52 protein-coding genes and 1 pseudogene (1 of these 53 running past the window's edge) are annotated in these 56009 nt (G+C 69.6%); 18 read left to right on the top strand and 35 right to left on the bottom strand.

The window, feature by feature from the left end; all coding sequences use genetic code 11:
* The 5 genes from ACFXI4_RS06285 to ACFXI4_RS06265 all read right to left on the bottom strand — a co-directional run.
* On the bottom strand, positions 1–400 hold the 5' portion of the coding sequence (locus ACFXI4_RS06285) for a polysaccharide deacetylase family protein (RefSeq protein WP_384988566.1). 380 nt of this gene lie to the left of the window's left edge; 400 of the gene's 780 nt are visible here — the first part of the coding sequence; it begins with the start codon at positions 398–400; its stop codon lies beyond the left edge, outside the window.
* 49 nt (positions 401–449) lie between these two features.
* Positions 450–1586, bottom strand: coding sequence for an acyltransferase family protein (locus tag ACFXI4_RS06280; protein WP_384988565.1), 1137 nt, complete (start codon positions 1584–1586; stop codon positions 450–452).
* A 202-nt stretch (positions 1587–1788) separates the two neighbouring features.
* Positions 1789–2745, bottom strand: coding sequence for a transporter (locus ACFXI4_RS06275; protein ID WP_384988563.1), 957 nt, complete (start codon positions 2743–2745; stop codon positions 1789–1791).
* Positions 2742–3656 (bottom strand): ATP-binding cassette domain-containing protein, encoded by a 915-nt coding sequence (locus ACFXI4_RS06270; RefSeq protein WP_384988562.1) that lies wholly within the window; start codon positions 3654–3656, stop codon positions 2742–2744. The genes ACFXI4_RS06275 and ACFXI4_RS06270 overlap by 4 nt, the downstream gene beginning before the upstream one ends.
* Positions 3653–4084, bottom strand: coding sequence for a GntR family transcriptional regulator (locus tag ACFXI4_RS06265; RefSeq protein ID WP_384988560.1), 432 nt, complete (start codon positions 4082–4084; stop codon positions 3653–3655). Before ACFXI4_RS06265 ends, ACFXI4_RS06270 begins: the two co-directional genes overlap by 4 nt.
* A gap of 170 nt (positions 4085–4254) precedes the next feature.
* Between ACFXI4_RS06265 and ACFXI4_RS06260 the strand changes: the two genes are divergently transcribed.
* On the top strand, positions 4255–5610 hold the full coding sequence (locus tag ACFXI4_RS06260; protein WP_362714751.1) for an FAD-dependent oxidoreductase: 1356 nt from the start codon (positions 4255–4257) through the stop codon (positions 5608–5610).
* 53 nt (positions 5611–5663) lie between these two features.
* Positions 5664–6005, top strand: a complete 342-nt coding sequence (locus tag ACFXI4_RS06255; RefSeq protein ID WP_362714754.1) for a hypothetical protein — start codon at positions 5664–5666, stop codon at positions 6003–6005.
* On the opposite strand, the gene ACFXI4_RS06250 is transcribed toward ACFXI4_RS06255, so the two are convergent.
* Positions 5994–6542: a hypothetical protein gene (locus ACFXI4_RS06250; RefSeq protein ID WP_384988558.1), complete on the bottom strand. Its 549-nt coding sequence runs from the start codon at positions 6540–6542 to the stop codon at positions 5994–5996. The two genes, ACFXI4_RS06255 and ACFXI4_RS06250, sit on opposite strands and share 12 nt — an antisense overlap.
* Positions 6543–7122: 580 nt before the next feature.
* Here ACFXI4_RS06250 and ACFXI4_RS06245 point away from each other — a divergent pair.
* The 3 genes and pseudogenes from ACFXI4_RS06245 to ACFXI4_RS06235 all read left to right on the top strand — a co-directional run.
* Positions 7123–8046, top strand: coding sequence for a sigma-70 family RNA polymerase sigma factor (locus tag ACFXI4_RS06245; protein ID WP_384988557.1), 924 nt, complete (start codon positions 7123–7125; stop codon positions 8044–8046).
* Positions 8047–8306: 260 nt separating this feature from the next.
* Positions 8307–8678 (top strand): cupin domain-containing protein, encoded by a 372-nt coding sequence (locus ACFXI4_RS06240; RefSeq protein ID WP_362714776.1) that lies wholly within the window; start codon positions 8307–8309, stop codon positions 8676–8678.
* A gap of 69 nt (positions 8679–8747) precedes the next feature.
* Positions 8748–9460, top strand: a pseudogene (locus ACFXI4_RS06235) (IS5 family transposase); the annotation flags it as partial.
* Between the two features lie 27 nt (positions 9461–9487).
* Here ACFXI4_RS06235 and ACFXI4_RS06230 read toward each other — a convergent pair.
* From ACFXI4_RS06230 to ACFXI4_RS06210, 5 genes are all read right to left on the bottom strand, one after another.
* Positions 9488–11128, bottom strand: coding sequence for a cytochrome bc complex cytochrome b subunit (locus tag ACFXI4_RS06230; RefSeq protein WP_384988555.1), 1641 nt, complete (start codon positions 11126–11128; stop codon positions 9488–9490).
* Positions 11129–11327: 199 nt separating this feature from the next.
* Positions 11328–11498, bottom strand: a complete 171-nt coding sequence (locus ACFXI4_RS06225; protein WP_384988554.1) for a hypothetical protein — start codon at positions 11496–11498, stop codon at positions 11328–11330.
* Positions 11499–11540: 42 nt separating this feature from the next.
* Entirely contained in the window at positions 11541–12140 is a 600-nt protein-coding gene (locus tag ACFXI4_RS06220; protein ID WP_384988553.1) for a YceI family protein, read from the bottom strand.
* 113 nt (positions 12141–12253) lie between these two features.
* The gene (locus ACFXI4_RS06215) at positions 12254–13984 is read right to left on the bottom strand and encodes an L-aspartate oxidase (RefSeq protein WP_384988551.1); all 1731 of its coding nucleotides are present in this window, start codon (positions 13982–13984) and stop codon (positions 12254–12256) included.
* A 322-nt stretch (positions 13985–14306) separates the two neighbouring features.
* Complete coding sequence (locus tag ACFXI4_RS06210; RefSeq protein ID WP_384988549.1) at positions 14307–14780, bottom strand: carboxymuconolactone decarboxylase family protein; 474 nt, start codon at positions 14778–14780, stop codon at positions 14307–14309.
* Positions 14781–15014: 234 nt separating this feature from the next.
* On the opposite strand from ACFXI4_RS06210, the gene ACFXI4_RS06205 reads away from it, so the two are divergent.
* Positions 15015–15737: an RNA polymerase subunit sigma gene (locus tag ACFXI4_RS06205; RefSeq protein ID WP_384988548.1), complete on the top strand. Its 723-nt coding sequence runs from the start codon at positions 15015–15017 to the stop codon at positions 15735–15737.
* Between the two features lie 7 nt (positions 15738–15744).
* Here ACFXI4_RS06205 and ACFXI4_RS06200 read toward each other — a convergent pair whose 3' ends face one another.
* Together ACFXI4_RS06200 and ACFXI4_RS06195 are read right to left on the bottom strand one after the other, a co-directional pair.
* Complete coding sequence (locus ACFXI4_RS06200) at positions 15745–16602, bottom strand: helix-turn-helix transcriptional regulator (protein ID WP_384988546.1); 858 nt, start codon at positions 16600–16602, stop codon at positions 15745–15747.
* 78 nt (positions 16603–16680) lie between these two features.
* Positions 16681–17577, bottom strand: a complete 897-nt coding sequence (locus ACFXI4_RS06195) for an RNA polymerase sigma-70 factor (protein WP_384988545.1) — start codon at positions 17575–17577, stop codon at positions 16681–16683.
* Positions 17578–17930: 353 nt separating this feature from the next.
* Here ACFXI4_RS06195 and ACFXI4_RS06190 point away from each other — a divergent pair, with 353 nt between their 5' ends.
* On the top strand, positions 17931–18233 hold the full coding sequence (locus tag ACFXI4_RS06190; RefSeq protein ID WP_384988543.1) for a hypothetical protein: 303 nt from the start codon (positions 17931–17933) through the stop codon (positions 18231–18233).
* Here ACFXI4_RS06190 and ACFXI4_RS06185 read toward each other — a convergent pair.
* Positions 18214–18423 (bottom strand): hypothetical protein, encoded by a 210-nt coding sequence (locus ACFXI4_RS06185; protein ID WP_362725299.1) that lies wholly within the window; start codon positions 18421–18423, stop codon positions 18214–18216. The genes ACFXI4_RS06190 and ACFXI4_RS06185 overlap by 20 nt on opposite strands.
* Before the next feature lie 229 nt (positions 18424–18652).
* Here ACFXI4_RS06185 and ACFXI4_RS06180 point away from each other — a divergent pair, with 229 nt between their 5' ends.
* The gene (locus ACFXI4_RS06180; protein ID WP_384988541.1) at positions 18653–19069 is read left to right on the top strand and encodes a MarR family winged helix-turn-helix transcriptional regulator; all 417 of its coding nucleotides are present in this window, start codon (positions 18653–18655) and stop codon (positions 19067–19069) included.
* Here ACFXI4_RS06180 and ACFXI4_RS06175 read toward each other — a convergent pair.
* Entirely contained in the window at positions 19066–19554 is a 489-nt protein-coding gene (locus tag ACFXI4_RS06175; RefSeq protein WP_384988540.1) for a VOC family protein, read from the bottom strand. The genes ACFXI4_RS06180 and ACFXI4_RS06175 overlap by 4 nt on opposite strands.
* A 317-nt stretch (positions 19555–19871) precedes the next feature.
* On the opposite strand from ACFXI4_RS06175, the gene ACFXI4_RS06170 reads away from it, so the two are divergent.
* Positions 19872–20342: a cupin domain-containing protein gene (locus ACFXI4_RS06170; RefSeq protein WP_384988538.1), complete on the top strand. Its 471-nt coding sequence runs from the start codon at positions 19872–19874 to the stop codon at positions 20340–20342.
* 700 nt (positions 20343–21042) lie between these two features.
* On the top strand, positions 21043–21834 hold the full coding sequence (locus ACFXI4_RS06165; RefSeq protein ID WP_384988537.1) for a DUF427 domain-containing protein: 792 nt from the start codon (positions 21043–21045) through the stop codon (positions 21832–21834).
* A 227-nt stretch (positions 21835–22061) separates the two neighbouring features.
* Here the strand turns inward: ACFXI4_RS06165 and ACFXI4_RS06160 are convergent, their stop codons facing one another.
* On the bottom strand, positions 22062–22592 hold the full coding sequence (locus ACFXI4_RS06160) for a hypothetical protein (RefSeq protein ID WP_384988535.1): 531 nt from the start codon (positions 22590–22592) through the stop codon (positions 22062–22064).
* Between the two features lie 361 nt (positions 22593–22953).
* Between ACFXI4_RS06160 and ACFXI4_RS06155 the strand changes: the two genes are divergently transcribed.
* Complete coding sequence (locus tag ACFXI4_RS06155; protein ID WP_384988534.1) at positions 22954–23709, top strand: RNA polymerase subunit sigma; 756 nt, start codon at positions 22954–22956, stop codon at positions 23707–23709.
* Positions 23710–23792: 83 nt separating this feature from the next.
* Here ACFXI4_RS06155 and ACFXI4_RS06150 read toward each other — a convergent pair whose 3' ends face one another.
* The 10 genes from ACFXI4_RS06150 to ACFXI4_RS06105 form a co-directional block, all read right to left on the bottom strand.
* Positions 23793–24287 carry a cupin domain-containing protein gene (locus tag ACFXI4_RS06150; protein WP_384988533.1) on the bottom strand — a complete coding sequence of 165 codons (495 nt, stop codon included), beginning with the start codon at positions 24285–24287 and terminating at the stop codon, positions 23793–23795.
* 206 nt (positions 24288–24493) lie between these two features.
* The gene (locus ACFXI4_RS06145; RefSeq protein ID WP_384988531.1) at positions 24494–25927 is read right to left on the bottom strand and encodes an aldehyde dehydrogenase family protein; all 1434 of its coding nucleotides are present in this window, start codon (positions 25925–25927) and stop codon (positions 24494–24496) included.
* Positions 25928–26031: 104 nt separating this feature from the next.
* A complete protein-coding gene (locus ACFXI4_RS06140) occupies positions 26032–27399 on the bottom strand; it encodes a phosphomannomutase/phosphoglucomutase (protein WP_384988644.1) in 1368 nt (455 codons plus the stop codon).
* Positions 27400–27404: 5 nt separating this feature from the next.
* Positions 27405–29045, bottom strand: coding sequence for a glycoside hydrolase family 13 protein (locus ACFXI4_RS06135; RefSeq protein WP_384988529.1), 1641 nt, complete (start codon positions 29043–29045; stop codon positions 27405–27407).
* Positions 29045–30259: a Gfo/Idh/MocA family protein gene (locus tag ACFXI4_RS06130; RefSeq protein ID WP_384988528.1), complete on the bottom strand. Its 1215-nt coding sequence runs from the start codon at positions 30257–30259 to the stop codon at positions 29045–29047. Before ACFXI4_RS06130 ends, ACFXI4_RS06135 begins: the two co-directional genes overlap by 1 nt.
* Positions 30256–31329, bottom strand: coding sequence for a glycosidase (locus ACFXI4_RS06125; protein WP_362715003.1), 1074 nt, complete (start codon positions 31327–31329; stop codon positions 30256–30258). The genes ACFXI4_RS06130 and ACFXI4_RS06125 overlap by 4 nt, the downstream gene beginning before the upstream one ends.
* A gap of 6 nt (positions 31330–31335) precedes the next feature.
* The gene (locus ACFXI4_RS06120; RefSeq protein ID WP_362715000.1) at positions 31336–32229 is read right to left on the bottom strand and encodes a carbohydrate ABC transporter permease; all 894 of its coding nucleotides are present in this window, start codon (positions 32227–32229) and stop codon (positions 31336–31338) included.
* A 1-nt stretch (position 32230) separates the two neighbouring features.
* Complete coding sequence (locus tag ACFXI4_RS06115; protein ID WP_362714997.1) at positions 32231–33190, bottom strand: sugar ABC transporter permease; 960 nt, start codon at positions 33188–33190, stop codon at positions 32231–32233.
* A gap of 9 nt (positions 33191–33199) precedes the next feature.
* Entirely contained in the window at positions 33200–34471 is a 1272-nt protein-coding gene (locus ACFXI4_RS06110) for an extracellular solute-binding protein (RefSeq protein ID WP_362714994.1), read from the bottom strand.
* Between the two features lie 112 nt (positions 34472–34583).
* Positions 34584–35603 carry a LacI family DNA-binding transcriptional regulator gene (locus ACFXI4_RS06105; RefSeq protein ID WP_384988525.1) on the bottom strand — a complete coding sequence of 340 codons (1020 nt, stop codon included), beginning with the start codon at positions 35601–35603 and terminating at the stop codon, positions 34584–34586.
* 325 nt (positions 35604–35928) lie between these two features.
* Between ACFXI4_RS06105 and ACFXI4_RS06100 the strand changes: the two genes are divergently transcribed.
* Complete coding sequence (locus ACFXI4_RS06100) at positions 35929–37137, top strand: PucR family transcriptional regulator (protein WP_384988524.1); 1209 nt, start codon at positions 35929–35931, stop codon at positions 37135–37137.
* 72 nt (positions 37138–37209) lie between these two features.
* On the opposite strand, the gene ACFXI4_RS06095 is transcribed toward ACFXI4_RS06100, so the two are convergent.
* Positions 37210–37761, bottom strand: a complete 552-nt coding sequence (locus tag ACFXI4_RS06095) for an HdeD family acid-resistance protein (protein WP_384988522.1) — start codon at positions 37759–37761, stop codon at positions 37210–37212.
* A 265-nt stretch (positions 37762–38026) separates the two neighbouring features.
* On the opposite strand from ACFXI4_RS06095, the gene ACFXI4_RS06090 reads away from it, so the two are divergent.
* The 5 genes from ACFXI4_RS06090 to ACFXI4_RS06070 all read left to right on the top strand — a co-directional run bounded on the left by ACFXI4_RS06090 (position 38027) and on the right by ACFXI4_RS06070 (position 43893).
* Positions 38027–38527 carry a hypothetical protein gene (locus ACFXI4_RS06090; protein ID WP_384988521.1) on the top strand — a complete coding sequence of 167 codons (501 nt, stop codon included), beginning with the start codon at positions 38027–38029 and terminating at the stop codon, positions 38525–38527.
* A gap of 229 nt (positions 38528–38756) precedes the next feature.
* The gene (locus ACFXI4_RS06085) at positions 38757–39950 is read left to right on the top strand and encodes a PucR family transcriptional regulator (protein ID WP_384988519.1); all 1194 of its coding nucleotides are present in this window, start codon (positions 38757–38759) and stop codon (positions 39948–39950) included.
* Positions 39951–40212: 262 nt separating this feature from the next.
* Positions 40213–41055, top strand: a complete 843-nt coding sequence (locus ACFXI4_RS06080) for an alpha/beta hydrolase (protein ID WP_384988518.1) — start codon at positions 40213–40215, stop codon at positions 41053–41055.
* A gap of 40 nt (positions 41056–41095) precedes the next feature.
* Positions 41096–42829 carry a thiamine pyrophosphate-dependent enzyme gene (locus ACFXI4_RS06075; protein ID WP_384988516.1) on the top strand — a complete coding sequence of 578 codons (1734 nt, stop codon included), beginning with the start codon at positions 41096–41098 and terminating at the stop codon, positions 42827–42829.
* A gap of 32 nt (positions 42830–42861) precedes the next feature.
* Positions 42862–43893: a hypothetical protein gene (locus ACFXI4_RS06070; protein WP_384988515.1), complete on the top strand. Its 1032-nt coding sequence runs from the start codon at positions 42862–42864 to the stop codon at positions 43891–43893.
* 82 nt (positions 43894–43975) lie between these two features.
* On the opposite strand, the gene ACFXI4_RS06065 is transcribed toward ACFXI4_RS06070, so the two are convergent.
* From ACFXI4_RS06065 to ACFXI4_RS06050, 4 genes are read right to left on the bottom strand one after another with little or no spacing between them, the layout of a single operon-like run.
* A complete protein-coding gene (locus tag ACFXI4_RS06065; RefSeq protein ID WP_384988514.1) occupies positions 43976–46345 on the bottom strand; it encodes a beta-glucosidase in 2370 nt (789 codons plus the stop codon).
* Between the two features lie 7 nt (positions 46346–46352).
* A complete protein-coding gene (locus ACFXI4_RS06060; protein ID WP_362718783.1) occupies positions 46353–47171 on the bottom strand; it encodes a carbohydrate ABC transporter permease in 819 nt (272 codons plus the stop codon).
* Complete coding sequence (locus ACFXI4_RS06055; RefSeq protein WP_362718780.1) at positions 47168–48124, bottom strand: sugar ABC transporter permease; 957 nt, start codon at positions 48122–48124, stop codon at positions 47168–47170. Before ACFXI4_RS06055 ends, ACFXI4_RS06060 begins: the two co-directional genes overlap by 4 nt.
* A gap of 7 nt (positions 48125–48131) precedes the next feature.
* Positions 48132–49433 carry an ABC transporter substrate-binding protein gene (locus ACFXI4_RS06050; protein ID WP_384988513.1) on the bottom strand — a complete coding sequence of 434 codons (1302 nt, stop codon included), beginning with the start codon at positions 49431–49433 and terminating at the stop codon, positions 48132–48134.
* Between the two features lie 143 nt (positions 49434–49576).
* Between ACFXI4_RS06050 and ACFXI4_RS06045 the strand changes: the two genes are divergently transcribed.
* Positions 49577–50599 carry a LacI family DNA-binding transcriptional regulator gene (locus ACFXI4_RS06045; protein ID WP_384988512.1) on the top strand — a complete coding sequence of 341 codons (1023 nt, stop codon included), beginning with the start codon at positions 49577–49579 and terminating at the stop codon, positions 50597–50599.
* A 205-nt stretch (positions 50600–50804) separates the two neighbouring features.
* Here ACFXI4_RS06045 and ACFXI4_RS06040 read toward each other — a convergent pair whose 3' ends face one another.
* From ACFXI4_RS06040 to ACFXI4_RS06025, 4 genes are all read right to left on the bottom strand, one after another.
* Complete coding sequence (locus tag ACFXI4_RS06040; protein WP_384988510.1) at positions 50805–52115, bottom strand: alpha-glucosidase/alpha-galactosidase; 1311 nt, start codon at positions 52113–52115, stop codon at positions 50805–50807.
* A 161-nt stretch (positions 52116–52276) separates the two neighbouring features.
* A complete protein-coding gene (locus ACFXI4_RS06035; RefSeq protein ID WP_362718767.1) occupies positions 52277–53167 on the bottom strand; it encodes a carbohydrate ABC transporter permease in 891 nt (296 codons plus the stop codon).
* Entirely contained in the window at positions 53164–54102 is a 939-nt protein-coding gene (locus ACFXI4_RS06030) for a carbohydrate ABC transporter permease (protein WP_384988508.1), read from the bottom strand. Before ACFXI4_RS06030 ends, ACFXI4_RS06035 begins: the two co-directional genes overlap by 4 nt.
* Positions 54103–54113: 11 nt before the next feature.
* Positions 54114–55442 carry an ABC transporter substrate-binding protein gene (locus tag ACFXI4_RS06025; protein ID WP_384988507.1) on the bottom strand — a complete coding sequence of 443 codons (1329 nt, stop codon included), beginning with the start codon at positions 55440–55442 and terminating at the stop codon, positions 54114–54116.
* Positions 55443–56009 lie beyond the last annotated feature (567 nt).

Below are 56009 nucleotides of genomic sequence, written 5' to 3'. Positions count from 1 at the left end.
CCTCGTCGAGGTCGGTCAGCCTCTTGTGATACCAGGTGTGGTTCCCGATCTCCTGCCCGTCGTCCGCGATGCGGCGCAGGATGTCGGGGTACTTGGAGATGTGCCCCTTGCCCTGCACGAAGAACGTGGCGTGCAGACCCTGCTGCTTGAGGATGTCCAGCAGCTTGGGCGTGGTCGGGCTGGGACCGCCGTCGAAGCTGAGCGCCACGCATTTCGCCTTGCGGCAGTCGACGTTCCCGGTGACCGATCCCGACGCCTCGGCCCGGGCGGCGCGCGGTGAGGTGTGATCGTAGGTCGTGACCGTCAGGGCCAGGGTGACGGCGACGGCGAGGGCGACGGTCACCACGGCCACGACGGCCACGAGTATGCGCGAGCGTCTTGTACGTGCCTTGATGAGCATAGGAGTGCCTTCTTCTTTCGGAATGGGTTGGAGTGAGTGGTAGTGGGTGTTATCGCGCGCGGGTGAGCGCGGGCTTCGTGGCGTGCTCCCGTGACCGCATGTCGAGGGTCAGGCGTTGCCTCAGACGGCGTCCGAGCCGGCGCTCCACCAGGATGTGGACGAGCATGGACAGCCCCAGCATGCAGATGACGGACAACGCCATCGCGGGCAGCGGACCCGGCCTCGGGAAGGCCTGGATCAAGCCCTTGGCCAGCGGGACGCCGAGGCTCTGGTGGACGAGGTAGAAGGGGTAGGTGAGAGCCCCCGCGGTGACCGCCCAGCGCCATCGCACCCCGGACAGCGGGCCGGTTCCGGCGAGGACCAGCAGCACCAGGCAGAGGGTGAGTACGACCGCGCAGACGGCCCAGGAGGGACGGCCCTCCCCGGGGGGTACGGCGGCATGGTCGGCGACGCGCAGATCGAGCACGGTCAGCTGGTAGCACCAGGCGAAACCGAGCAGCAGCCAGAGGAGGAGGCTCTGTCCGAACCGGTGCATGAGGTAGAGCAGGATCCCGGCGACGAACAGGCCGGTGTACCGGGGAAGCAGGAACTCGTCGATCAGCGGTGAGTGGAGTTCAAGGGCGATGACGCCGGCCAGGAGCCAGGCTCCGCAGAAGGCCACCACCCGCCGGTAGGTCAGGCCGAAGACGAGCAGCGCGACCATCAGCAGGTAGAAGCGCGCCTCCACCCAGAGCGTCCAGCTCACGCCGTCGACCGTGGCCAGTCCCATCGGTCCCGGGGCCATCGTCAGGTTCCCGAGGACGGTGCGGGGGTCGATGCGCGTAGCGGAGGGCCAGTCTCCCAGCCGGGAGACCAGGACGAGGACCACGACCAGGAGCACGGCGCACCAGTAGGCGGGGAAGAGCCGGGAGATGCGGGAGACGGTGAACTGCGCGGGAGTCCGTCCCCAGCAGCTCATGCAGATCACGAATCCGCTGATGAGGAAGAAGAATTCGACTCCGAGCCAGCCGTAGCGGCTGATCTCGTGCAGGAACGGAGCGAGATCCCGGAGTTCGACTCTGCCCCAGTAGTGCGGGGTGGGCGTGCCCAGGAAGTGGTAGGCGGCCACCATGAGCGCAGCCAGCAGGCGGAGTCCGTCTATCGCCGTCAGGCGCGACTGGTCGTGGTGAGATTCGGAGGAGGGCATGTCGCCACCGGTGCCGTGTCAGCGGACGGTGGGGAGAGATGAGCGGCCGGGGTGATGCGGGGCGCGACCGGTCTTGTGGGTGGCGTCGGCGGGCATGGCGAAACGACCTCCGTACAGGGTGAGAAGAGGGAAGAAGGCAGGGAGGAGAGAGGCGTGCGAGGTGCGAGAGGTGCGGGGTGCTGCTTCCGCGCGGTCGCCGTGGTCAGACGCGGCGGTGCAGGAGCAGCACGGTGACGCCGGTGAGCAGGACGGCCAGACCGCCGAGAATCGCGGTGTCGGTCCACTGGAAGGCCCAGTAGTCACCCGCGGGATTGGCCTCGTAGAAGCGGGCGACGTAGCCGTGTGTCGCCATGCATTCCCTGAGCTGGGTTCCCGACGGAAAGGCGCAGTTGAACACGGAGTCGTGGCGGCCGGACGCGGTGATCAGGCCGTAGTCGCCGGTCGACCACTTCTCGCCCATGGGCGCCTTGGGGGTGCTGCCCGCGCTGACGTAGGTGTGCGGCGGAACCAGGAGCCGCGACCAGTGGGTCCATTCGAGCAGGAGCACCATCGCCCCGGTCGCCAGCAGCGTCAGGCCCATCGCTTCGACGACCCTGCGGGTCAACAGGCCGAGGAGGGTGCCGGCTGCCAGGCCGAAGAGGGCGGCCGCGACCACACGGGGGCCGGAACCGCTCAGGGCCGTGTCGTCGTACCAGAACAGTCCGTAGCTGCGGTCGGCGGCTGGTCGCCACCACCAGGCGAACACCGCCGCGAGCAGGCCGGAGAGGGCTGTCGTGGTCGTCGCGGCCAGGGCGAACCGGGAGGCGAACCACTGACCGCGGCTCATCCCCTGGGCGAGGATCATGCGGTGTGTGCCCAGTTCCCGGTCGCGGCCCAGCAACGGGGCGCCCCAGAAGACGCCGATGACGACAGGCAGGACGACGTTCAGCGCCCCGAGGTACTTCAGCGGTTCGATGTCCAGCAGGAGGGGCGGGCCGCTGTCGGACCGTGTGCAGTACAGCGGCCCGGTGGCGCAGTGGTCGAACAGTCCGCTGTGCAGGGCGTCGAGCATGTCCGAGCGGTAGTACGCGGCGATCGCCACCGTGACGGCCAGGGCGGCCGCACCGACGCCTGCCGGCAGGCGTTGCTGGCGCCAGGCCAGCCAGAGAGAGCCTTTCACGCCGCAACCTCCGTCCGCCCCACCGCGGCGGCGGGCTCGGGCTGGTCCTCCGCCCGGAGGTAGCCGATCAAGATGTCCTCCAGCCTGGGGGGTGCCGCGTGCCAGCCGTCGCGCAGCGGTCCGCGTTGCCGTACCAGGGCCGTCAGCTGTCTGCCGACGGTACGACGCTGCACGATGGTGTGCTGTGTGGCCAGGACGTCGGCCTGGTCGGCCGGCCCGGTCAGTACGGTGTGGCTCGCGCGCAGTGCCTCGGCGTCCTCGCTCAGTTCCGCGCGGCCGTCGCGGAGCATCAGCACCCAGTCGCAGGTCTCCTCCAGCTCGGGCAGGACGTGCGAGGACAGCACGATGCTCGTGCCGCGCTCGGCGGCCTCGGCCATCAGCTCCGCCATGATCTCGCCTCGTGCGACGGGGTCGAGGTCGGCCAACGGCTCGTCGAGCAGCAGGAGTTCGGGCCGCTTGCCGAGGGCCAGGGCGAGCGCGACACGAGTGCGTCGACCGGGGGACAGTTCGCCTGCGCGGGAGTGGAGCGAGATGCCGCCCTCGTGGACGATCCGCTCGGCGGCCGCCCGGTCCCACGTGGAGTTCAGCTTCTCGCCCATCAGCAGGGTGTCCGCCACGGTGGAACGGGGGTAGAGCGGCTTGTCCTGGGTGAGCAGGGCGACCCGGGTGCGGGCGTCGGCCGTGCCAGGTGTGGCACCCAGCACGCGCAGTTCCCCGGCGCCGGGTCGCAGGAGGCCGCCGGCCAGGTGCAGCAGAGTGCTCTTGCCGGCGCCGTTGCGGCCGACGAGTGCGGTGATACGACCGCTGGGTACGGTGAACTCACAGTCCCGCAGGGCCTTGGCGCCTCGCCTTCGGTATCGGAACCCGAGTCCCGCGGCGCACAGTGCGGCTGGTGCGTCAGGCTCGGTCATGAGTGCTCCCTCCTCCGTTCCCGGTCGCCCGGGGTGATGCTGCCGTGTGCGTGGTCATGGGCGTCCAGGGCCGCGGTGACCATGGCGAGGACGTCGGCTCGTTCGAGGCCCTCGGCCCGGGCGCGTGCCACCCAGTCGGTGATCTCCCGGCGCAGCGGCGAGTCGTCCTCCGCGCCGGGCCGGGCCAGTGAACGCGTCACGAAGGTTCCGAGACCGCGGCGCAGTTCGACCAGGCCCGCCTGCTCCAGGTCGCGGTAGGCCCGGAGCACGGTGTTGGGGTTGATGGCGGTCGACGCCACCACCTCCTTGGCCGTGGGCAGCTTGTCCCCGACCTTGAGGAAGCCCATCCGGAGCGCCCGTTCGGTCTGCTCCACGATCTGCACGTAGGCCGGTACGCCGCTGCCGCGGTCGATCCGGTAGTCGATCACGTGGCCTTCCTCGGTTCCACCATGCTTGTACTAATGAATTAATGGAAGCATGGTGGATGTACGGCGGCGCTGTCAAACACCTGTGAGCCAGCAGACAGCGGGCACATCGTGTGTCACACCGTCCGGTCCCGCTCGGTCTAAGGAGTGTCGAACAACAAACAGAGGGTCTGATGCGAGAAATTGTGATTGTCGGTGGCGGCTATGCGGGCTTCTACACCGCGTGGGGCCTGGAGAAGAGGCTCACTGCGGCAGAGGCGCGGATCACGGTTGTCGACCCCCGCCCCTATATGACATATCAGCCTTTCCTGCCCGAGGTGACGGCCGGGTCGGTCGAGGCCCGGCACGCCGCCGTGTCCCTGCGGCGGCATCTGCGTCACACCCGGCTGATCGCGGGGACCGTGACCGCGATCCGTCACGCCGACCGGGCGATCACCGTACGGCCCGCCAGGGGAGCGGAGTACGAGCTGCGGTACGACACCCTCGTCGTCACGGCAGGGGCCGTGACCCGCACCTTCCCCATCCCCGGGCTGGCGCAGCACGCGATCGGCCTGAAGCACGTCGAAGAGGCGGTGGCCATCCGCGACCGCCTGATGACCGCCTTCGACCAGGCGGCGTCCCTGCCGCCCGGCGCCGAGCGCCGAAGGCTGCTGACCGTGACGTTCGTGGGCGGCGGGTTCTCCGGAGTCGAAGGCTTCGGGGAACTCCTGTCGCTCGCCACGGCCATGCTGAAGTCGTATCCGGAACTGAGCGGTGACGAGCTGTCCTTCCACCTGGTCGAGGCACGCGGCCGTATCCTGCCCGAGGTGGGGGACAAGCCGGGCGCCTGGGTGGTGCGTTCCCTGGAACGCCGTGGTGCCCACGTTCACCTCAACACCCAGATCCGGTCCCTCGTCGACGGCCGTGTGGTGCTGTCCGACGGGGCGGAGTTCGATTCGGCGCTGGTCGTGTGGACCGCCGGCAACGCCTCCAACCCGGTGGTGCACAACCACTCGGATCTGCCGATCGACGCACGAGGCCTGCTCGTGGTCCGGCCCGACCTGCGCGTGGGCACCGAGGGTGCGGCCGTGCCCGATGCGTGGGCGGCCGGGGACGACGCGGCCGTTCCCGACCTCGCTTCGAGGGTGCCGGGGGCCCACACGGTGCCGAACGCCCAGCACGCCGTGCGGCAGGGCAGACGCCTCGCGAAGAACATTGTGGCCGACCTGCGCGGAGGGCGGATCAAGAACTACCGTCACAGCAGCCTGGGGGTGGTGGCCACGCTGGGACTGGGGCGGGGCATCTTCCAGTACAAGAGGATCGTCATCAAGGGGCTTCCGGCCTGGCTGATGCACCGGGGTTACCACATGCTCGCCGTGCCCTCCTGGGAACGTAAGATCCGCGTCCTCACCGTCTGGCTCACGGCCGCCGCCTTCGGCCGGGACCTCGTCTCTCTCGCCTCCGTGCAGCATCCGCGGGACGCGTTCGTCACGAGCGGCGATCCGCGGCGACCCGAGGAGAACCCGACGAGCGCCCGCACCGCCGTATGAGCCCGGGAGAGAACGACGACCGCGGGCCCGGCGCCCTTCCTGTGGAGTGCACCATGAACACCGGTGAGGAGGCCGCACGCGGCCTGACCGACATCGAGACCTTCCTGTACCGGCACGCCCACCTGGGGGCGGCACGGCGGCGCGTGGAGGTCTTCACCACGGGGGTGCAGGGACTGACCCGGGAGCAGAGGGCGGACATCGAGAGCTGGTACCTGAGGGAACAGACCTACGTCGCACACCTGGTGACGGACCATCTGGCCGACAGTATCGGCGAGCTGCAGCGGCAGCACCGGGCCCGTTTCACACGGTGGCTACGAGGAACGCTCACCGCGATGATCCTGGTCACCGTGGCCATGTCCGTGGGCGTCGCGGTGCTCCTGGCATCACTCGGCTGACCGGGAACGGGGGGCGCGGTAGAGGCCGCGCCCGGTCCGCCGGATGCGGGAGGCGCCGACAAGGCGATCGAGTGTGCTGCGGACCCCGTTGATGCTTCCGCTGTCGTCGTCGCGGCCCAGGGCGGCGGCCACGTCACGGGCCCGTACATCGATGTCGCCGGCCCCGGCGAAGTACTCCATGATCTGCTCGGTGAGCCGGCCGTACTTCTTCTGCCCGTCCGCGCTCTCGCCGTCCCTCTCGCCCGCAGGCTCCTGATCACGAGGCGTGGGTACGGTCGCAAGGCTCGCGGAGTCGGTGGCCGCGACGTCGGCCTGAGGTGCCACACCCTTCGCGACCTCGGCCTCTTCCGCGGTGGCCGGGGCACGCATCAATGACTCGAAGGCGCTGAGAGCCTGTCGCACCGAGCCGAGATGGGCCACGACCGCGGCGAGTTCCCTTTCCAGCGCCTGCTTCTGCATCTGCAGACGGGCCAAGTCCTCCTGAAGGCGTTCGGCGGTGACCGCGACGTCGCGCATCGAGTGGGTCGCAGGGACCATGCGTTCCTCTTCTCCTCTGCACGCTGTGGGACGTCGCTTCGGCTGCGCGACGCTCGGCCCAAACGCGGAAGCGGTACTCCCAGACATGATATGCGCAGGTCCGGAGGGAACCGTGGCGTCCTGCCGGTCGGCATCGGCTTCCGCGCGCGTATCACCCGGCGGCTGGGGCGAATCACCAGATCATGCGATGCGCCGCAGGACATCCGGAGTCCCTGCCGCCCGTTCAGGACCCTCCCGTGAGAAGTGAGGTCCGGCGCCCGCGCGACCCACCGTGCGTTCCCCTCCGTGTCACACCTTATGATTCTCCTGAATCACTCGATCATGCGATGCGTTCATGCGCCACCCTGGCGAAGTATGTGCTGGTTGGTGACCCATGCGCCGGTCGGGCCGCGGGAACAGGTCGATTCGGACCTCTCGGTTCCCGCACCGCCCGAGCCCGCGCGGGACCTCATGCCCGGCGCGATGCCGGCCACGAGGAGCGCGTCGCGGTACGGCCGGCCGAAGCCGCCCGATCGCACGCGGTAGCGAGGTGATTCCGGCACGCGGCAGCGCAGCCCGGAGGAACGAGGACCACAGATTCATGCATGCCAATCCGTCCCCCACGACGGGCGACCTCGACGAGGCTGTTTCCACGTTTGTGCGGTACAGGCCGCGGCTCTTCGGGATTGCCTACCGGGTGCTCGGCAGCGTGGCCGAGGCCGAGGACGTGGTCCAGGAGGTGTGGCTGCGCTGGCAGAAGACGGACCGATCCGTGGTGCTGAGCCCGGCCGCCTTCCTGTCGAGTGCGACGACCCGCCTGGCCGTCAACGTGGCGCAGTCGGCGCGGATGCGCCGGGAGACCTACATCGGGCCGTGGCTGCCCGAACCCATCGACACCTCCGTGGACCCGGAGGTGGGGGCGCAGCGGGCCGAGGCGCTGGACATGGCACTGTTGCTGGTCCTGGAGAAACTGAGTCCCACCGAGCGGGCCGCGTACGTCCTGCGCGAGGCGTTCGACTACTCGTATCCGGAGATCGCGGAGATCCTTCAGCTCAGCGTGGTCAACGTCCGCCAGATCGTGAGCCGGTCGCGCAGACGTCTGACGGGCGAGCCACGGGCGAGCGTGGACGCGCTGGAGCACCGACGGCTGCTGGACGCCTTCGTCTCGGCGGCCCGTACCGGGGACGTGGCCTCGTTGGAATCCGTCCTCGCTCCCGACGTCGTCAGCCTGTCCGACGGCAACGGCCTCAGAGGCGCCGCACGCCTGGCCGTGGTGGGCCCGGCGAGTGTGGCCAACCTGGCGACCGCCACTCGGCGGTTCTGGCGGGGGACCGACCTGCGGCCGGTCCAGGCCAATGGCCGGACGAGCGTGATGATGTACCGCGGCGGTGCCCCCAGCACGATTCTGACGATCGCCGCTTCGAGGGACGGCATACACAAGGTGATGTGGGTGTTCCACCCGGACAAGATCGCGGCATTTCTGAAGTCGCGGTCCCGGTCCGCGCCGGTGCCCGGCCCGGCTTGATCCGCGGGGTGTGCCCGGGGGGCGGGGCCGACGGTTTCCGGTTTGTGGGGGCTCCCGACTGGAGGCAGGGTGGTCTTGGAGCCATGCGCATGAGGCAGTGGACGGACCGGGCTGTCGCGGTACACGCCGCCCGGCCGGCGCCGCCACGACCAGTGCCGAACCGCCGGTTCCGGGATGATCACGGAGGTGTGGCAATGTCGGCAGATGACGCAGTGAACGAGACCGTCGGACAAGACATCGAGTCCACGGTCGGCCCGAGGATGCTGGCGGACGTCAGGCCTCCCTTCGTTCCCGAGGGAGCTTCCGGGATGACCATCTTCGTCGAATGGCCCCCCGGCCACCCGGGGACACCTCCGCACCGTCACTCGGGGCCGTGCTTCGGCTACGTCCTCGAAGGCGCGGTCCGCTGGGAGCTGGAGGGCGAGCCGGAACGTGTGATCAAGGCGGGTGAGACGTTCTGGGAGCCCGGCGGCGAAGTGATCCACTACCAGAACGGCAACGCCTCGTCGGACGCGCCGGCCAAGTACATCGTCTTCATGATGTGCGCGCCCGGTCAGCCGATGCTCACCCTGGTCGAGGAGCAGGAGCTGACCGAGCGGGCCCATCTGCGGGCCCCGCGCGCCACGGCCTGACCCGGCGGGCACGCACAGCCCGACGCGGGCCTCGTCCGGACCCCTGGGCCGTTTCCTTCGGATCATCTGATCGCGTCCACGTACCGCACCGGGACTCCGTGGATGGACCTGCCCGAGCACTTTGGCTCGTGGAAGGGTGCCCACAACCGGCTGCGGAAGCGGTCCGCCGACGGGACCTGGGAGACGGCCTTCACCGCCCTGCTCGCCCAGGCCGATGCCGATCTCGACCGGGTCGTTGCTGTCGACTCGACCGCCGTGCGCGCTCATCCGCACGCCGCCGGTGCCCGTCAAAAGGCGCCCCGGCCGGCGAGCCGGCCGACCATGCCCTCGGGCGGTCCCGCGGCGGCCTGACCACTCACCTCGCCGCGGACGGCCACTGCAGACCGCTCCCCTTCATCTTCACGCCCGTCACGCACCCGCATTCACCCAGGTCATGACGCTTACGGGTGCCGAGGCCGGTCGGCAGGCACAGGACCACTCCGGAGATGGTCCTGGCCGACAAGACATACTTGTCGCGGGCGATCCGCAGCCGGCTGCGCCAGCGTGGCGTCAGGGCGGTGATTCCGCAGCCGGTCGACCAGGCCGCGAACCGCAAACGTCGCGGCCGCCTCGGCGGCCGTCCGCCTGCTTTCGACCGCGAGGCGTACAAGCAGCGCAACACCGCCGAGCGGTGCATCAACAAGTTCAAGCAGTGGCGCGGTCCGGCCACCCGCTACGACAATCGAGCCCGCCACTGCCAAGCCATAGTCACCATCGCCTGCCTACGACTCCGGCTCCCCTGACATTGCGGACACGACCCAGACCGCTCCTCACCGTGGCTGTGTCCGGCGCGGGTGATCGTTCGCGATCTCCCGGTACTCCTGCGCGGTCGGTTTGGGGACCTGTGAGCCTTCGCCGTAGAGGGCGCGGCTGAACAGGACACGCAGGCGGCGGGCACGGCCGGCTCCGGCGGCCGGTCTCCCGGCGGAGCCGTCGAGGCCGGCGGCGAGGGGGGTGTACTGCTCATGCTGCGTCAGCAGATGGAGTTCCGCCGGGTCGACAGGCGCGTGCACCTCGATGAACTCGCCGTCCGGCAGGCGCTTGACGACACCGGTCTCGCGACCGTGCAGCACCTTGTCGCGGTCTGCGCGCTGCAGGCCGAGCGCACAGCGCTTCGCCACGGCGTAGGCCGCCGGCGGCGCGACGACCAGGCCGATGCGGACCGTCCACGTCACCGATTCGACCGAGACGTGGAACCGGGTGGCGATGATGTCGTTCGCGGCACCCACGAGCGAAACCAGGTAGAAGGTGATCCAGGCGACACCGAGCGCCGTTCGCACGGGGCGGTTGCGTGGCCTGTCGAGGAGGTGCTGGTCACGACCGTCCCCGGTCGCCCATGCCTCCAGGAACGGATAGGCGCCCATGGCCAGGAAGAGACCGGCACCCGCCACCAGCGGGATCAGGTTGTCCAGTGCCAACGTGTGCCCCCACAGGGCGATCTCCCAGCCGGGCATGACGCGCAGCAGGCCGTCGGCGACGCCCATGTACCAGTCCGGCTGCGATCCGGCCGAGACCTGGTCGACGCGGTAGGGGCCGTACAGCCAGATGGGATTGATCTGCACGAGTGCCGCCATCGCGAGGATGACACCGGCCACCAGGAAGAAGAGACCCGTGGACTTCACCGCCCGCACCTTGGGCGGTGGGCCCACCACATTCCCGTTGGTCCGTCCCGGGCCCGGATATTGCGTGTGTCTGTGGTGGAACAGCAGGACCAGATGGGCCACGAGCAGCGCGATCATGATGGCTGGGATGATCAGGACGTGGATCGTGTTGAAGCGCGCCACCAGATCGTCGCCCGGGAACTCACCGCCGAAGAGGAACATCGAAAGATAGGTTCCGGCGATCGGCAGGGAAAGGACCGTCCCGTTCACCACGGCGAGTCCGGTTCCGGAGAGCAGGTCGTCGGGGAGGTCGTATCCGGTCAGCCCTCCGAACATGCCGAGGACCAGCAGCAGGAATCCGAACAGCCACTGGACCTCACGGGGCTTACGGAAGGCGCCGGTGAAGAACACCCGCAGCATGTGGACCAGCATGGCTCCGATGAACACCACGGCGGCCCAGTGATGGGCCTGCCGTATCAGCAGGCCACCGCGTACCTCGAAGGAGAGGCGCATGGTCGAGTCGAACGCCTCCGACACCGTCTGGCCCTGCAACGGTGTGTAACTGCCCTTGTACTCGACTTCGTTGAGCGACGGGTGGAAGTAGAAGGTCAGATAGACGCCGGTCACCACGATGACGACGAAGCTGTAGAGACAGATCTCTCCCAGCAGGAACGACCAGTGGTCCGGAAAGACCCGACGTGCCTTGGCGCGGATCAGGCTGAGGGGACCCAGACGTCCGTCCGCCCAGCGGGCGATGCGTTCCCCGCCGCCCCGTGCGCCGGCTTCCTCTTCCTCGGTCTGATCATCCATGCCCCTCTAACCATTCTTCATCCGGCCCGAAAAGGGGCGCCACTTGAGGCATGAGCCCGGTGTGCGGGCCCACGACTGCTTCCACCCGTATGACCGGGAACGAGGCGCGCATGTGACACGCGCGGCTCCGAAGGCTCCCAGGGCAGGCGGCCTGCCCTCAGCGGGCCGGTTCCCGCCCGGCACGGGCCCGTTCGTCCGCTCAACGGGACGGAGGCTGTGGGAGAGCGGCGGAAATGGCTGCCATCCGCTCGTTGAGCACGGTGAGTTCCTCGCGGAGTTCGTCGATACGCGTCTGAAGTCCGGCGGCTTCGGCGGTCAGCGCCACGACCGTGGCCGCCAGGCCGATGCGGTCGTCCGAGGCATGTGTCATGGGTCTTCCTTCCGGCGGACACGCCGACAGGCGTCTCGTCGGTCATCCGTCGTGTGTCTGGTCCAGCCGCACGGCCCGGATGTCGAGAGTCAGCTTCACCTTGTCGCTGATCAGAGCTCCGCCCGTGGCCAGGGCCCGGTTGCCGTCGAGCCCCCAGTCGGAACGCTGCAGGGTGGCCGCGCCGGTGAATCCGACCCGGTTCCGGCGGTGAGCGTCCTCACCCGCCCCGCGGAACCCGAGGTCGACGTGGACAGGCAGTTCGATGTCCTTGATCAGAAGATGTCCCGGCAAGCGGAAGCGGCCCTCACCGGCGGGCAGGACACCGCCGCCCGAGCGGAAGCTCATGAGCGGGAACGTCGCGGCGTCGAGGAAGTCCGGGCCCGTGACATGCGCGTCCCGCTCCGGATATCCCGTGTCGACGCTGCAGGTCTGGACACTGAGGAACGCCTCGGACCGGGTGGGGCGCGCTCCGTCGAGCTTGAGCAGCCCCTCGAAGGCGGTGAACCGTCCGCGTACGTTCGTGACCACGCCGTACCGGACCGAGAACCCGATGGTGCTGCGGGCCGGATCGATGGCGTAGACGCCGGTGAGATTCTCCAGGGGCCGGGTGCGAGAAGCAGCGGTTTCCCTACGGTTGAACATGGCGAGCGGGCTCCTTCGTGCGGGGACCTCAGGCAGGCGCGCACTCTGCGGCGGGATCGGTACCCAGGCAGGCCCCTGGCCGGCACCGGGGGCCGTTCGCGGGCGATGCGGCGTTACTCGGCGAGCTTGCCGTCGGTCGAGACCTCCGTCATGAGAGAGGAGATCTCGTCGGGGACGGCGGGGATGGTCTCGCGGGTGACACCGGTCGTGGGCGACCATACGAGGTTGACCTGCTGAGCGGGGTCCAGCTGGGGGTAGTCGCTGCGGTTGTGGCAACCGCGGGTCTCACGGCGTTCGAGTGCCGCTTCGAGGGTGGCCCGCGCCGACAGGGCGGCGGACTTGAGGTCGAAGGCGTGCGCGAGATCCTGGAAGCCGGCGATGTCGGGGTGGACGCCGACGTTCTCCATCCTCTTCTCGATCAGCGCGAGTTCCTCGAGCCCGGCGCGCAGGCCCTGCTCGTCACGCACCACTCCGGCATGTTCCGTCATGGTGTTGCGGATGGCCCGCTGCAGGGCGCGGACGTTCTCCGGTCCGTCGGCCACCAGAAGGTCGTCGATCTCGGCACGGGCCTGCGCGACCGCCGACGCCGACCGCGGCTGGGCGGTCAGGGACTGCGAGTAGGCGGCGGCCGCCCGGCCGGTGATGCGGCCGAAGACGAGCAGCTCGATGAGGCTGTTCCCGCCGAGGCGATTGGCGCCGTGCAGGCCGCTGGACGCCTCACCGATGGCGTAGAGCCCGTGGACGTCGGTGCTGTGGTCCTCGGGACGTACCCACACACCGCCCATCGAGTAGTGCGCGGTGGGCGCGATCTCGATCGGATCGCGGGTGATGTCCAGCATCTGCAGGTCCAGCAGCGTCTGGTAGACGCGGGGGAGACGCGTCATGATCGTCTGCCGTGGCAGATGGGAGACGTCGAGCCACACGCCGCCCTTGGGGGTCCCCCTTCCCTCCTTGATCTCCGTGTAGGAGGCCAGGGCCACGCGGTCACGGGTCGACAGCTCCATGCGTGCGGGGTCGTACCGGCTCATGAACCGCTCGCCGAGCGCGTTGCGCAGGATACCGCCCTCACCGCGGGCGGCCTCGCTGACAAGGGTGCCGGCCGCGTTCTCGGGCTCGATGATGCCGGAGGGATGGAACTGCACCAGTTCGGGATCGCGCAGCCGGGCGCCGGCCTCCACGGCCAGACGGAACGAATCTCCCGTGTTCTCGTCCCGCCGGGAGGAGGTCCGCCGCCAGATACGGGTGTGCCCGCCCGCGGCGAGAATGACGGCGTCGGCGTGGATCAGGTACCTGGTTCCATGGGCGAGGTCGAAGCCGTAGGCCCCGAAGACGGCACCGTCGTGGACCAGGAGCCGGGTGATGTAGACACCGTCGAGCACGGGCACGTTCAGCTGGTCCGCGCGCCGGATCAGGGTGCGCTGGATCTCCAGACCGGTGTAGTCGCCGGCGAACGCGGTCCGCCTGAACTTGTGCGCGCCGAAGAAGCGCTGGGAGACCCGTCCGTCCGCCTCACGGGCGAACGCCATGCCATAGCGTTCCAGGTCGCCGATGCCCCGAGCGGCGCCCTGGGTGACGATCTCGACGGTGCGGGGATCGGCGAGCAGGTAGCTCTCCTTGATCGTGTCGGCGGCGTGCTGCTGCCAGCTGTCCTCGGGATCCATGGTGCCGAGGGCCGCGTTGATTCCTCCGGCGGCGAGCGCCGTGTGCGCGTCCTCCTTGGGACGCTTGCCGACCGCGAGGACGTCGACACCGGCTTCGGCCAGTTCGATCGCCGCTCGCAGCCCGGCACCCCCAGTCCCGATCACCAGTACGGTGGTGGAAACACGTTGTTCGGTGATAGCCACGTTCTACTCCGGTCGATGAGGGATTGTCACTCAGTAGGACCGGGATGCCGCGGAACCTGTGACACCTGTTGTGAAGGCACTTGTGTCAGACACCCGGCGGCGCGCGGGTGCCGGGCGAGGGCCGTCACCCGGTCCCGTGCCACGGGACCGCGGTGCCACGACAGCGCACCGCCGTGAACGGGTTCACGGCGGTGCGGCCCCGAGCGACGGTGCGCGGGAGTCCCCGGAGGACCGGGAGCCCACTTGTCGAGGACGGTCGTTCCCGAGGCGTCCTGGGGAACGACGGCTGGCTCCATGTCCGCCGGTGCGGGTCTGCCTGGGCTCAGCCGAACATGCCGACCTTGTAGTTGCCGGCGGGCTGACGCGTGATGATGTTGATGCGGTTGTAGGCGTTGATGACGGCGATGAGGGTGGTCAGCGCGGCGAGCTGGTCCTCGTCGAAGTGCTTGGCGGCGTTCGCCCAGGCCTCGTCGTCGACACCGCCCGCGGCGTCCGCGACGCGGGTGCCCTGCTCGGTCAGTTCCAGCGCGGCGCGCTCGGCCTCGGTGAAGACGGTCGCCTCCCGCCAGGCGGCGATCAGATTGAGCCGTTCCGGGGTCTCCCCGGAGTGCGTGGCCTCCTTGGTGTGCATGTCGGTGCAGAAACCGCAGCCGTTGATCTGGCTGGCGCGCACCTCCACCAGATGCTGAACGGTGGTCGGAAGATCCGAGCCCGCCAGCACCTTGCTGACGGCCATGAGGTTCTTCATCGCCTTGCCCGCGAGCGGATTGGCGAAGTAGTTGAGTCGTGCGTCCATCGGTGCCCTCCTGGCAGTTGCTGTTACGCACTACTGACCGGACAGGCCGCCCGAACGTGACAGCAGCCTTTCTGCCGTGCAGTGCCAAGGGCTGTCACGAGGTGCCGGCGGGTCGCGCAGGACTACCTGCCGGGACGCGGAGCGGGTCAGGAGCACCGGCCGGTGTCACACGACGCGCGTGAGGTCTGTCAATGGACTGGGGGATGCCGTGTCTGCGGAGGGGGAGGACATCGGATGGAACATGCGGAAGTGCTGCCGGTCACGGAGTTGCTCGACGAGCGCCGGCACCTGCTGGAAGTCGCCTGCGGGATGCTGGGCGGCTCCGGCGCGGCCGAGAGCGTCGTCGGAGACACCTACCGCCGGTGGTACGGGCTCTCCGAGGCGGAGCGCGCGGAGGCCTCGACTCCCCGGAACTGGCTCACGAAGACCGTGGGGGAGATCTGTCTGAGCCTGCTCGCTCACCCGCGCCCGGGTGGGAGCTCCGTCGTGGGACGCCCGGAGGCCGAGTGCGTCGAACTCGCCGACCGCGCCCGCCACAGCGTCCGGATGCGTCGCTCCCGCTCCACCTCACCGGCCGAGCACGATCTCCTCGCCCGAACCGTCCGCGAGGCCTGTGCGAACGAGGACGCAGAACTGCTGGAGTCGCTCCTGTGCCCGGACGCCACGGCGTTCTTCGACGGCGGCGGCAAGGTTCGCGCACCGACCGGGCCCGTGCACGGCAGCCGTCACGTCGCTCGCGGTCTGCTCGTGCTCCTGGCCCGCCATCCCCGTACGACCCTCACCGCCCAGTCCGTCAACGGGCGTACCGGACTCGTCGCGCACTACGACCGCGAGGCCGCCGCCGTCATCAGCTTCGACGTCGCCGCACAGCACGTGGCACAGGTCTGGATCGTCCTCAATCCCGACAAGCTACGTTCCTGGAAGCACCTGCCGGCTCCGGGCGACCGCGGCTCCTGAACGTGCCTCAGCCGTGGGACGGTTCGGCGGGAGGCGGTGTGTCCGCCGGTGCCGCCGGCACGTGGAGGCGGGTGAGGCTCACGGTGCCCGGTGCGGCCGTGTAGACGACGAGGCGCTGGGACCGGTCGGGGTCGAGGAGCGTCTGGCAGTCGAGTTCCAGCAGTCCGAGCCGCGGGTGCACGAAGCGCTTGGTCGCGCAGTGGGGTCCCGGCACGAGATGCGCCCGCCACAGGGCGGCGAACTCGGGGCTCTCCTGGTTCAGCGCGTCGACCAGGCGCGCCGTGGGCGAGTCGGCTCCGTCGTGGGTGTAGGCGTCGCGTAGGTCGGCCGCCATCAGACGGCTCTGTACGGCGTGCTCGCTCTCGGGACGGATGAGCCGGGAGGTCGGGTCGGTGAACCAGCGGTAGTGCGCGCTGCGCGCCAGCCCGGCGTGGGCGCTCTCGTCGCCGAGCAGCGCCGTCGCGGGGCGGGTCTGCGCGAGAGTCTCACCGAGACGGTTCATCACCTGGGCGGGCGTGTCCCCCAGCCGGTCGAGGATGCGCGACATCCCGGCACTGATGTGGTCTGCGCGCCCCTCCCGTCGAGGTGGGGCGTGGCCGGCGGTGCGGAACAGATGGTCCCGTTCCTCCGGTGACAGGCGCAGGCCCCGGGCTATCGCCGCGAGCACCTGCCCGGAGGGGCGGGGGCCCCGCGGCTGTTCGAGACGGCTGTAGTAGTCGGCCGACACGTCGCACAGTGCCGCCGCCTCCTCACGGCGCAGGCCGCGGGTACGTCTGCGGCGTCCGCGGGGCAGACCGACGTCCTCGGGCTGGAGGGCCTCCCGGCGGGTCCGCAGGAACGCCGCCAGCGCTGCTCGGTCCGCCATGGCTTCTCCTTGTCCACACCGATTGTCCACACCGAAGACCCCGCTCGCTCGCGCCCGGCGGCAGGGCCGGCACGGAGTTCATTCGTTCAGCGATGCCGCGTACGGCAGCAGCTTGGCGGGGTTCATCACCCACATGAGCCGGTCGATGCCGTCCACGGAGACGTCGACGGTCAGCAGGGCCACGGCCTGTGCACCGGAGGACAAGAGCACCGCGGGCCGGCCGTTCGCCTCGACCCAGCGGATCTCCTTCCCCGGCCAGAAGCGTGGCGCGAAGGCGGCGAGATACCGCGAGACGTGGGTCCGTCCGACGACCGGGATCTTGGACGCGCCGCGGAGTCCGTTGCCGTCCGCGTAGCTGACGACGTCCGTGGTGAGCACGTCCTCCAGAACCGTGAGATCGCCCGTCTGCGCGGCGGAGAGGAACACTTCCAGGAAGTGCCGGTGGGTCACCGGGTTGACCCGCTCCCTGCGCTCGGCGGCCAGGTGCCGGCGCGCACGGCTCACGAGCTGGCGGGCGTTGGACTCGCTCGTCTCCAGCATCTCGGCGATCCGTGCGTAGGGATAGTCGAACGCCTCCCGCAGCACGTAGGCGGTGCGCTCCACCGGGTTCAGCTTCTCCAGCAGCAGCAGAACGGCCATCTCGACGGCCTCGGCCCGTTCGGCACCCAGCTGGGGGTCGTGCGTGGTGTCGACGGGCTCGGGAAGCCAGGGGCCGATGTAGGACTCCCGCCGGACCCTGGCCGACTGGGCCAGGTTGATCGCCAGGTGGGTCGCGGTCGTAGCCAGGAAGGCCGCGGGTTCGCGGACCTTCGAACGGTCGGTGTTCTGCCACCGCACCCAGGTCTCCTGGACCACGTCCTCGGCCTCCGCCGCGCTGCCCAGGACGCGATACGCGATACCGAAGAGTCGCGGTCGTGCCGCAAGGAAGTCCCTCGTCGCTTGATCGAGAGTGTCGGGCCGCGCGCCGGCGTGCATGGATCGTCCCCTCTGGCCTCGTCACCGACCATGCTACAAGCGCGTCCAGATCACCTGCTCGAAGGGTGTGACTTCCGAGGAGTGGGGCGCGAAAACGTACACACGCTGTCACTAGGTGTGTCCATGTGTTCTGGCCGGAGACCGGCGTGCCCGGGGGACGGGCGTCCCGGGGCACCCCGCGCGAAAGTGCCGCGCTCTCGGCAGCGGAGCAGTTGGAGGAGTGGGCCCCCGCGGACGAGCACAGGACATCCGGGCTGTCACACCGTCGCGCGCTCGACTGTCGCATAGGCAGAGGCATTTCGCTTCCGGCCCCGGAAGCGGATGCGAGTCGTGGACGGAAGGAGAGGATTCCCATGTTGCTCGAGATAGAGCGTCCTCTCGACGGGCCGGCGCCGCGGCATCCCGAGTGCTCTGTCGCCACGCAGAAGTGGCTGGTGGGACTGCCGTTCCATGCTCGCGGCCGCCAGACCGTCTGGATGTACTACATCGTCGACCGGGCCCGGGACCGTCCGCAAGCGGTGTGGGCGGCCAAGGCCCGGGCCGGCAGAGAGGCGGACGGCCGGTGCCGGGGCGGGCCGGCCCCGGAGGCCGGCCCGGTCGAGGTGCGGAGAATCATGGAGGACCCCATAGGGAACGTCACTCTGGGCTGTTCTTGAGGTCATCGCGCATCGGCGTGGCGTCGTCCTGGCCGGAGTACTCCGTGCCGCGCAGCCGCGCCAGCCTCTCCGCCGTCGCCCGCATGTCCGCATCGAGCATGTCGAGGGCCTCCCCGAGTACGAAGGCGTGGGCCTCGAGTTCGGCGGCCCGGGCGGCCAGGGCCCGCCTGGCATCGGCGTCGAAGTGCATGGCGCGCGTCCTTTCGGCATCAGGGACCTGGGCGGCCGTCGCCGACCGTCACCCACACTGACCGTGCAGACCGCGAAGCTGTGACACGAGGATGCTTCCAGCAGGGCGAGCGTCTGCGCGCGGGACGCGGGCCACATCCGGAACGTCCCGGGGTCTCTGACGGACGGCCGGGTGTGGAACCCGCTCACCGACCGCGTCCGGCAGCGGGTGGGCCCTCGGTGCGGCTCAGGTGTGCGCTGAGCCGTACCGGAGGGCCGGGAGGGAACCGCGCCTTGTCGGCGTCAGTCGTCCTCCCAGTTACGAGGAATTCGGTGTCAGCACCCGTGAGTACGACGCTCTCGCCGTTCTCGCCGGGGGAGCGGGCGTCGCAGGCCAACAGGTCCGTGCCGTGGCGCGGGCGATCGGCCTCAGCCCGTCCGCCACCAGCCGCCTCCTCTCCCGCCTTCGCGACCGTGATCTCATCGCCGTCCAGGTCGGCCATCGTGATCACCGCACCCTGGACATCCAGTTGACCCCTGCGGCACACGAAGTCGTCCGCAGGGGTCCCGCCGCGCTGGAGAGGATCACCACGGCCGCGATCGCAGCGCTGAGCGCCGCGGACCACGACCCGGTCCTTGTGGAGTGGCTGCGGACCGACAGGCCCTAGCCGGGGCCGGGAACCCCGGCCCGTGCGGACAAGCCGGATCCGGGGGCCGTGCCGGCCTTGATTCCCCTGAGCAGACCGGTGGACTGACCCACCTCGATGAGGTAATCGTCCGGATCGCGCAGGTAGCAGCGGAGCTCGGAGCCACGGTCGACCGGTTCGGAGAGAAAACGGGCACCCTTCGCGACCGCGTGGGCGTAGAACGCGGCCATGTCGGCGACGCGCACGTTGAGGAAGCCGGAGACCGGCGAACCGCTCCGGGGCACCTCCAGCGTGACGTCAGGTTTGTCGGGGGTGGGTCCGCCTCCGGGATTCATGATGATCCAGCTGTTGGCGACCTTCAGGATCACCGGGTTCTCCTCCATCACCACCTCGCCGCCGAAGACGTCCGCGTAGAACTGCCGCGAGGCGGCGACGTCCCGCACCGTGAGGAAGTGGGTGAGGAGAAGGCCGTGCTCGGGGGCGGGGAGACCGCCGTGGGCTGCCATCGTTCGTCGTCCTTTCGTTGCCGGTCGGTCGGGGGTGTGTGGACCGAGGCGGCGCACCGGCCTCATCACATGCGGTGCGCCCTGCGGTGACACTGACCGTGTGCGGACTCCTTCTGTGACGGGTCGTTACGGGGGAGGGCAAGCCAGGGGGACGGAACGGTACTGGTCCGGCCGGCTGAGGCCGGGGTCTGTCACAGATCCGACGCGTGCTCGGTCAGTCCCCGTGGAAGCAGGTGGTCCCGAAGTCCGGCCACCATCGTGCGCCGGACGGCCAACGTGCCGGTGCGGTGCGCTCGAGCCAGGGAAGGTGCGTCAGAGTGTCAGAGAATGGACAGCACAGTCACGGTCACGGTCACGGAGGCCACGGTCACGGGACCGGCGATGCGGACGGCCCGGGCTGGACCAGGGCGGCCAAGCTCCTCCAGGACGCCGCGCCGATCACGGTGCCGGAGGGTGCCTCGGCGATGACCATCCATGTCGCGTGGGAGCCCGGTGACCCCGGCACTCCGCCGCACCGCCACTCCGGGCCGGCGTTCGGATACGTCACCAAGGGCGCGGTCCGCTTCGAGCTCGAGGGTGAACCGGAGCGCATCGTCGAGGCCGGCGGCACATTCTGGGAGCCCGGCGGCGATGCCATCCACTACCAGGACGGCAACGCACTGAGCGACGCCAGGACCGAATTCGTGGTCACCATGATGTGTGCTCCGGGCAAGCCCATGCTCGAACTCGTCGACGAGGAAGAACTCAAGCAGCGCGCACACCTGCGCGCCCCGCGGCCCACCGCCTGATCCCCGGCCGGCCGACGGTTCCGGACATCGGATACCGCTCAGGACGAGGAGACGAGCGGACATGAACGCCTCCGACCTGGTTCACGTGTTGCTCACCGCGCTCTTCGCGGCCGCCGCCGTGAACGGGGTGCGCCGAGCGGCATCCGGTGCGGCGGGACGGCGCGGACGCGGAGACCAACTGCTGCATGCCGCCACGGCTTCAGGCATGGCGGTCATGCCATTTTTCGCGGTCGCGGCCCCTGGTTCCCGCTCACCGTCATCCGTCGGCACCAGGAGTCCCGCGTAGCCGTCCTCGTCAGGCGACTGCCCGCCACGACCGGTATGGCCGCCATGACGCGGATGGCATGCCCGGCCCGCGAGGCAGGGCGCCGGACCCCCGGCCGCCGCACACCACAGCACCGTGCCGGGCCACCCGGCACACCCCTCGTCCGCCGCCCAGGCGGTCACCGCCGTACTGGCCCTGTATTTCCTGGTGTACGCCCTGTCGAGACCGGTCCGCGTCTTGCCCGGTCTGTGCGCCCGGAGGGGCCCTTCCGCCGACCCGCTCGACCGACACGAGCCCTACGCGACCTTCTGGGGCGGATCGACGGCGCTGGGCAGGCCATCACGCTGCTCGTGCCCCACCGACCCGCACCGCACCGCCGTCCCGCTCGTCGTGTCGAAGCCCGTGATCCCGATTCGATTCCCGCGAGGTACCACCATGGCAAGTGAAAGCGTTCTGCACCCGAGCCTGATCGTCCCGGTCGGGCACGTCGAGCCCGTCCCGCGCCGCGTCCGGGGTCTCATCGGAGGAAGCGTCGTCTTCGACAGCCGCCGCGCGCTCTACGTGTGGGAATGGCGTGCCTACCCGCAATTCAGCATCCCGGTCGAGGACATGCTCGAAGCGACGCTCGTCGACGACCATCACACCGAGCACCGCGGTGCGGGTCCTGCACGCCGTCACACGTTGCGGGTCGGTTCCGAAGTCCGTGAGGGCGCGGCCTGGGTGTGGGACCGGGACGCCCCGGACGCGCTGCAGGGTACGGTGCGATTCGAATGGGATGCGCTGGACTCCTGGTTCGAGGAGGACGAACCGGTCTTCGTACACCCCAGGAGTCCGTACTCCCGGGTGGACGCCCTGCGTTCGTCGAGCAGTGTCCGGGTGGTGGTGGACGGGGTCGTGCTGGCGGACGCGCCCAACTGCGTGAAACTGTTCGAAACAGGGCTGCCGACGCGTTACTACGTCGAGCGCATGTACGTCGACTGGACCAAGCTGCGGCACTCGGCGGTGGTCACCCGGTGCCCCTACAAGGGGACGACGAGCGAGTACTGGTCCTTCGACGGCGCGAGCGGTGCCCACGAGGCCATCGCCTGGGCCTACGACTTCCCGACCATCCACGCCAACCGCGTGGCCGGCCTCGTCGCGTTCTACAACGAACACGTCGATCTGTACGTCGACGGCGTGCTGCTGCCGCGGCCCGCCGATCCCTTCCGCGAAGCCGTTCCCGAGTAGCGCCCCTCCGGAGCGTGCGCCCGGTCCTGTCCGTCGGTGTATGCTGAACACATCGTTCACAACATCATGTTCGACACGGTTACCGTGATGATGTTGTGACGTGCCACCTGCCCGGAAACCGAGCGGGTGCGGTGCGCCGGGTGTCGTCTTTTCCCCCGGAGACGACGCCCGGCGCCACGTGGCCGGGCGGGAAGCGACCGAGGCTCTCATCGCCCGGACGAGGGCTGTCAGGGCCGCTTCGCACGGTAGAGGCCGCGGCCCGTCCGCCGGACACGTGAGGTCCCGACCAGCCGGTCGAGCGTGCTCCTGACCGCGTTGACGCTCGCACTGTCCTGGTCGCGGCCCAGAGCCGCGGCGATGTCCCTGGCGCGGACGTCGGCGTCACCGAAGTGGTCGAGGTACTCGAGAATCTGCTCGGTCAGTCTGCCGTACTGCCTGCCGCCGGTGCGAGGCCCGGTCGTACCGCTGTTCACGTCGGGTTCCGGGGAAGGCGTGTCCTGCCGAGCCTCGGCAGGCGCTTCAGGACGGTCATGATCCGTGACCGCCGCACCGGCTGATCTTGGTGTCGGTCGCTGCGCCGCCTCGTGCACGAGGGTCTCGATGGCGTCGAGTGTCCGCCGTACGGAGCCGAGATGGGCCACGACCGCGGCGAGTTCCCTCTCCAGCGCCTGCTTCTGGATCTCCAGGCGAGCCAGATCCTCCTGGAGGTTCTCGGCGGTGATCTCGAGGTTGTGCGTTGCGTGGCTTGCGGAGACCATGTGTCCTCTCGTCCTCGACGCTTTTCGCTGCGTGCCTGTGCGGCACACCTCCGTTGTGATGCGGCCCATGAGCCGCGGAGCTCGTGCACACAACATCATAGGGCGGACGATGCACCGTCGCCGAGGGATCGTGCTGGGTGGTGAACCGACGATCCTACGAGGTGATCACGGTGGTACGGCTGAGTGAGCCGCCGAACGTCACACTGTCTGTGCCCGGCGCAATCGATTCGATGCAGGCACCGGAACACGATGTGCGAGATCCTGGCGTGGGACGTGCAGACGGTGCAGACTCCGTGCAGGCGGTCGACCCGCAGGCATGTCACCGCGTCCAGGACGCCGCCGTGGGTGTGGAGGGGTGCGGATGGATTCCGTCGGCGATGTGCTGTCAGTCGCGGAAATGGTGGAGGAGCGGCGGCTCCTGGTGGACGTCGCGCATCGGCTGCTCGGCTGCAGGATCGCGGCCGGGAGCGTGGTCGACGAGGTGCATCGGCGCTGGTACGGGCTGTCCGAAGGGGAGCGGGCGGAGATCGGGCAGCCGCGTTCCTGGCTGGTGACGAACGCCCGGCACGTCTGTCCGCCGCGACTCGCCGGACCGCCGGACGAGCGTTCCGGTACGCCCGGGGAGTCCGCCGCGCGGTGGTTCCGGGTGCGGGAACGGGTCGTACAGCCGGAGCCGGAGCCGGAGTGCGACGACTACGACTGCCCCGTCTGCGTGAGTCACAGCGCGCGGACACGGCACACACGGCCCACGACGCAACAGCACGCCGCGCTGAGCGGCGCCCTGCGGGATGCCTGCATGGCGCAGGCCACGGAGGCTCTGGCGGCCCTGCTCGCACCGGACGTGAGCGTCTTCTTCGACGGGGGAGGCAAGGTTCGGACCCTCGCCCACCCCGTCCATGGCAGCCGGCGGGGCGCCCGGAGTCTGTCGATCCTGCTGGCCCCGCAGCGCCGCACTGTCCTGGACACCCGTCCCGTCAACGGACGGACCGGTCTTGTCGTCCGTTACGACCGTCAGACGGCCGCGGTCCTCACGCTCGACGTCGCCGGCTCCCACGTCATCCAGGTCTGGGTCACTCTCAACCCCGACAAACTCCGTTCATGGAACCGGCCCGCGTGAGTTCCGACCGGCCGGGTTCGGGCCGAGCCAGGGCATCCGGGGACGGTGCGCCCGCTGACAGCCCGTCCTCGTGGCTCGCGCTCCTACTCCACGAAGTAGGAGTCGTGTCTGTCGAAGAACGCGGACCGTTCCTCCTCCGAGGCGTTCCCCAGCCGGGACACCTGCTCGAAGTACTCCTCACGCGGGGCGCCCGGAGTGAACAGCAGCAGCATGTCCGCAGGCGCGTCGGAGTCGTTGCGGAAGGCGTGCAGACCGCCCTGCGGTACATGGAGGAAGTCACCCTTGCGGGCGTCGACCCACTGCACGCCGTCGAAGACACGCACCGTGCCCTCCAGGACGTAGAACGACTCCGAGATGCGCTTGTGGAAGTGCGTCTTGGGCCCGCCCGCCCGCGGTTTCATCTCCACTCGGTACAGCCCGAACTCTCCCCGGGTCACGTCCGTGGTCGCCAGGTAGTGGAGGGCGTCCTTGCCCGTCCCGCTCTCCCCGAGGTCCGGTGGGGTGCTCGCAGGGCGGAAGACGGCGCTGACCTCACCGTTCTCGCCCCAGTACTTCTGTTCAGGGTAGGGGTACGACATGGCTTGGATCCTTTCCTGTCGCGTACGCGGGTGACGTGTCGGTGCGGTCCACTGAGCGGCACCTCCACCCATCAGACCGTCTGGCGCCGGCCGATGTGACACCGGGATTCTTCGGTGGCCGCCAGGGCGCCTGCTCTCGCGGACGATGCGGCGGCCGGGCGTGGCGGCGGTGGCTTCAGCCGGCCCGCGGACGAGGCCGACCGCGGTCAGCGGGTGATCGCCTTGGTCTCCAGGAACTCCTCGATGCCGGCGTGACCCATCTCCCTGCCGTTGCCGGACTGCTTGTAACCGCCGAACGGCGCCTGGAAGTTGTGCTCTCCGCCGTTGACGTCGACCTGGCCGACGCGCAGACGCCGTGCGATCGCCATGGCGTGTTCCTCGTCCCCGGTGACGGCGGCGTTGAGGCCGTAGACGGTACCGTTGGCGATCTCGACGGCGTGGTCGTCGTCGGTGTAGGGGATGACGGTCAGAACGGGGCCGAAGATCTCCTCCTGCGCGATGACGGAGTCCGGGTCGACGTCGGAGAAGATCGTCGGTCTCACGTAGGCGCCGGTCTCGAATCCCTCCGGCCTGCCGGGCCCTCCGAACGCGAGGGTGGCGCCGTCGGCGACACCGCGCCGAATGTAGCCGTCGACACGCACGCGTTGCGTCTCCGACGCGACCGGACCGATCCGGGTCGTCTCGTCGCCGGGCGCACCGACCGTGTATGCCGGCGCGGCGGCACGCAGCTTCTCGACGACGGCCCGCTGCAGGTGCTCGGGTACGAGCATGCGGGTGTAGGCGCCGCACGCCTGGCCGGCGTTGGCCCAGGCGTAGGCCAGCCCGCGCCGGACGGCGAAGTCGAGGTCGGCCTCGGGCAGGACGATGTGGGCGGCCTTGCCGCCGAGTTCGAGGGCCACCCTCTTGACGGTCTCGGACGCGGCGGCGGCGACGCGCCTGCCGGCACGGGTGGAGCCGGTGAACGAGATCATGTCGATCTTCGGATGGCGCACGAGTGCTTCGCCGACCACGGGTCCGGTGCCCTGCACCACGTTGAACACACCGTGCGGCAGACCGGCCTCGGCGGTGATCTCCGCGAACATCCGGGCGCTGGCGGGGGACAGCTCCGAGGGCTTGAGCACGACGGTGTTGCCTCCCAGCATCGCCGGGACGACCTTGGTCACCACCTGCTGGAGCGGGAAGTTCCACGGGGTGACGGCTCCCACGACGCCGATCGGCTCACGGACCACGAGCGAGTTCTCCACCACCCGCGTCCACTCGTACGTCTGGGCCGCGGTGACCGCGGCGAGTGTCGAGGCGACGGGAAAGCCGACCTGCGCCTGCCGGGAGAAGCTGATCGGAGCGCCCATCTCCAGGGTGACGGCGGCCGCGAGTTCCTCGGCACGCTCCTGCATTCCCCGCGCCAGGCCCCGCATGATCGCGAAGCGGCTCTCCGGCGGGGTGGACGACCACGTGGGGAAGGCGGCGAGCGCGGCTTCCACGGCCTCGTCCACCTCGTCGGCCGTGGCCTCGTGCACGACGGCGCTCACGGAATCGTCAGCCGGGTTGACGACATCGATGAGGGGCCCGCGGCCGATCACGGGGCGCCCATCGATCCAGTGGGACGGTACGGGGAGGAGATCTTCACGGTGGGTGTTCATGCCGCCAAGACAACCGTGCACGGGAGGAGGGATCCATGTTCCCCCAGAGCTATGATCTACGTCACTGCGTACCCGGGCACCAGCGCGGCACGCTGCGGTAGCTGTCATGCGCGGACGAGTGCCAGTACCTCGTCTCGTATGCGGTCGAGGGTCGATGACTCCGTCGCTTCCACGTTGAGCCGCAGCAGCGGCTCGGTGTTGGAGGGACGCAGGTTGAACCACCATGTGGGGGCGGAGACGGTCAGGCCGTCGAGTTCGTCGGTGGTGACACCGGCACGCCCGGCGAAGTGCTCGCGCACCGAGACGAGGGTGGAACGCGTGTCGCGGACGGTGGAGTTGATCTCCCCGGATGCCGGCATGCGCTGATAGCGGCGCATCAGACCCGACAACGGCTCCGCTTGGGAGCCCAGAGCCGCGATCACATGGAGGGCGGCGAGCATACCGGTGTCCGCGTTGTAGAAGTCCCGGAAGTAGTAGTGGGCCGAGTGCTCGCCGCCGAACACCGCGTTCGTCCTGTTCATCTCGGCCTTGATGAACGAGTGACCCACACGTGTGCGGACCGGCGTGCCGCCGTGCTCGCGGATCACCTCGGGCACCGTCCTCGAAGTGATCAGGTTGTGCAGCACCGTGCTTCCCGGATGACCGGCGAGCAGCCGGACGGCGATCAGCGCGGTCACCGCCGACGGGGTGACCGCCTCACCGCGCTCGTCGACGACGAAACAGCGGTCGGCGTCACCGTCGAAGGCGAGGCCCAGGTCGGCTCCCTTCTCCCGTACCGCGTGCTGGAGGTCGACGATGTTGGCCGGGTTCAGCGGATTGGCCTCGTGGTGGGGGAACGTCCCGTCGAGCTCGAAGTAGAGGGGGATGATGTCGACCGGCACGTTGCTGAAGACGGTCGGCGCGGTGAGCCCGCTCATTCCGTTGCCGGCGTCCACCACGATCCTGAGCGGGCGGATACCGGAGAGGTCCACGAGCGAGAGCAGGTGGGCCGCGTAGTCCTCCAGCATGTCGCGCTGCCTGATCGAACCCGCCGGACGGCGCGGTGCGGGCAGTTCCCCGCCCGCGGCCCAGCGTTCCACGAGGGCGCGGATGTCCAGCAGTCCGGTGTCCTGCCCGATCGGCGCCGCGCCCGCACGGCACATCTTGATGCCGTTGTAGCGAGCGGGATTGTGGCTGGCCGTGAACATCGCACCGGCCTGCCCCAGACTGCCGCTGGCGAAGTACAGCTCGTCCGTGGAACACAGGCCGATCTCGGTGACGTCGGCTCCCTGGCCGGCGGCGCCCCGCGCGAAGGCCGCGGCAAGGCCGGGTGAACTGGACCGCATGTCATGGCCCGTCACGATGGCCTCGGCGCCCGTCGTCTCGACGAAAGCCGCGCCGAACAACTCGGCAAGCCCCTCGTCGAGTTGTTCGGGTACGACACCTCGGACGTCGTACGCCTTCACCACTGCGGACAGGTCGGTGACTGACAGGTCTCTCACTGCGGGTACTCCTCAAGAACGATCCAGACGGCGGTGTCCTGCGGGACGTCCCGGCCGTCGAGTGGTGCGCTGGACAGCAGTACCCGGGCACGGTCGTCCAGCCTGACAGGTCGCGCACCGAAGTTGACCAGGCACCGCAGGCGGGCCGACCGGTCGAAGGCGAACCATTCGCCGCTCGCGGGACCCCGCACCCGCAGCCCGGTGCGCATGGGCGGATGGGCGCGCCGCAGGCGCAGTGCCGCGCGGTACAGCGTGAGCATGGAGAAGGCGTCGTCCCGCTGAGCCGCCACGGTGAGAGCGCCCCAGTCCGAGGGCTGCGGAAGCCAGCAGCTCTCGGGGTCCGCGTCGCTGAAGCCGTACGGCGGGACACTGCCCGTCCAGGGCAGGGGCACCCGGCTGCCGTCGCGTCCTCGGTTGCGGTGCCCGGAGCGTTCCCACAAGGGGTCGCGGATCCGGTCGTCCGGCACGTGGGCCTGCGGCAGGCCGAGTTCCTCGCCCTGGTACACATAGGCCGCCCCGGGAAGGGCGAGCATCAGCAGTGCCGCCGCACGAGCGCGCCGCTCGCCGAGCCGGCCGCCTCCGTAGCGGGTGACCGGACGCACGGCATCGTGACTGGACAGAACCCAGGTCACGGGAGCGCCCACCGCGGACATGCCGTGCACGGACTGCTCGATCACGTCGCGCATCGCGGCTGCGTCCCAAGCGCACTCCAGGAAAGCGAAGTTGAAGATCTGCTGCATCTCGCCGGGCGCGACGTAGCGGGCCAGCCGCTCGCGGTCGAAGACGCCCGCTTCGGCGACCATCACCCGCTCGTGCGGCGGCACCGCCCCCACGGGGGCGGGGTGGCGGTCCAGAAGGGCCCGCCACCTCCGGAAGAGCGGGTGCAGCTCCTCCTGGTCGTAATAGGGCATCAGATGATTGCGGTGGACGTCCTGGTGCTGGCCGGGGCCCGCGTCGGGCAGGCCCTCGGCCTTGAACAGGGTGTGCGCGACATCGACGCGGAATCCGTCGACGCCCTGGTCCAGCCAGTGCTCGAGTATCCGCTCGAACTCGGCGGCCACCTCGGGGTTGCGCCAGTTCAGGTCGGGTTGCTCCGGGGCGTGCAGGTGCAGGTACCACTGGCCGGGGAGGCCGTCCGCCTCGTCTATCCGGGTCCAGGCGGGACCGCCGAAGGCGGACTGCCAGTCGTTCGGGGGCAGTTCACCCTTCTCTCCGCGGCCGTCCCGGAAGATGTAGCGCGCTCTGGCCGGAGTCCGCGGGTCGGCGGCGACCGCCTCGCGGAACCAGGGGTGCTGGTGCGAGGTGTGGTTGGGGACCACGTCCACCAGGACCTTGATGCCGAGCGCGTGTGCCTTCGCCACCAGGGCGGCGAAGTCGGCAGGGGTTCCGAGGTCGGGTGCCACACCGGTGTGGTCGGCGATGTCGTAGCCGCCGTCCGCCAACGGCGAGGGATAGAAGGGGGTGATCCACACGGCGTCCACGCCCAGTTCGGCCAGATGCTCCAGCCGGGCGGTGGCGCCGGGCAGATCGCCGACGCCGTCGCCGTCGCCGTCGGCGAAGGCTCTGGGGTGGATCTCGTAGCAGACCGCCTCCCTCCACCATGGGGAAGGCGGGACAGGCGCGGGTGTCAGCGTCATCACGCTTCTCCGGAGAGGACGGGTGCGGTGACCATGACGGTCCGGCCGCTCCGTGCGGAGCGGGTCGCGGCGTCGGCCACGGCGACCGCGGTCAGGCCGGACGTGGCGTCCGCCTGCGGGGTGCCGCCGTGTTCCGCGCTGTGCAGGAGGTCCGTCATCGCGGCCCGCACGCTCTCGGCGTACACGTGCTGCTTGCGGGCCTCCCCGCCGAGGCTGACGACACACTCCACCCGGTGCGGCACGCTGCGTCGCACACCCCGGCCGCGGGCCGGGTCGGGCGACCCGGCGTCGCGGGTCACGGACACCGTCACACGCTCCTGCCCGTGCGGCCGCAGACCGTCGACGGCGAGCAGTTCGGCTGCCCGTGCGGGCAGCGCCTCCCAGCGGGCCGCGCCCGCCTCGTCGGTCCACGCGGTGATCGTCGCGTGGGTGGGGATCCAGCCGGTGACACGAGCCTCGGCGAAGCCGTAGTCGAGACGCATCAGCTGACGCTCCGCGCGGTGGGCGTGCGTGAAGGAGTGGGTGTGGGTGGCGACGGCCCCGCCGGGGTGGACGGCGGTGGCGACCACGATGTCCACCGGGCCGTCGGTGCGCCGCGCCTCCGTGCCCTGCACCTGGAACGGGACGCTGCCCATCAGGGCGTTGGCCGCGTCGAAGAAGTGCACGCCGTGCTCGACGTGGATGCCTCCGCTGCGCGCCGGGTCCCAGAACCAGTGGCCGGGCCCGAGGTCCTCGTCGGAGGCGTCGTTCTCGAAGGCGAACCGCCGCAGCGGGTCGAGCAGTTGTTCCTGCCCGAGCCGCTGCAGCAGCCGCAGGAGAGGGTTGTAGCGCAGGACATGGTCGATCACGAACACCCCGCGCGAGCCGCGGGTTTCCGCCTCGACTCGCGCGGCGTCCGCCACGCTGAGCGCCATCGGCTTCTCGCAGAAGACGTGCTTGCCCGCCCGTAGTGCGGTGACCGCGGCGTCCGCGTGCGCGGCCGGCGGGGTGGCCAGCACGACCACATCGACGTCTGTCGCTGCGGCGACGTCCTCCACGCTCGCGTGGACGGCCGCGCCGTACCGGTCGGCGAGCACCTGGGCCCGCCGCCGGTCGGCGTCGGCGCACGCGACGACCCGCAGCGCGGGGATGTCGTGTATCGCGTCCAGTACGAACGTGCCGAAGGCTCCGCAGCCGACCAGAGCGACGCGGCGCCCGGTGCGGCCGGAGGTCACTCGGACCGGTCCAGGCGGGCGACGCCGATGTGCGCGTCGGCCATGCCGTAGAAGACGTACCGTACGCCGTCGATCTCCTCCACGGCGGTGGGGAAGACCACGTTGGGCACGGTGCCGGAGCGCTCTTCCTCGGTCTCCGGGGCCATGAGCGGCTCGGCGGTGCGGGCGATGACACGGGCGGGGTCCGCGGGGTCGAGGATCATCGCACCGGCCGCGTAGTTGACCGTCTGCACCTGCGCGAAGGGATCCTCGATGGTGCCGGAGACGCCGTGGTGGATGAGCAGCCAGCCCTCGTCGACCCGGATCGGAGCCGGGCCGGCGCCGATCTTGAGCTCCTCCCACGCGTACTCGGACAGCGCGACCAGACGGTGGTGGCGCGGCCGTGTCAGGGCGCCGAGGTCCTGCTTGACCTCGTCGACCGGAACGTAGGAGATCCAGATGCCCGGGCGCTCGTCGGTCACCCCGGCCGGCAGGTGAACCCCCTCGCCGGGCCGGAACCAGCCGAGGTCCCACATCGGGCGGTGCAGCATGGCGTAGTACATGGCGCCGTCCGGGCCCGGTACGGGCTCGGGGAAGTGCACGACGTCCTTGTTGGGGAAGAGATTCAGATCGGTGTCGAGGTCGGGCTGGTAGGCGAACTGGATGGGGCCCAGACGCTCCCAGTGGACCAGGTCCTCCGAGACGGCGAGGGCGGGCTTGGGCCCGAGCGGCCCGTAGGCCACGTAGGACATGACGTGCCGGCCGAGGTCCTCGATCCAGGTGGTGCGGGGGTCCTCCACACCGGCGTTGTTCTTGCCGCGCTCCCAGCCGGCGTCGGGGGCGAGAACCACGCCGCGGCGCTCGACGCCGGTGGGCACGCCGTTGTCCAGGGTGACCTCGGCGAGGCCGACGCGGGAGACGTTGCCGTCGGAGACCAGCCGCGGCAGCAGGTGCAGCCGGCCGTCGGGCGTGCGGCCGGAGGCCGGGTTGAGCACGCCCTCGACCTCGTTGGCCTCGCCCGGCAGTGGGGACATCACGACGCCGACCCGGGTCAGGGTGTAGGGGACGGGGGTGGTGGTGCTGTGGGACACGGAAGGTCAGCCCTTCGTTGCTGAGTCGATGTCGGTGGAGTTGAACCGGCGCTGGAAGACGAGATAGAGAGCCACCGCGGGCGCGGCCAGGACGCAGGCTCCGGCGAGGATGGTGCCGAAGGGGTTGGCGGCGGCGGACGCGACGGTGCTGATGTAGTTGGCCAGCGAGACGGCCAGCGGCTGCATGTCCTGCCGCTTGGTGACGAGGAACGGCCAGAGGAACTCGTTCCAGGGGCCGGTGAAACTGAGCAGCACGACCGACAGGAGGGCCGGCTTGCACAGCGGCAGCGCGATGCGCAACAGGATCTGCAGTTCGTTCGCGCCGTCGATGCGGGCCGCCTCGAACATGGCGGCCGGCAACTGGAGGAAGAACTGGCGGAAGATGAACACGGCGCTCGTGTTGATCGCGAACGGCAGGATCATGCCGAGGTAGGAGTCGGCGAGTCCGTAGTCGCGGACGATCAGCACGTACAGCGGGATCAGCAGCAGCTGGAACGGCACGACCTGGACCAGCAGCACCAGGGCGAACGTGGAGCCACGGCCGCGGAACTGCAACCGGGCCAGGGCGTAGCCGGCCAGCAGGCCGAACACGGTGGTGCAGAGGATGACACCGCCGGTGAAGATGCCGGAGTTCACCAGCGAACGGCCCAGCGAGATCGCCGAGTCGATCGCCGCGTAGTTGTGCAGGGTCAGGTTGGACGGATTGGGGAACGCCCCGGAAGGACTGGAGTCGGGCTCCTTCTGGAGGGATCCGATGATCATGTAGTAGAAGGGGAAGAGGAAGGCGAACGCCCCGATGAGGAGGGCGACCCGCGATCCGATCGCCCGGCTTCGGCGGCGCGGGGTCCGGTCGGTGCCGGGGCGCTCGTCGGTGGGGCGGGCTGCGACGTCGGTGGTCATCTCAGTCCCTTTCCACGAGGCGTCGGTAGGCGAGTGAGATGGCGGTGATCAGCACGACGAGGATCACGCCGATCGCCGCGGCCTCGTCCGGGTGTCCCTGCTGCAGACCCCGCTGGTACATCAGCAGCACGGGCGAGGTCGTCGCGCCGTCGGGTCCGCCGCCGCTGGTGAGCAGGTAGGGCTCGGTGAAGAGGTTGGCGCCGGTGATCGTGGCGAGGATCAGGACCAGCAGGGTGGCGGGCCGCACCGCGGGCACCGTGACCGAGCGGAAGATGCGCAGCCGTCCGGCCCCGTCGATGGCCGCCGCCTCGTAGAGCTCGTTCGGCACGTTCTGCAGCGCCGACAGGTACAGCACCACGAAGAAGCCCAGTTGCTTCCACGCCACGAAGATCGCCACGACCGGCATCGCGAGGTGGGAGTTGACCAGCCAGGACGGGCTCGGGGCCAGGGGGCCCAGCGCCTGGTTGACCAGGCCGTCGTTGTTGAACAGGAACAGCCACACACCGACGACCGCCACGCTGGCCGTGATGTAGGGGATGTAGTAGGCGGTGCGGAAGAAGGACCGCAGGGGCAGTTTCTTGTTGAGCGCGTTGGCCAGGACCAGCGAACCGACCACGGTCAGCGGCACGTTGATGACCAGGAAGACGGCGATGTTGAGGAAGGAGCGCCAGACGTCCGGGTCGGTCAGCACCGTCGTGTAGTTGTCCAGGCCCACGAAGGGCCGGTCGACCTGCACGCCGGGCGCGGCGAAGTAGTAGTCGTGGAAGGACATCCACACGGCGAAGCCGAGGGGATACACGAAGATCGCCGCGAGGTAGATCAGGTACGGGGAGACGAAGAGCATGCCGATGGGCTGGTGGCCGCCCAGCCGCAGCCGCCACGGTGAGCGTGGCGTGGGCGGCTTCGTCGTCCCCCCGCCGGCGTGGCGGCGCCGGCGGGCGTCAGAGGTGGTGGTGGACATGGCGACTGCTCACTCGCCCTGCGCCAGTTCGTCCACCTTGGCGGCGGCGGCCTTGAGGGTCGCGGAGACGTCGCCCTTGCCGAAGATCACGGCCTTGGAGTACGCGTCACGGAAGGTCTGCCAGACCTCGACGGAGTTGGGGACGTTGGGCGCCTCGATGGTGTGTTCCGCCTGCTGCGCGAAGGCCGCGTACTGCTTGTGCGAGGCGAAGTAGGCCGGGTAGGCGCTCGTCAGGCCGGTGCGCATGGGCATCTGGCCGGTCGCCTCCAGCAGCTGACCGTCCTGGTCCTTGCTGGTGGCGAACTTCATGACGTCCCAGGCCGTCCCGCGGTTCTTGCACGCCGTGAACATGCCGATGGACTTCTCGTCGCTGAAGGTGCCCTTGCCCGGGGCGCCGTCCGCGGTGGGCACCGGTACGGCGCCCCACTTGACCTTGTCACCGTAGACGGAGACCGCCCAGGGGCCCACGGTGGCCATGGCGGCCTTGCCGTCGGCGAAGGCGTCGCCGTTGTACGTCTCGTTCGGTGCCAGGTGCTCGGAGTACATGGTCTTCCACAGCTCGGCGGCCTTGATGCCGTCGGCCGAGGCGAACTGCGCCTTGCCGTCCTCGACCAGCTGCTTGCCGGTCTGCGCCGTGAACATCGGGTAGTAGTCGAACCAGGACTGGTAGAACTCCGACGACGGAGCCGGCCAGATCGCCGCCTTGGCCGCCTTGGCGGCGACCAGCTTGCGCGAGGTGTCGAGGAAGTCCTGGTAGGTGGAGAGCTTGGGGTGCTCCGGGTCCAGCCCTGCCTTCTTGAAGAGCGCCTTGTTGTAGAAGATCATCACGGGGTTGCTCTTCCACGGCATCTGGTAGTACTTGCCGTCCGGCGACGCGTACTGCGACAGCTTGTCGCCGACCCGGGCCTGCAGGTACTTCTTGCCGTCGGGGAAGTCGTCGAGCGGGACGAGGCCGCCCTGCTTCTGGAACCCGGGCACGGCGGCCGGGGCGGTGTTGAGGACCAGGCAGGGGGCGTTGCCGGCGGTGATGGCCGCGCCGATGACCTCTTCGGAGCTCTTGCCCGCCGGAATCTCCTGGGCGGTGACCTTCTCCTTGGGGTGGGCGGCGTTCCAGGACGCCACCATCTTCTTGCCCCACGCGACTTCCTGCGCGTTGTTGGAGTACCACACGGTGATCGGTCCGTGCGCGTCGTTGGAGGTGCCCGAGTCGGAGCCGCCGCTGCCGCACGCGGAGAGCGTCAGCGCGGCCACCGGCAGCATGACGAGGAGGGCCTTCTTCATTGGAGGTTCCGTTTCTTGCTGGATGAATGTTTTGCGGTACGGCCCGGCCGGTGTGGGTCGCCCGCCCCGTCCCGGGGGCTTCGGCGCATCGGCGTGCCGCGGGTCATGTGTCTCAGCGCACCGGCGCGGGGCCGGTGGAGCCGCGCACCACGAGAGTGGCCGGCTCGAGTTCCTGGTCGCTGGTGCTGCCGGTCTCGATCAGCTCCACCAGGGCCTGGGCGGACGCCCTGCCCCAGGAGACCGGATTGGAGCGGCAGGTGGTCAGCGACGGGTTGGTGTACGACGCGAGGGGTACGTCGTCGAAGCCGACCACGGACAGGTCCTCGGGCAGTCGCAGTCCGGCGTCCTGGGCGACCGCCATGCCGGCCGTGGCCGAGAGGTCGTTGCCGTAGACGATCGCTGTCGGCGGGCTCGGCTGCCGCAGCAGCCTGCGGGTGGCCACTGCTCCGCCCTCGGCCGTGAAGCCTCCCGGCAGTAACGTTCCCTTGGGCAGGCCCGCGTCGGCGAGGGCGTCGCGCCAGGCCTGGCTGCGGCGCCGGGCGTGGACGAACTCCTCGGGCCCGGCCACGTAGGCGATGTCGCGATGTCCCAGTTCGATGAGGTGGCGCACGGCCTCCCGCACGGCCGGACGGTCGTCCAGACCGACCGACGGCAGGCCGGTCCCGGAGTCCGGCGTCCCCACCGCGACGGCCGGCAGGCCGAGCTCGGCGACCAGCGCGGGACGGATGTCGTCGTGGCGCAGGTCGGTGAGGAACACACCGTCCACACGGCGGTCCGCGGCAAGTCTGCGGTAGGTGTCCACCTCGTCCTCGGGGCGGCTCATCTGCAGCATCAGTCCGTCACCGGTCTCCGAGATCACCGTCTCGATCCCCGCCATGAACGCGGGGAAGAACGGGTCGGTGCCGAGGAGCTCCGGCTCGCGCGCCAGCACCAGTCCGACGGCGCGGGCACGGCCCGTGGACAGCGCCCGGGCGCTGGAACTCGGCGTCCACCCGAGTTCCTCGGCCGCGGCACGTACCCGGCGCTGTGTGTCCGACGCCACGCCAGGTCGGTTGTTGAGCACGAAGGAAACGGTCGCGCGGGAGACTCCGGCCAGGCTGGCCACGTCACCGATGGTGGGTCGACGGGACATACGCACCGCTTTCGTTCGACGGCAGGGCGTTCACGGCAGCTCGGGGCTGCCGTGTCGGCTCGGCGGCGCGGGGCACCGCCTCGGCGTTTAAACCGGTTTGAATGACAGGTCCGTAGCCTCCGCGTAAAGAACGCGACAAGTCAAGGGGGGAAGAGAAAGTCGTACAATTTTTTACATATAAACCGTAATGTCCGAGGGGTGTAAAAGGTGAGGGCCGGTCCTGGTGGGGTTCGCCACACCCCGCACCGGACGTCCTGACGTTTGCTGGTGCGAAGCATTTTCTCCGGAAGGTGGCGAGGTGGCCGGATGTGGCAGGATCCTGCCTGTGAATGGGGTTCTCCCGCCTGACTCGGGTACGGCAGGCATCGAACTGCGGTCTGTCCTGGAGCGCCTCGACGTCGGAGTCGTGGTACGTCGCATGGCCGCCGGGTTCGACCAGCTGACGGCCTATACGAGCTTCGAGTGGCCGGTGGACCGGACGGCCGTGGTGCGATGGAACGTCGAGTTGCTGTTGCGCTGGATGATCAACGGATCTCCGCCCGACGACTATTTCCGGGCCGAACTGCACGAGTTCCTTCGCGCTCGCGCCATCGCCGGCCAGCCGATCGAGGACAGCATCCTGGTCTACCGCCGTGGTGTCCGGATGTTCTGGGAGGCGCTGCTCGACTTGGCCGGCGACGAGGACCGTGCGGTGCTCCTCGCGGAGTGGGACACGGTCTGGAGTTGTCTGGAGGACTACCTCGACCTGGTCGTGGACGTGTTCGCACAGGCCTACGCCGACCAGCGGGACGCGCCCTCGACGGTCGGCGACCGGCGTGCCCGTGCCCTGTTCGACAGGCTGTGCGCGCGACTTCCGGTCACGATCGAGGACCGGGAGCGGGCCGCTCGGCTCGGGTTCGACCTGATGGATCCGTACTACCGGCCGTTCACCTCCCGGCTGGCCGGGGCTTCGGCCGGCAGCCACGCCGGCCTTGCCGCACGGCTGCGCGCGCAGGGGGCTCTCGCGTTCACCGAGGGGTTGCGGGTGACCGGTCTGACGCCGGAACGGTTCGGCTGGGCGCCGTTCCTGGAGGACCCGCGGCTGATTCTGGCGCAGGACCCGCCACTCACCCGCGACCGGCTCGGGGCGGCTGCCGACGGCCTGAGGGCGCTGATCGCCATCGCGGCCCGGTCCGGGCGGCGGGGCCGGGTGCGCGTCGACGACTACCTGCCCGAACTGCTCCTGGCCGATTCGCCGGGAACCTCCGACCGGTTGGTCCAACGGGTCTTCGGCCCGCTGGAGCGGGCCGAAGCCGTGGACCTGTCGGACACGTTGCGATGTCTTGCTCTCCACGGCTTCGACAACACGGCGGCCGCGGCCGCCCTGCCGGTGCACCGCAACACGCTGCTGTACCGGTTGGGCCGGATCGAGAAGCTGACGGGCCTGTCGCTCAAGGAGCAGCGTGACCGGACACTCGTGCTGCTCGCCGTCATCTGGGAAGGCGTGGCCGCGGACGCGCAGTCGGCCTCACGGCATCCGAACCCTTTCGCATAGGCGGAGCGCGGGCGGCGTGCCGCTTGGATCAACTCCGGGGGCTGGGTGGGGACATCGGGTGCGGGGGAAGGATCAGACCGGTCGGTCGAGGTACCGGATCCGGCGTGCCAGACCGAGTTGCATGGCGCCGAGCATGATCAGCCACAGTCCGGCGAGGAAGGAGAGTGTCAGCAGCGAGGACTCCGGCCGGACCAGCAAGGTCAGGCCCGCGAGGACACTGAGAAGCCCGATGAAGACGATCCATCCTCGTCCGGGCAGACCCGGGTGGTCGATCGCCGCGAACACGGCAGTGAAGCCGTCCACGATCCAGTAGACCCCGACCAACAGCCCCAGCGCGAGCACGGTGATGAGAATGTGCCGGACGGCGTACAGCCCGAGCACCAGACTCACCACTCCGAGGACCGCTGTGAGCGTGCGGGCGGTGCCCGTCTCTCCCAGGCTTGCGGATCCCACCAGACGGAAGAGCCCGGTGGCGATCAGCTGGACACCGAGGATCACGGCGACAATCACCAGAGTGGGACCGGGCCACGACACCGCGGTGACGCCCGCGGCGATCGAGAGCAGCCCGTAGAGCAGGTGCCACGTCCAGGAACCGCCCAGGCGGGCGAGGGGACTCTTGTTCATGCCGTGAAGCTAGCGATGCCTGTGGTGGGCGAACTCCCGAAATCACGCCCCGTCTTCGTGCCCCTGCACAAGACCGAAGGGCGTTCAATGACGAGGCTGGAAGCACACACGGAAGTGAGTCCGTGCCCCGGGCCGGTCCGCACGACCTGCCGACCGTGGTCCCGGCCTGGCCGTGTCGGAGGCGGTCACCGGTGTGCGGCCCGATAGGGCCGTGGAAGAAGTGCCGACAGGCTTGCGGCCGTTGAGGACGGGAGAGTACGAGGACATGGCTGGTGTCGTTGACTGGGAGAGCTTCGGCGTGATGACGGGTGGTGCCAGCGGCGCGCTCACCGGCCTGCTGTTCGTCGCGGTGTCCCTGAACGCGGACCGGATCGCCAGGCATCCGGGTCTGCGGGCGATCGCGGCGCAGACCCTCGTGCTGTTCATCGCGCCGCTGGTCATGGCGGCGGTCTTGCTGACGCCTCGCCAGCCCGGCCGGGCGGTGGGCGCCGAGCTCATGGCCGCGGGGCTGTGCGGTGGACTGAGTCTGTTCGTCATCGGGCGGCGAAGGCGGGCTCCGACGCCTGCCGACGAGAGGCCGGCCGGCGTCTTCGACCGCCGCGACACCGGCATCGTCGTCATGTTGCTGCTGGTGGTCAGCGGAGCGGTCGTCGCATCCGGCACACCCGCGGGGCTGTACGTGCTGCTGCCCGCGTCGCTGGTGGCGTTCGTGAGCGGTGTGCTGAGCGCGTGGAACTTCCTGCTCCCTCCACCGGACATGCTGTGACGGCGGTGCGCCGGCGTCTCCTCCCCGGTCCACGCCGGACCGTGTCAGCACCGACGACGAATTCGGCCCGGCCCCCTCGCTCACCGGCCGGCATCGCACACGACGGCGTACCGGAGGACATCATCGAACCCCGAGCGACGGCCCGCCACCGGCCGTCGGCGTCCCGGATCCCGCTCCGCCGTACGTCGGCCAACGCCGGACGGCACCGAGCCGCTGGAAGGTAACACTCATGCACGACATGCCACGGGCCGGCGTCGGGCCCGCGGTGGTCAGTCGGCTGCGCAGTATTCTCCACGGTCTCGACAGCGAGTTGCTGGTGCGACAGGTGACCTGCGAGCTGAGCGGCACTCCGGCGGGCCGGATAGCCGGACGCGGCTGCCCGCCGGGAGTCATGGGGGACATCATCCGTCGTAGCCTCGAACTGGTCAGGAACTGGCTGCTGAACGGGCAGGGGCCCGACGAGAACGTGCTGTCGGACCTGTACGAGACGGCGCGCGAGGCAGCACGGCACGGAGTCGGTGCCGAGGCTGTGATACGTGCCTGCTGTGGGACGGCCAGGGCGGTGCGAAGCACCGTGCTCCAAGCCGTCCCGCCCGAGGGCGGAACCTGTCTCCTGCCTCACCTCGATGTTCCGTGGGCGTTCCTCGACGTCGCCCTGACGACGGTCACGCGGGCGTTCGCCGACCAACGGGACCTGCCGTCCGCCGACGGCAACTCCCGTGCTGCGACACTGTTCGCACGGATCTGTGCCGGGGCGGCGACGACCATCGAGGACCTGGACAGGGCTGAGCGTCTGGGATTCGACCTTGCCGGGCCGTACGGTCCCTTCGTCGCGGCCATCGACGGTGGCTCGGCCGCGGCCCATGCGGGCCTGGCGGCGCGCATCCGGTCCACGGGCGCACTCGCCTACGCGGAGGGGCACCGCGTGGCCGGCCTGACCGGGCCGGACTTCGACTGGGGCGGTTTCCTCGTGGACAGGACTCTGATCCTTGCCGCTGAGCCGGTCACCGGAGACCGCGCGCTCGCGGAGGCCGTCGGCAACATGCACGATCTCGTCACTCTCGCGGGCCGGGCCGGACGCCGTGGACGCATCCTCGTGGACGACTACCTGACAGAACTCATGCTCGCCAACTCCCCGCGACTGGCGGAAGACATCGTGCGGCGGGTTCTCGGCCCGCTGGACACAGAGGACCCCTCCGGGGCGTTGTCGCACACACTGCGGAGCCTTGCCGGGCACGGTTTCAACCGGACGGCGACAGCCGCGGCGCTCCCGGCCCACCGCAACACCCTGCTCTATCGCATCAACCGGATCGAGAGGCTGTCCGGCCTCGACCTCGACCGGCACGCACATCGCGAACTCGCCCGGCTCGCCGTGGTCTGGGAGGACACCGTTCGGGCGGCCGCCCCCGTCAGGCACGCGTGAGAACCACCGGCGGCGGTCGCGCCGCCGGGTCCTGTTCTCGGCAAACGGTCCGGCCGCGGACCGGGCAACGGTGGCACGTGGCGGGTACCGCTCGCCGTCGAGGCCATCGACTCCGCCGGTCTCGTGGTGAGTCACCACGCACGACGGGGGCCGCGATCGTTGGGCCCGTGCACAGCGCGTGTGCGGACATGCTGACCACGGCAGGACCGAACCCGCCGGGTGCCCACCCGGGCGGCTGCCGCACCGACGGAAGGACGCCGGCATGACTTCTGCGCCGCAGACGATCGTCTTGATCCATGGCCTGTGGATGACTCCGCTCGCCTGGGAGCACTGGGTGACCAGGTACGAGGAGCGGGGCTTCACCGTGCTCACGCCCGGGTACCCCGGGATAGAGCCGGGCGAGGCGGGGGTGGCAGCGCTCCGTGAGGACGCCTCCGCCGTCGCCGGTGTCGGGGTGCGCGAGGTGATGGACCACCTCACCCAGGTCATCGAGGAACTCGATACTCCGCCGATCATCATGGGTCACTCGTTCGGCGGGACGTTCGCTCAGCTCCTGGTAGGCGCCGGGCTCGGCGCGGCCGGGGTGTCGATCGACGGCGCCGCGGTCAAGGGCGTCAACGCGATGCCCTTCTCCGAGCTCCGCTCCGTCTTCCCCGTCTTGAAGGACCCGGCGAACGTACACCGGGCCGTTCCCCTGACGCCCGGGCAGTTCCACTACGCCTTCACCAACACGCTGAAGGAGGAAGACTCCCGGCGGGCCTACGACCGGTACGCGGTGCCGACGCCGGCACGCATCCTCTTCCAGGGCGGTTTCGCGGCTGTCACCCCGCACGCGACCACGACCTTCGACTTCTCCGATGACGACAGGGCGCCGCTGCTGTTCGTCTCCGGTGGCAGCGACCACATCCTGCCTCCCGCCGTCCAGCGGCAGAACTACGAGAAGAACGCGAAGCACTCGACGGCGGTCACCGCCCATACCCTCTTCGAGGGCCGCGATCACTTCACCTGCGGCGAGCCCGGATGGGAAGTCGTCGCCGACCACGTCCTCGACTGGGCCCTGAACCCGCGTGCCGGAATCCTCGACGCACCGACCGGCGAACGCTGACGGCGGCCGACGAGACCCGACGAGAAAGGAGACCCCCGCCATGTCGAGGACGGTGGCCGACGGTCTGTGGGAGATGCTGGTCAGCGCAGGCGTGCGGCGCTGCTACGGAATCGTGGGCGATGCGCTCAACCCGGTGGTCGACGCGATGCGTCGCAACGGCCAGGTGGACTTCGTGCACGTGCGCAACGAGGAGTTCGGCGTTTTCGCCGCGGTCGCCGAGGCGAAGCTGACCGGCCGTCCCGTCGCGGTGTGCGGAACGGCCGGTCCCGGGGTGGCACACCTGATCAACGGCATGCTGGACGCCCTCAAGGAGGGGGTGCCCGTCATCGTCCTGGCCGGCGACACCGAAACCGGCCTGATGGACACCGAGACCGTCGAGGAGCTGAATCCGTATCGGTTCTTCGCACCCGCATCGGTGTACGTGGGCCGACTGGTCAGTCCCGCGCAGCTCCGCACGGTCGTCACCTCGGCCGTGACGGCCGCCGTGACCCGCGGCGGTCCCGCCGTCGTCGCACTGCCCGGGGACATAGCGGCCGCCGCCGCGCGGAAGGACGACTACCGGATCCGGCTGCCTCGCCCCGTGCGCGCACCGGCCTGCGCGGAGGACCTCGCCGCCATGGCCGAGATGATCAACGCGTCGGCGACGGTCGCGGTCTTCGGCGGCCAGGGCTGCGCCGGCGCGCACGCCGAGGTGACGGCACTCGCGGGAAAGCTGAGCGCGCCCGTCGGGTACTCGCTCAAGGGCAAACAGTTCCTCGAACACGACAACGCGAACGCGGTCGGGATGACCGGACTCCTCGGCTACGGCGGCTGTCATCACGCACTCCACAACGCCGACGTGCTGCTGATGCTCGGCACGGACTTCCCCTTCAGCGATTTCCTGCCGCACCGCGGGACCAGGATCATCCAGGTCGACCGGAACCCGGAACGGCTGGGCCGCCGGGTACCGGTGTCGCTGGGGGTCACCGGCGACGTACGGACCACCGTGTCCGCGCTGCTGCCACTGGTCGAGCCGAAACCCGACGGCGGGTTCCTCACCCGCTGCGTGGAGGAGACCGAGCGATTCCATCGCAAGGCACAGCACTACACGGACAAGGGCCCGCGCATCACACCGATCAGGCCCGAGTTCCTCGCCGCCACCCTCAGCGACCTGGCCGACGACGACGCGCTGTTCTTCGCCGACACCGGGACCCCGGTCATCTGGGCCGCCCGGCACATCAAGTACGGCCCAGAACGCCGGCTGTTCGGATCGTTCTCCTGGGCGTCGATGGCCACCGCCTCACCCGGTGCGTTCGGTGCCCAGCTCGCCTTCCCGGGCAGGCAGACCATCGCGCTGTGCGGTGACGGCGGATTCACCATGCTGGCGCTCGGGGACCTCCTGACCGAAGTACAGCGTCGGCTGCCCGTCGTGCACATCGTCTTCAACAACAGCGGCCTGGACTTCGTCAAGATCGAGCAACAGGAAGCCGGCTTCGTGCCGTTCGGCACCGACTTCGCCAATCCGGACTTCGCCGCCGTCGCCGAGGCCATGGGTGCCAAAGGCATCCGCATCGAAGACCCCGACGATGTCGAGGACGGCCTCGCGGCCGCGCTGGCGCACACGGGAGGCCCCGTGGTCGTCGATGTCCTCGTCGACCCCTACGCGCTCACCGTCCCGGCCCACGTACCCGCCCGCACCGCCGCCGGATTCACCCTCAGCGCGGCGCGGCAGATCCTCGCCGGCCGACTCGACGACGTCATCGACACCGCCGCCCACAATGCCCGGCTCATCTGAACAACCGCGCCGACGGAAGAGGAAGACCCACGATGACAGGCACCCACGACCATCCGTCGGCCGCCGCGGAGGCGTCACCCGGTTGGCGTGAGATCTACCTCGAAGGCTCACCCGAGGCCGAGGAGGCTCACTTCCGGGACCTGGCGGACATCGTCGTCGGCCTCCAACGGACCAATAGGCGGGAATCCGGCTCGCGGGTATCCCGCCGCACCTTCCACGCCAAGATCGTCGTCGGAGTGGACAACGCCGAACTCGCCTTCCGGGCCGATCTGCCCGATGGCCTCGGCGCCGGCGACTTCACCGCCGGTGCGCGGCTGCCGGCCGTCGTCCGCCTGTCCAACGCCAGCGGTGTCGCCGGCCCCGACGGCAGTCCCGATCTCCGGGGCGCCGCACTGAAGATCACTCTTCCCGACGGCAGTCGTCACGACCTGCTCATGACCAGCTATCCGGTCTCCCACGCCCGCAACGCCACCCAGTTCGTGGAGATCGCCGAGATCGGAGCCGGTCCCAAGGACCAGGTCCGGGCGCGCCTGGTGGCAAAGTTCGGCCGTGCGGAGACTGCGCGCATCCTCGACAACCTCAGGCAGGCCAACCGTCCGTCGGCGAGCCTCGCCCTGGAGTCCTACTGGAGCCGCGGGGCCGTGCTGTGGGGGGACACCGGACCCGTCAGGTTTCGCCTCAGTCCGGCCGGAGCCGCGAGCCCCGCGTCCGCCCTCCCGCCGGGTTCGCCCGACGGACTGCGCGCGGACTTCGCCGACCGGCTGAACAACGCGCCGGTGCACTTCGCCCTCCATGTCCAGAAGTACGTCAGCGAGGGACTGACCCCGATCGAGGACGGGGCGGTCGAGTGGAAGGAAGACGACTCGCCTTGGCACCACGTCGCCACCTTGACGATTCCCGCCCAGGATCTCTCCGGCCATAGGGGCCGGGCCACCCGCGACCGCGTCGACGCACTCGCGTTCAACCCCTGGCACGCCCCCGCGGACTTCCGCCCGCTCGGCAACCTCAACCGCGCCCGCCGTACGGTCTACACGGCCAGCGCGAGAGAGTGGCACGCCCGGTAGCGCATACGGACCGGGGCACCGGAACGCTCGGCCGGGATTCCCCGGCCGAGCGTTCCGCAAGAGCATGACACTCAGTTCCGGCTCATTCGTCGTGAACGGGCTGCTGGACGAAGGTGGCGTGGAACCGGCGGGTTTCGTCCACGACACGGACGGGCCCGGTCAGGGTGACCGTCGCCGTCAGGTGAGCGGCCGTGCTCGACGACGCCAGGCGGAACTCCAGGTCGCCCGGCTCAACGATGCGGTGGCCGTCATGACCGGTGAAGGAAGCGACGTCGGCGGGGACGGTCAGGTGCAGACGACGGGCTTCGCCCGGCGTGAGGGACACCCTGCTGTAGCCGACGAGGCGCTGTACCGGCTGGACGACGGAGGCCGTGGGGTCGTGGAGGTAGAGCTGCACGATTTCGGTGCCGGCCCGGTCGCCCGTGTTGCGGATGGTGAAGGCGATGGTGAACTCGTCCTCGGTCGAGGCCTGCCGGGACGCCACCGTGAGGTCGCTCCAGGCGAAGGTCGTATAGCTGAGTCCGTGGCCGAAGCCGAACGCCGGGGTCGGGTCGATGTTGGAGACATCGCTGGCCTGGGCCAGGCGGGCGCCGAGATATGTGGTCGGCTGGGCGCCGGGACTCCGGGGCACGCTGACGGGCAGGCGCCCGGAGGGATTGGTCCGGCCGCTGAGCACGCCGGCGATCGCCCGGGTGCCTTCGGCTCCGGGGAAGAAGGACTGGACGAGCGCCGCGGATTCGTCCGCCGCGCGACCGAGGGCATAGGGCCGGCCCGCGAGGAGGACGGTGACGACCGGACGCCCGGAGTCGAGCAGCGCGTCGAGGAGTTGCTGCTGGGCGCCGGGGAGAACGAGGGATTCGGTGTCGCAGCCTTCGCCACTGGTGCCACGCCCGAACAGGCCCGCGCGGTCGCCCAGGACAGCGATGACGAGGTCCGCGTCGCGGGCCGCGTCCACCGCCGCGTCGATCCCGGAGAGGTCGCCGTCGTCGATGCCCGTACCGTGGGCAAGGGTGATGTCCGCGTCGGGGAACTCGGCCGCAAGGGTGGCGTGGAAGGTGGGCAGGTCGATGCCGATGGGAACGTCCGGGTGCTGGACGCCGACGTGCATGGGGAACGAATAGCAGCCCAGTACGGCGGTGGCTTCCGCCGCGTTGGGACCGACCAGGGCGATGCGGCGCGGCGCCGCCAGGGGCAGCACACCGTCGTTGCTGAGGAGGACCACGGCCTTCTCGGCCATCTCCCGGGCCAGTTCGCGGTTCGAGGGAGGATCCAGGTCGACCTTGCCGCGCAGGGCGTCCGGGTCGTCGAGATCGGTGCCGCGCAATGCGGCCGGCACCGGATCCCAGTCGGGGTCCAACATGCCGAGCTGGGCCTTTTGGTGGAGAACTCGACTGAGGGCACCGTCGATGAGGGACTCCGGGATCCGGCCGTCCTTGACGGCCTGGACGAGTGGTTCACCGAAGGTCTTGACGCTGGGCAGTTCGACGTCGACGCCGGCCGTGAGGGCGGTGCTCGCGGCGCCGGCCCAGTCTGCCGCGACACCGTGGAGGGTCTTCAGGAAGGCGATGCCGAAGTAGTCGGCCACGACCGTCCCGTCGAATCCCCAGGTGTCACGGAGCAGGCCGGTCAGCAACTGCCTGTCAGCGGCGGCGGGTACACCGTCGTTGTCGTTGTAGGCGTGCATGACGGAGCGGGCGCCGCCCTCCCGTACGGCCATTTCGAACGGAGGCAGCAGGACGTCGGCCCGCTCGCGTGGCCCGATCGCGGCGGGAGCGAGGTTGCGTCCCGCGCGGGACGCGGAGTAGCCCACGAAATGCTTGAGGGTGGCGATGATTCCCGCCGACTCCAGACCCTGCACGTACGCGGTGCCGATGGTGGCCACGAGGTAGGGGTCCTCGCCGATCGTCTCTTCCACACGACCCCAGCGAGCGTCGCGCACTACGTCGAGGACCGGCGCGAGTCCCTGGTGGATGCCGACGGAGCGCATGTCACGACCGATGGCCGCAGCCATGCGGCGCACGGTCTCGGGGTCGAACGTGGCGCCCCAGGAGAGCGGGACGGGGTAGGCGGTGGCCCCCCAGGCCGCGAAGCCGGCCAGGCACTCCTCGTGCGCGAGAGCGGGGATTCCGAAGCGGTTCGCCGCGACGATGCGACTCTGGGTGCGATGCAGGGAAAGCGCCCCGAGTGCGGGGTCGACGGGCGCGGTTCCGAAGGGCCGGGTCAGCTGCCCCAGCCCGGTGGGCATCAGCGCCGTGAGGTCGACGGCTTCCTCCATGTCGTGCTGATGGGGAGCCACCTCGTCGCCCTGGGCGGAGGCGCCGACCCACACGCCGTACAGCTGGGCCGTCTTCTCCTCCAGGGTCATGGCCTCGATCAGGGACGCCACTCTGGTGGCGAGGGGTCGGGCCGGATCGTTCCACGGAGGGGTCGGGGGGGAGGTCTCTACAGCCACGTGGCGGTCACTTTCCTCCGACGCCCATCAGGCCCTGGACCAGGGCGCGACGGGCGAACAGGTAGATGAGCAGGACGGGCACCATGGACAGCATCACGGCGCCGAGAAGGCCGGGGATGTCGATGCCGTGTTCGGTCTGGAAGTTGTAAAGACCCAGCGTGATCACCTTGGTCGACTCGGACTGGGTCAGCACGAGCGGGAAGAGGAACCCGTTCCATGCCTGGAGCGCCGAGAACACGGTGATCGTGGACAGGCCTCCGCGCGAGAGGGGAACGACCAACTGGAAGAACATGCGCCGTGGAGTCGCTCCGTCCACCGCCATGGCTTCGAACAGTTCGGGAGAGATGTCCCGCATGGTGCCGCTGAGGATCAGAGCGGACATCGGCAGGCAGAAGGCCGCTGTCGGCAGGATGACGCCCAGCAGGTTGTCGTACAGCCCTGCTTTGCTGATGAGGTAGAACATCGGCACGATCACGGCCTGGGCCGGAATGGCAAGGCCCAGCAGGAACAGGCGGAAGACCAGTGAGGTCACCTTGCTGCGGCTGCGGACGATGGCGTACGCGAGCGGCGGCACGAGCACCAGTACCAGTCCGGCCACGGCCGCCGTGACGGCGATCGTGTTGAGGAAGTACCGGCCGAAGCCGGTGTCGAACGCGTTGAGGTAGTTGTCGAAGGTGAAGCTGTCGGGCACCGACACGGGGCCGTTCGCGGCGTAGTCGCCGCGGGTGCGCAGGGTTGCGGCGAGCATCACGTAGAGCGGCAGTCCGACCAGGAACAGCCAGACGGCGGATCCGACGCCGGCCACGTAGTTGGGGCGGCGCCTCATGACACTCCCTCCATGGTGCTGCGCATCTTGTCGTAGCCCGACACCCGCACGACGATGAGCGAGATGACGGTGGAGGCCACGACCAGGGTGAGGGCAATGGCGGCACCGGCGCCGAAATCGAACCCCTTGAAGGCCTTCTCGTACATGTAGTAGGCGCTGATGGTGGTGTCGGTGCCGGGTCCGCCCTGCGTGAGGATGAGGACGGTCTCGAACGTCGTCAGACCACCGACGGTCATCAGAATCACCGAGGTGATCATCGAGTTGCGCAGTTGCGGCAGCGTGATGTGGAAGAACTGCCGGTAGCGCCCCGCTCCGTCGATCTCCGCGGCCTGGTAGAGCACTTGCGGGACGGCTCGGGCGGCACCCTGATAGATCAGGGTGTGGAAGGGGGTGAACTGCCAGGTGCTCACGAACGCCAGCACACCGATGGCCGTGACCTGCTTGCCGAACAGGTTCCCGTCACCGAACAGCCAGGTGGCGTCCGCGGGGATGCCGAAATTGGGGTCGAGCAGAGCTCGCCAGAGCACGGAGACCGCGGTGCCCGACAGCAGCAGCGGGACGAAGTAGATGACGGACAGCACGGCGCGATTGCGCTGGTAGCCGGCGGCCCAGACGCCCAGGACGATGCTGAGTGGTGTCTGTACGAGGATGCCGAGGGCGGTCAGGACCAGGGTCACCCAGATGCTCTTGAGCATCACGGGGTCGTCCAGGAGACGTGACCAGTTGTCCATGCCCACGAACTGGGGCGACCCGAGCCCGTTCCAGGTCATGAACGACAGCACCGCGACCATGATCAGCGGAACGATCGCGAAGACGGCGAAGAACAGGGCGGCGGGCAGAGCCCAGCCGAAGCCGGGTCTCGCCACGTTTGCTGTTGACGAGCCGGTCGCCCGCCGCCGGGTCTCCTTGTGGGACCCGACGGCGGGCTGGGTGCTCGTGATCTGTGTAGTCATGAGCCGTTCATTCGCTCGGAAGTGCCTGCATAGCCTTGATGAAGCCGTCCGCGTCGAGCTGGCCGTCGAAGAACTGCTGCACGGCCTGCTGGATCGGAGTCCCCGCGGCCGGCGGATACGCCTGGTCCCAGGACAGCTGGAACGCGGGAGCTTTGGCGACCAGGTTGTACTGGAAGCGCGAGTAGTCGGGGTTGGCCGAGGAGGCCAGGAAGGACTCGGTGTTCGTGGTCGTCGGCAGGTTGCCGATGGCCAGCTGCGCCTTCACGAACTCGTCCGAGTACATCAGCTTCAGGAACTTGGCCGCGGCATCGGGGTACTTGGTCTTCCGCAGCACCGAGTAGAAGTTGTTGGTGTTTCCGACGACGTCGGCGGCGTCTCCCTTGCCGCCCGGAATGGTCGGGAACGACGTGTAGCCGAGGTCCTTCTCCGCGAAGCTCTTGGCGTCCGTCTGCTGCTGGGCGTAGTACCACGAACCCATGAGTTCGAAGCCGGCCTTGCCGGAGGCGAGGAGTGCCGGCGAGGCGCCGTTGGTGTACTTCACCGAGTCGTAGTTCTTCCCGAAGGCGCCGGCGTCCACGAGGTCCCTGAGCATGCTCAGCGCCTTCTTGCTGTCGGCGCTCTCCCATGCCGACTTGTCACCCTCGATGGCCTTCTGGAACAGGCCCGGTCCGGCGATGCGGTCGTAGAGGTACTCGAACCACATGAGGGTCGGCCACCTGTCGCCGCCGCCCAGCGCGATCGGGGTGACACCTTGGGCCTTGAGCTTCTTGACCGCGGTGAGCAGTTCGTCCCAGGTCTGGGGCGGTGTGATCCCCGCGTTCTCGAGGACCTTCTTGTTGTGGAACAGCAGGACGGGCTGGGTGCCGCGCATCGGGACGCCGTACGGCTTGCCGTCGACCACGGCGCTGTTGAAGACCGCGGGCAGGAACTTCGACTTCAGGTCAGGGTTCTTCGCGATGAAACCGTCCAGCGGCAGCAGCAGATCGGCCTTGACGAACGGCTGGATGCTGCCGCCGCCCCAGTTGAAGAAGATGTCCGGGGCCTGCGGGGTGTTGATGATCGTCTGCAGCTTCTGCTGGTAGTCGGCCCCAGGGATGGTGTCGAGGACGGCCTTGACGTCAGACGTCTTGTTGAACGTGCTGACTATTTGCTTCTCGACCCTGTTGCTGGCGTCCCCGTAGACCAGAACGTGAATCTTGCCGTCGCTCGACGACTGGTCGTTGCCGTTGCCGCAGGCGGCCAGGGGGAGCGCCAGGGCGAGCGTCGCACCGCAGGCGACCAGTCTGGGCAAGCGCGCGCGTGTCTTCATCGTGTGGAGCCCTTCGAAAGTTTCGGCCTCATTACCGAAAGTCAATGCGCTGGGGACACTAGGACAGGCCTGAGGCTCGGTCAACAGTCATGCACGCACTGGCTCAAACCGTTACGGGCGTTGCGCGCCTATATCCTGCGGACATGGGCAAGGAAGGCAAGACCAGCAGTAGAGTGACCCTGGCCGAGGTGGCGAGAGTTACCGGCGTCTCGCTGCCGACAGTTTCGAAGGTGATCAACGGTCGTTCGGACGTCTCCCCGGTGACTCGGGCCAAGGTCGAGAGAGCTCTGGAGACCCACGGGTACCGTCGGCGGCCTCGGACGCCGTCCCGGCCCGCCCTTGTTGAACTGGTGTTCCACGAGCTGGAGAGCATCTGGGCGATGGAGCTGATCAAGGGGGTGGAGCAGGTCGCGAGGGACAACCACGCCACCGTGGTCCTCACCGTGAGCGGCACGCGGCATGCGATCGGACCGGAGTGGCTCGAAGGGGTGCTGCGAAGAAGACCCGTGGGCGTCGTCCTGGTCTTCTCCACGCTTCCCCAGGACGTCAGACAGCGGCTCAGGTCGGCGGCCATTCCCTTCGTTGTCGTCGACCCCGCGGGCGACCCCGACCCCGACGTGCCTTCGGTGGGCTCGGCGAACTGGGCCGGCGGTCTCGCGGCCACCCGGCATCTCACGGCACAGAACCACCGGCGGGTCGCGATCGTCACCGGACCCGGGGACATGTTGTGCTCACGGGCCCGCCTCGACGGTTATCGCTCGGCCATGGCGATGGCGTCCCTGGACGTGGACCCGCGGCTGGTGCGCTTCGGCGACTTCCATGTGCAGGGCGGCTTCGAGCACGCGATGAGCCTGCTGGACGGGCCGGACCGGCCGACGGCGATCTTCGCGGGGAGCGACCTTCAGGCGCTGGGCGTGCTGGAGGCGGCCCGGGTCAAAGGACTGCGCGTACCAGAGGACCTGTCGGTGGTCGGCTACGACGACGTGCCGCTCGCGCAGTGGTCGAGCCCGCCGCTCACCACGGTGCACCAGCCTCTTCGGCGCATGGCCGAGGAGGCGTCCCGCATGCTGTTCGGCCCTGATGAGGCCGGCAAGGCCGCCCAGCGTATCGAGCTGGCCACGCACTTGGTGGAGCGACAGAGCACGGCCCCGCCCCTCGGGTCGTGAGGAGCGCGCCCGGTCCCACGGCACCGGTGGGGTGACGGCGGCGAACCTCCCGGAGTTCCGGCGCGGGAAGAACTCCCCGGTCGGCCACGACGGAGACCGGCCGTGCGGGACGAGGACACGGCCGCCGGCGCGGATTCTCCCCGGGCCGTCGGCACCTGGCACGGGCGGTGGTCCGGCATGCCGGTGGCCCACCGCCCGCGGTCGCTCACGAACCCAGACGGGCGCGCAGTCCAGGCTGGAGGAACTCGCCGTGAGCGGTGACCATGTCGTCGCAAAGGCGCCAGATGTCCTCGACCGGCAGGGCCGCGGCTGTGGCGGGGTCGGTCATCGCCGCGTGCCTGATGTGCCGCGGGTCGTCCTCGATCGCCGCCCGCACCACCAGGTCGTTCGCGCTCAGGTAGGTGCGGTTGAGTGCCGCGAGCTGGGGCGGGAGGGAGCCGATGCGGGTGGGCTGGACGCCCAGCGAGTCCACCAGGCACGGCACCTCGACGGTCCCGTGTGCGGGCAGATTGTCGATCAGCGCCCGGTTGGGGACGTTGCCGTAGACCGTGCGCGGGGTGCCGGTCACCATACTGTGGATGATCTGGGGCGCGTACTCCATCGTCCCCTCGACGGCGACCGGTGTCCCGGCGGCCAGCGCGTCGCGGGTCCTCTCGTACGTGGCGACGTTCTCGTCGACGATCTTGAGGTACTCGCCGATCGGCAGCCGCAGCCGTTCGACCTCGCTGTCGTGGTGCAGGTACCAGGGAACGTACTCGGAGGAGTGCTCGCTGGTCTCCGTGGGATAGTAGCCGAGCCGGCGGTACATGTCGACTCGGACCCTGCGCAGCAACTGGTCGTCGGAGGCGATCAGTTCGTCCAGCCTCGGGTACAGGCTCCGGCCCTGGTGCTCGAACCGCAGCACCCATGCCTGGTGGTTGACGCCAGCGGCGTGGTAACTGATCTCCTCGTAGGGGACCTTGACCAGGTCGGCGAGATCGCGCAGCGTCCAGTACACCGAGTGGCACAGACCCACCACTCGGGTCAGGCCGGTGGCCTGGGTCAGGTACTGGACGTTCATGGCCATGGGATTGGTGTAGTTCAGCAGCCAGGCCTGCGGGCAGACCTCGGAGATGTCCCGCCCCAGATCCCTGAGGAACGGGAACGTCCGCAGGGCGCGGAAGATACCCCCGATGCCGAGCGTGTCGCCGATGGTCTGGCGCACGCCGTGGCGGGCCGGTACCTCGAAGTCGGTCCGGGTGGCCTCGCCCATGCCGATCTGCACGATGTTGATGACGAAGTCGGCGTCGGCCAGGGCTCTGCGGCGGTCGGTGTCCGCGGTGACGTCCGGCGTGGCGCCGAGGGTGTCGGCGATGCGTACGGCAGCGGCGTGCGCGGTGGCCAGCCGCTCGGTGTCGATGTCGTGCAGCGCGATGCGCGCGGACTTCAGTTCGGGGAACGCGAGGAGGTCGGCGAGCAGTCCCTGGGTGAAGACGACGCTGCCTGCGCCGATGAAGGCGATCTTGGGGATGGTCATACCGGGGTTTCCTCGGTCTCGGAAGGGCGGGCGAGGACGTCGTCCCGCGGGGGCTGTGCGGTCGTACCGGCGTGGGCACGGGGGGATGGGGGTTCGCGGATGTCGGTGGCGTGCGGCACTGAGGTGTTCCTGCCTGAGTGGTGGGTCGGAGACGAGCGGGATCAGCCCTTGAGACCGGTGGAGGTGATGGACTGGATGAACGCCTTCTGCGCGCCGAGGAAGGCGAGCAGGACCGGCAGCACGGTGATGACGTTCCCGGCCATCACGGCCGCCCACTGGGTGTGGTGCTGTCCCTGGAAGGTCGTGAGGCCGAGCTGGAGCGTGTACTGGGTGTCGTGGTTGACGGCGATCAGGGGCCAGGTCAGGTCGTTCCAGGTGCTGAGAAACGTCAGGACGGCGACCGTGCTGAGGGCGGGCCGGGACAGCGGAAGCACGATCCGCCACAGCACGTGCAGCCGTGAGCAGCCGTCGATCCAGGCGGCTTCCTCCAGCTCGCGAGGCAGCGAGAGGAAGAACTGGCGCAGCAGGAACACCGAGAAGGGCGTGACGAGGGACGGTACGATCAGCGCGCCGAGGGTGTCGATGAGGCCGAGCTGCTTCATCACCAGGAAGGTGGGAATCATCGTCAGCTGGAACGGGATCGCCATCGTGGCCAGCATCAGGCCCAGCAGCAGCCGGGAGCCGGCGAACCGCATCCGGGCGAACGCGTAGCCGCCCAGGGTGCCGAGCACGAGGTTCGCGGTGACCGTGACGAGGCTGACGACGAACGAGTTGGCGAACCAGTGGGGGAACATCGCGTTGCCGAGCACATAGCGGTAGCCGCCCAGGTCCAGATGGGAGGGCCACAGCGCCGGCGGGAAGCGGTTGATCTCCGCGTTGCTCATCACCGAACTGAGCGCCAGCCAGATCAGTGGCACCGCGAACAGCAGGGCCAGCGGCGCGAGCAGCAGGTGCCAGGGGCTGAAAGGCAGTCGTCGGCGCCGCCGGCCAACTGCGGACCGGGCGGCCAGTGCGGCCTGCGCGGCCTCGGGCGGGGCGGAGACGGCGGTCATGCGGTGGCTCCCCGGACTCGGCGGCGGGCGATCTGGAGGATCAGGCCGATCAGGCCCAGTGCCGCGGCCAGTACGTAGGCCGAGGCGGCGCCGTACCCTGCGGTGGCGTTCTTGAAGGCCTGCTCCCAGATGAAGTAGACGATCACGGTGGTGGATCCGAGGGGTCCGCCCTTGGTGGTGACGTACACGAGGTCGAACGTCTGCAGGGCCTCGATGGTCTGCCACAGCAGCAGGAACACCGTGACGGGCCTGAGCGTGGGCAGCATGACGTGCCGCAGGATCCGGAAGCGGCCGGCCCCGTCCAGCCGGGCCGCCTCGATCAGCGAGGCGGGTACGTCCTGCAGCGCCGCGAGGTAGATGACCATGCAGAAGCCGGTGCCGCTCCACAGACTGATCGCGACCAGCACGGGCAGCGCCTGGGACGGGTCGTTGAGGAAACCCTGCGGCGGGATGCCGAGGTAGTGCAGTACCGCGTTGGCCGCGCCGAACTGCGCGTCCAGGATGAACGAGAACAGCACGCCCTGCGCAGCGGAGGAGATCACGAACGGGACGAAGAACAGGGTGCGGTAGAGCCCGACGAAGCGGATGCGCCGGTTCAGGGCGAGGGCGAGCAGCAGCCCCACCACCATGCTCGCCGGCACGTACAGCGCGGTGTAGAGCAGGGTGTTGCGTACCGCCTGGCTGAAGTGGGGGTCCTGGGCGAGGGCGCGGTAGTTGTCCAGGCCCACCCAGCGGCTCCGTGTGACGAGGTCGTCCGCCTGGAAGGACAGCAGCAGCGACCAGATGATGGGCACCACGCTGAGACCAAGGATGATCAGGACCGCGGGCGACACGAACGTCCAGGCCATCGCGGACTCGGCGGCCCGTCTGCGGCGCAGGGCGAGCCGGTTGTCCGGGGGCCGGGCCAGGGTGATCGGGGTGGGCACTCGGGACACGGCGGATCTCCTCAGCGGGGTATGAGCAGTGCGGCGTTGGCGTCGGCGGCGCAGGAGCGCAAGGCCTGGGCGGGACTGCTCCGGCCCAGCAGCACGGCGACGACGGCCTGCCCGAGGGCCTGCGAGATCTGCGGGTAGGCGGCGTGCACGGGGCGTACCCGGGCCGAGTCCAGTGCCTTGGTGAACACGTCCAGGCCCTCGGTGTCGTTCTCCTGGTGCTGCCAGGCGGGCAGGTCGCGGGTGCGGCGGCTGAGCGGGAGGCTGCCCGCGTCGATGTCCCAGTGCACGTCCTGTGCGGGCTGCATCAGCCAGCTCACGAAGGTCTTGGCGGCCTTCGTGCGGGCCGCGCCGTTGTCGAACACCGTCCAGGTGTCGGGTCCGCTGATGGTCACCGGCCGGCCGGAGAAGGTGGGCAGCGGGACGACGTGGTAGTCGATCTCCGCCTGCCGGATGTCGGGGAGCTGCCAGGGTCCGGTGACGGCCATGCCCATCCGGTTCGACAGGAAGACCTGGTACATCTGCTCGCTGCCCGGCTTCGGGTCGACGTAGACGCTTTTGTCCCGGGCGAGGGCGGCCACCACCTCCAGGGCACGGGTCCCGGTGTCGCCGAACCCGATGTGCTTGCCGTCGTCGGCGACGACGTCCCCGCCGAGGTCCCAGATCAGGGGCCACATGCGCCAGACGGTGTCCTCGTCGCCGACGCCGGGCCAGCCGGTGCCGAAGCGGCCGCGGTCGCTGTCGGTCAGCGCCTTGGCGGTGGCGACGAAGTCGTCCCAGCGCCAGCCCGGTTCGGGCAGTGGCAGGCCGGCCTGCCGGAAGAGCCTCCGGTTGCAGACCACCGCGAGCGAGTCCAGCATCGCGGGCGCGGCGCGTACCTGGCCGCTGACGGTCACGGCCTGGCGGGCCGGCGCCCAGTAGTTCGTCCAGGGCGTGCCGGCATGACCGACCATGTCCGTGAGGTCGGCGACCTGAGGGCTGTGGGCGACACTCGCCAGGTCGGAGCCGAAGACGTAGGCGATGTCCGGGTAGGAGCCGGCGGCGAGGGCGGCCGTCACCTTCTGGAGCATCGCGTCGGCGAGCACTCCGCCGCCCAGCTCCACCCGGATACGGGGATGGCTCCGCATGAACGAGGCCACCAGGGATTCCAGGGCCTTCTTGCCGGTGTCGGTCTGCCCGTGCCACATCTCGATCGTCACGGTGCCGTCGGCGCTCACGCCGTCGTCGCTGCCCACCGCGCAGCCGGAGGCCGACAGGCCCGCGGCCGCCGTGGTGGCCAGAGCTGCGCCGGCGCGCAGCACGTCACGGCGCGGCGGCTGTGCGCTGCGGGTGACCGCGTACATGGGTACCTCCCGTGTGGAGCTGTGGGACACGCGCCGTGCGTGAGGGATGCGTCCGGTATCGGGCGGCCGGAACGCCGTGGGGCGGTGCTCAGCGTCGGGCGCGGAGCGAGAGGGACGGTCGGCGCACCGTTGACGCGCTGTGTGACCGGGTGGGGTGGCCCGCGGCGGAACTGCGGATACGTATCATGTCCAAGCCCCAGAACATGGTGGGTACGTCCCCGCCTCGGACACCGACATGGTCCAGGTCCTGGCGACTCAGTCCGGACTCCTGGCGCGTGGTCAGCTACCGGCTGGGCGTACCTCTGCCGCCGAGTGCTGTGACTGCGGCGTTGGCCAGGAGTTAAACGATGGTGACGGGTAGCTGTCAAGAGGCAAGCGGTGATTGGATATGCGTGAAACACCGGTGAAACCTGCATGACTGAGTATCACGTCTGCACGAGCCGCCAGCCCCGCGAGCTGTCGTGGGGGGGGGGGGGGGGCCCCCCCGCCGCCGGCGGCACCGGGTGGGGGGGGGGGGCGGGGGGGGGTTGTGCGGGGGGGGGGGGGCCGCCCGTGGGGGGGGAGGTG

The sequence above is a fragment of the Streptomyces sp. NPDC059224 genome (assembly GCF_042754285.1).
GTDB lineage: Bacteria > Actinomycetota > Actinomycetes > Streptomycetales > Streptomycetaceae > Streptomyces.
This window is presented reverse-complemented; position numbering and strand designations above follow the sequence as displayed.

Coding starts and splice junctions, on each gene's coding strand:
- ACFXI4_RS06280 (WP_384988565.1), bottom strand. CDS start 1,586: ATGCCCTCCTCCGAATCTCACCACGACCAGTCGCGCCTGACGGCGATA.
- ACFXI4_RS06270 (WP_384988562.1), bottom strand. CDS start 3,656: ATGACCGAGCCTGACGCACCAGCCGCACTGTGCGCCGCGGGACTCGGG.
- ACFXI4_RS06260 (WP_362714751.1), top strand. CDS start 4,255: ATGCGAGAAATTGTGATTGTCGGTGGCGGCTATGCGGGCTTCTACACC.
- ACFXI4_RS06255 (WP_362714754.1), top strand. CDS start 5,664: ATGAACACCGGTGAGGAGGCCGCACGCGGCCTGACCGACATCGAGACC.
- ACFXI4_RS06250 (WP_384988558.1), bottom strand. CDS start 6,542: ATGGTCCCTGCGACCCACTCGATGCGCGACGTCGCGGTCACCGCCGAA.
- ACFXI4_RS06245 (WP_384988557.1), top strand. CDS start 7,123: ATGCATGCCAATCCGTCCCCCACGACGGGCGACCTCGACGAGGCTGTT.
- ACFXI4_RS06240 (WP_362714776.1), top strand. CDS start 8,307: ATGCTGGCGGACGTCAGGCCTCCCTTCGTTCCCGAGGGAGCTTCCGGG.
- ACFXI4_RS06230 (WP_384988555.1), bottom strand. CDS start 11,128: ATGGATGATCAGACCGAGGAAGAGGAAGCCGGCGCACGGGGCGGCGGG.
- ACFXI4_RS06225 (WP_384988554.1), bottom strand. CDS start 11,498: ATGACACATGCCTCGGACGACCGCATCGGCCTGGCGGCCACGGTCGTG.
- ACFXI4_RS06220 (WP_384988553.1), bottom strand. CDS start 12,140: ATGTTCAACCGTAGGGAAACCGCTGCTTCTCGCACCCGGCCCCTGGAG.
- ACFXI4_RS06210 (WP_384988549.1), bottom strand. CDS start 14,780: ATGGACGCACGACTCAACTACTTCGCCAATCCGCTCGCGGGCAAGGCG.
- ACFXI4_RS06205 (WP_384988548.1), top strand. CDS start 15,015: ATGGAACATGCGGAAGTGCTGCCGGTCACGGAGTTGCTCGACGAGCGC.
- ACFXI4_RS06200 (WP_384988546.1), bottom strand. CDS start 16,602: ATGGCGGACCGAGCAGCGCTGGCGGCGTTCCTGCGGACCCGCCGGGAG.
- ACFXI4_RS06195 (WP_384988545.1), bottom strand. CDS start 17,577: ATGCACGCCGGCGCGCGGCCCGACACTCTCGATCAAGCGACGAGGGAC.
- ACFXI4_RS06190 (WP_384988543.1), top strand. CDS start 17,931: ATGTTGCTCGAGATAGAGCGTCCTCTCGACGGGCCGGCGCCGCGGCAT.
- ACFXI4_RS06185 (WP_362725299.1), bottom strand. CDS start 18,423: ATGCACTTCGACGCCGATGCCAGGCGGGCCCTGGCCGCCCGGGCCGCC.
- ACFXI4_RS06175 (WP_384988540.1), bottom strand. CDS start 19,554: ATGGCAGCCCACGGCGGTCTCCCCGCCCCCGAGCACGGCCTTCTCCTC.
- ACFXI4_RS06165 (WP_384988537.1), top strand. CDS start 21,043: ATGGCAAGTGAAAGCGTTCTGCACCCGAGCCTGATCGTCCCGGTCGGG.
- ACFXI4_RS06160 (WP_384988535.1), bottom strand. CDS start 22,592: ATGGTCTCCGCAAGCCACGCAACGCACAACCTCGAGATCACCGCCGAG.
- ACFXI4_RS06155 (WP_384988534.1), top strand. CDS start 22,954: ATGGATTCCGTCGGCGATGTGCTGTCAGTCGCGGAAATGGTGGAGGAG.
- ACFXI4_RS06150 (WP_384988533.1), bottom strand. CDS start 24,287: ATGTCGTACCCCTACCCTGAACAGAAGTACTGGGGCGAGAACGGTGAG.
- ACFXI4_RS06145 (WP_384988531.1), bottom strand. CDS start 25,927: ATGAACACCCACCGTGAAGATCTCCTCCCCGTACCGTCCCACTGGATC.
- ACFXI4_RS06135 (WP_384988529.1), bottom strand. CDS start 29,045: ATGACGCTGACACCCGCGCCTGTCCCGCCTTCCCCATGGTGGAGGGAG.
- ACFXI4_RS06120 (WP_362715000.1), bottom strand. CDS start 32,229: ATGACCACCGACGTCGCAGCCCGCCCCACCGACGAGCGCCCCGGCACC.
- ACFXI4_RS06115 (WP_362714997.1), bottom strand. CDS start 33,190: ATGTCCACCACCACCTCTGACGCCCGCCGGCGCCGCCACGCCGGCGGG.
- ACFXI4_RS06110 (WP_362714994.1), bottom strand. CDS start 34,471: ATGAAGAAGGCCCTCCTCGTCATGCTGCCGGTGGCCGCGCTGACGCTC.
- ACFXI4_RS06105 (WP_384988525.1), bottom strand. CDS start 35,603: ATGTCCCGTCGACCCACCATCGGTGACGTGGCCAGCCTGGCCGGAGTC.
- ACFXI4_RS06095 (WP_384988522.1), bottom strand. CDS start 37,761: ATGAACAAGAGTCCCCTCGCCCGCCTGGGCGGTTCCTGGACGTGGCAC.
- ACFXI4_RS06090 (WP_384988521.1), top strand. CDS start 38,027: ATGGCTGGTGTCGTTGACTGGGAGAGCTTCGGCGTGATGACGGGTGGT.
- ACFXI4_RS06085 (WP_384988519.1), top strand. CDS start 38,757: ATGCACGACATGCCACGGGCCGGCGTCGGGCCCGCGGTGGTCAGTCGG.
- ACFXI4_RS06080 (WP_384988518.1), top strand. CDS start 40,213: ATGACTTCTGCGCCGCAGACGATCGTCTTGATCCATGGCCTGTGGATG.
- ACFXI4_RS06075 (WP_384988516.1), top strand. CDS start 41,096: ATGTCGAGGACGGTGGCCGACGGTCTGTGGGAGATGCTGGTCAGCGCA.
- ACFXI4_RS06070 (WP_384988515.1), top strand. CDS start 42,862: ATGACAGGCACCCACGACCATCCGTCGGCCGCCGCGGAGGCGTCACCC.
- ACFXI4_RS06060 (WP_362718783.1), bottom strand. CDS start 47,171: ATGAGGCGCCGCCCCAACTACGTGGCCGGCGTCGGATCCGCCGTCTGG.
- ACFXI4_RS06055 (WP_362718780.1), bottom strand. CDS start 48,124: ATGACTACACAGATCACGAGCACCCAGCCCGCCGTCGGGTCCCACAAG.
- ACFXI4_RS06050 (WP_384988513.1), bottom strand. CDS start 49,433: ATGAAGACACGCGCGCGCTTGCCCAGACTGGTCGCCTGCGGTGCGACG.
- ACFXI4_RS06045 (WP_384988512.1), top strand. CDS start 49,577: ATGGGCAAGGAAGGCAAGACCAGCAGTAGAGTGACCCTGGCCGAGGTG.
- ACFXI4_RS06040 (WP_384988510.1), bottom strand. CDS start 52,115: ATGACCATCCCCAAGATCGCCTTCATCGGCGCAGGCAGCGTCGTCTTC.
- ACFXI4_RS06035 (WP_362718767.1), bottom strand. CDS start 53,167: ATGACCGCCGTCTCCGCCCCGCCCGAGGCCGCGCAGGCCGCACTGGCC.
- ACFXI4_RS06025 (WP_384988507.1), bottom strand. CDS start 55,442: ATGTACGCGGTCACCCGCAGCGCACAGCCGCCGCGCCGTGACGTGCTG.